At 37.6% G+C, this 55,869-nt stretch carries 49 protein-coding genes, 1 riboswitch and 1 other annotated feature; of the genes, 6 read left to right on the forward strand and 43 right to left on the reverse strand.

Annotated features, from left to right (window positions below):
- Positions 1-185 precede the first annotated feature (185 nt).
- The 29 genes from clpX to BJK46_RS10545 all read right to left on the reverse strand — a co-directional run bounded on the left by clpX (position 186) and on the right by BJK46_RS10545 (position 37,239).
- Positions 186-1,448, reverse strand: a complete 1,263-nt coding sequence (clpX, locus tag BJK46_RS10410) for an ATP-dependent Clp protease ATP-binding subunit ClpX (RefSeq protein WP_014613699.1) — start codon at positions 1,446-1,448, stop codon at positions 186-188.
- A gap of 572 nt (positions 1,449-2,020) precedes the next feature.
- The gene (tig, locus tag BJK46_RS10415; protein ID WP_014613698.1) at positions 2,021-3,337 is read right to left on the reverse strand and encodes a trigger factor; all 1,317 of its coding nucleotides are present in this window, start codon (positions 3,335-3,337) and stop codon (positions 2,021-2,023) included.
- Positions 3,338-3,424: 87 nt separating this feature from the next.
- On the reverse strand, positions 3,425-4,348 hold the full coding sequence (locus BJK46_RS10420) for a hypothetical protein (protein ID WP_014613697.1): 924 nt from the start codon (positions 4,346-4,348) through the stop codon (positions 3,425-3,427).
- Between the two features lie 9 nt (positions 4,349-4,357).
- The gene (locus tag BJK46_RS10425; RefSeq protein WP_014613696.1) at positions 4,358-4,969 is read right to left on the reverse strand and encodes an NUDIX domain-containing protein; all 612 of its coding nucleotides are present in this window, start codon (positions 4,967-4,969) and stop codon (positions 4,358-4,360) included.
- A 109-nt stretch (positions 4,970-5,078) separates the two neighbouring features.
- Positions 5,079-5,435 carry a 50S ribosomal protein L20 gene (rplT, locus tag BJK46_RS10430; protein ID WP_014613695.1) on the reverse strand — a complete coding sequence of 119 codons (357 nt, stop codon included), beginning with the start codon at positions 5,433-5,435 and terminating at the stop codon, positions 5,079-5,081.
- A gap of 74 nt (positions 5,436-5,509) precedes the next feature.
- Positions 5,510-5,710: a 50S ribosomal protein L35 gene (gene rpmI / locus BJK46_RS10435; protein ID WP_014613694.1), complete on the reverse strand. Its 201-nt coding sequence runs from the start codon at positions 5,708-5,710 to the stop codon at positions 5,510-5,512.
- Positions 5,711-5,735: 25 nt separating this feature from the next.
- Complete coding sequence (infC, locus tag BJK46_RS10440; RefSeq protein WP_014613693.1) at positions 5,736-6,263, reverse strand: translation initiation factor IF-3; 528 nt, start codon at positions 6,261-6,263, stop codon at positions 5,736-5,738.
- Positions 6,264-6,287: 24 nt separating this feature from the next.
- Positions 6,288-6,424 (reverse strand) — a sequence feature (ribosomal protein L20 leader region).
- Complete coding sequence (locus tag BJK46_RS12220; protein ID WP_014613692.1) at positions 6,312-6,449, reverse strand: hypothetical protein; 138 nt, start codon at positions 6,447-6,449, stop codon at positions 6,312-6,314. Its footprint overlaps the feature before it by 113 nt.
- A 16-nt stretch (positions 6,450-6,465) precedes the next feature.
- Positions 6,466-7,974 (reverse strand): amino acid permease, encoded by a 1,509-nt coding sequence (locus BJK46_RS10445; RefSeq protein WP_014613691.1) that lies wholly within the window; start codon positions 7,972-7,974, stop codon positions 6,466-6,468.
- 135 nt (positions 7,975-8,109) lie between these two features.
- Positions 8,110-8,281, reverse strand: a riboswitch (Lysine riboswitch).
- 60 nt (positions 8,282-8,341) lie between these two features.
- Complete coding sequence (thrS, locus tag BJK46_RS10450; RefSeq protein WP_014613690.1) at positions 8,342-10,279, reverse strand: threonine--tRNA ligase; 1,938 nt, start codon at positions 10,277-10,279, stop codon at positions 8,342-8,344.
- 317 nt (positions 10,280-10,596) lie between these two features.
- Positions 10,597-11,520, reverse strand: a complete 924-nt coding sequence (gene dnaI, locus BJK46_RS10455; RefSeq protein ID WP_014613689.1) for a primosomal protein DnaI — start codon at positions 11,518-11,520, stop codon at positions 10,597-10,599.
- Positions 11,520-12,893, reverse strand: coding sequence for a replicative helicase loading/DNA remodeling protein DnaB (locus tag BJK46_RS10460; protein ID WP_096533285.1), 1,374 nt, complete (start codon positions 12,891-12,893; stop codon positions 11,520-11,522). Before BJK46_RS10460 ends, dnaI begins: the two co-directional genes overlap by 1 nt.
- Positions 12,894-12,896: 3 nt before the next feature.
- Positions 12,897-13,364: a transcriptional regulator NrdR gene (gene nrdR, locus BJK46_RS10465; protein WP_014613687.1), complete on the reverse strand. Its 468-nt coding sequence runs from the start codon at positions 13,362-13,364 to the stop codon at positions 12,897-12,899.
- A gap of 197 nt (positions 13,365-13,561) precedes the next feature.
- Positions 13,562-14,578 (reverse strand): glyceraldehyde-3-phosphate dehydrogenase, encoded by a 1,017-nt coding sequence (locus tag BJK46_RS10470; RefSeq protein WP_037542830.1) that lies wholly within the window; start codon positions 14,576-14,578, stop codon positions 13,562-13,564.
- A 206-nt stretch (positions 14,579-14,784) separates the two neighbouring features.
- Positions 14,785-15,408, reverse strand: coding sequence for a dephospho-CoA kinase (gene coaE / locus BJK46_RS10475; protein WP_014613685.1), 624 nt, complete (start codon positions 15,406-15,408; stop codon positions 14,785-14,787).
- A 13-nt stretch (positions 15,409-15,421) separates the two neighbouring features.
- Positions 15,422-16,294, reverse strand: coding sequence for a bifunctional DNA-formamidopyrimidine glycosylase/DNA-(apurinic or apyrimidinic site) lyase (gene mutM / locus BJK46_RS10480; RefSeq protein WP_103263687.1), 873 nt, complete (start codon positions 16,292-16,294; stop codon positions 15,422-15,424).
- A 19-nt stretch (positions 16,295-16,313) separates the two neighbouring features.
- Complete coding sequence (polA, locus tag BJK46_RS10485; RefSeq protein ID WP_065354176.1) at positions 16,314-18,941, reverse strand: DNA polymerase I; 2,628 nt, start codon at positions 18,939-18,941, stop codon at positions 16,314-16,316.
- Positions 18,942-19,673: 732 nt separating this feature from the next.
- Positions 19,674-21,374: a two-component system histidine kinase PnpS gene (gene pnpS / locus BJK46_RS10490; protein WP_015729294.1), complete on the reverse strand. Its 1,701-nt coding sequence runs from the start codon at positions 21,372-21,374 to the stop codon at positions 19,674-19,676.
- Positions 21,375-22,079 carry a response regulator transcription factor gene (locus BJK46_RS10495; protein ID WP_014613681.1) on the reverse strand — a complete coding sequence of 235 codons (705 nt, stop codon included), beginning with the start codon at positions 22,077-22,079 and terminating at the stop codon, positions 21,375-21,377. It abuts the gene before it with no gap.
- A 318-nt stretch (positions 22,080-22,397) separates the two neighbouring features.
- Positions 22,398-23,690: an NADP-dependent isocitrate dehydrogenase gene (gene icd, locus BJK46_RS10500; RefSeq protein WP_257784255.1), complete on the reverse strand. Its 1,293-nt coding sequence runs from the start codon at positions 23,688-23,690 to the stop codon at positions 22,398-22,400.
- Positions 23,691-23,705: 15 nt separating this feature from the next.
- Positions 23,706-24,824 carry a citrate synthase gene (locus BJK46_RS10505; protein WP_020220140.1) on the reverse strand — a complete coding sequence of 373 codons (1,119 nt, stop codon included), beginning with the start codon at positions 24,822-24,824 and terminating at the stop codon, positions 23,706-23,708.
- A gap of 423 nt (positions 24,825-25,247) precedes the next feature.
- Positions 25,248-27,008: a pyruvate kinase gene (gene pyk / locus BJK46_RS10510; RefSeq protein ID WP_014613678.1), complete on the reverse strand. Its 1,761-nt coding sequence runs from the start codon at positions 27,006-27,008 to the stop codon at positions 25,248-25,250.
- 18 nt (positions 27,009-27,026) lie between these two features.
- Positions 27,027-27,995: a 6-phosphofructokinase gene (gene pfkA, locus BJK46_RS10515; RefSeq protein ID WP_014613677.1), complete on the reverse strand. Its 969-nt coding sequence runs from the start codon at positions 27,993-27,995 to the stop codon at positions 27,027-27,029.
- Positions 27,996-28,558: 563 nt separating this feature from the next.
- The gene (locus BJK46_RS10520; RefSeq protein ID WP_015729295.1) at positions 28,559-29,503 is read right to left on the reverse strand and encodes an acetyl-CoA carboxylase carboxyltransferase subunit alpha; all 945 of its coding nucleotides are present in this window, start codon (positions 29,501-29,503) and stop codon (positions 28,559-28,561) included.
- Positions 29,503-30,363, reverse strand: a complete 861-nt coding sequence (gene accD, locus BJK46_RS10525; protein ID WP_014613675.1) for an acetyl-CoA carboxylase, carboxyltransferase subunit beta — start codon at positions 30,361-30,363, stop codon at positions 29,503-29,505. The genes BJK46_RS10520 and accD overlap by 1 nt, the downstream gene beginning before the upstream one ends.
- Positions 30,364-30,407: 44 nt before the next feature.
- A complete protein-coding gene (gene ystJ / locus BJK46_RS10530; protein WP_014613674.1) occupies positions 30,408-31,640 on the reverse strand; it encodes an NADP-dependent malic enzyme in 1,233 nt (410 codons plus the stop codon).
- A gap of 142 nt (positions 31,641-31,782) precedes the next feature.
- On the reverse strand, positions 31,783-34,974 hold the full coding sequence (locus tag BJK46_RS10535; protein ID WP_015729296.1) for a DNA polymerase III subunit alpha: 3,192 nt from the start codon (positions 34,972-34,974) through the stop codon (positions 31,783-31,785).
- A gap of 24 nt (positions 34,975-34,998) precedes the next feature.
- Positions 34,999-35,931, reverse strand: a complete 933-nt coding sequence (locus BJK46_RS10540; protein ID WP_037542826.1) for a DHH family phosphoesterase — start codon at positions 35,929-35,931, stop codon at positions 34,999-35,001.
- 12 nt (positions 35,932-35,943) lie between these two features.
- Positions 35,944-37,239 (reverse strand): DRTGG domain-containing protein, encoded by a 1,296-nt coding sequence (locus tag BJK46_RS10545; RefSeq protein WP_014613671.1) that lies wholly within the window; start codon positions 37,237-37,239, stop codon positions 35,944-35,946.
- Between the two features lie 320 nt (positions 37,240-37,559).
- On the opposite strand from BJK46_RS10545, the gene BJK46_RS10550 reads away from it, so the two are divergent.
- Positions 37,560-37,973 carry a universal stress protein gene (locus tag BJK46_RS10550; RefSeq protein ID WP_014613670.1) on the forward strand — a complete coding sequence of 138 codons (414 nt, stop codon included), beginning with the start codon at positions 37,560-37,562 and terminating at the stop codon, positions 37,971-37,973.
- A 613-nt stretch (positions 37,974-38,586) separates the two neighbouring features.
- Here BJK46_RS10550 and BJK46_RS10555 read toward each other — a convergent pair.
- A complete protein-coding gene (locus BJK46_RS10555) occupies positions 38,587-39,276 on the reverse strand; it encodes a metal-dependent hydrolase (protein ID WP_014613669.1) in 690 nt (229 codons plus the stop codon).
- A gap of 256 nt (positions 39,277-39,532) precedes the next feature.
- Here BJK46_RS10555 and BJK46_RS10560 point away from each other — a divergent pair, with 256 nt between their 5' ends.
- Positions 39,533-40,588 (forward strand): M24 family metallopeptidase, encoded by a 1,056-nt coding sequence (locus BJK46_RS10560; RefSeq protein ID WP_014613668.1) that lies wholly within the window; start codon positions 39,533-39,535, stop codon positions 40,586-40,588.
- Positions 40,585-41,220: a copper homeostasis protein CutC gene (locus tag BJK46_RS10565; protein ID WP_015729300.1), complete on the forward strand. Its 636-nt coding sequence runs from the start codon at positions 40,585-40,587 to the stop codon at positions 41,218-41,220. The genes BJK46_RS10560 and BJK46_RS10565 overlap by 4 nt, the downstream gene beginning before the upstream one ends.
- Before the next feature lie 92 nt (positions 41,221-41,312).
- Here BJK46_RS10565 and ald read toward each other — a convergent pair whose 3' ends face one another.
- Entirely contained in the window at positions 41,313-42,434 is a 1,122-nt protein-coding gene (gene ald / locus BJK46_RS10570) for an alanine dehydrogenase (protein ID WP_014613666.1), read from the reverse strand.
- 147 nt (positions 42,435-42,581) lie between these two features.
- Between ald and BJK46_RS10575 the strand changes: the two genes are divergently transcribed.
- Complete coding sequence (locus tag BJK46_RS10575) at positions 42,582-43,085, forward strand: universal stress protein (protein WP_014613665.1); 504 nt, start codon at positions 42,582-42,584, stop codon at positions 43,083-43,085.
- A 259-nt stretch (positions 43,086-43,344) separates the two neighbouring features.
- On the opposite strand, the gene BJK46_RS10580 is transcribed toward BJK46_RS10575, so the two are convergent.
- From BJK46_RS10580 to ezrA, 9 genes are all read right to left on the reverse strand, one after another.
- Positions 43,345-44,547 carry an acetate kinase gene (locus BJK46_RS10580; protein ID WP_014613664.1) on the reverse strand — a complete coding sequence of 401 codons (1,203 nt, stop codon included), beginning with the start codon at positions 44,545-44,547 and terminating at the stop codon, positions 43,345-43,347.
- Between the two features lie 78 nt (positions 44,548-44,625).
- Entirely contained in the window at positions 44,626-45,573 is a 948-nt protein-coding gene (locus BJK46_RS10585) for a class I SAM-dependent methyltransferase (protein ID WP_041613222.1), read from the reverse strand.
- A gap of 207 nt (positions 45,574-45,780) precedes the next feature.
- Complete coding sequence (gene tpx, locus BJK46_RS10590) at positions 45,781-46,275, reverse strand: thiol peroxidase (RefSeq protein ID WP_014613662.1); 495 nt, start codon at positions 46,273-46,275, stop codon at positions 45,781-45,783.
- A 63-nt stretch (positions 46,276-46,338) separates the two neighbouring features.
- Positions 46,339-46,923, reverse strand: a complete 585-nt coding sequence (locus BJK46_RS10595; RefSeq protein WP_103263688.1) for an RDD family protein — start codon at positions 46,921-46,923, stop codon at positions 46,339-46,341.
- 9 nt (positions 46,924-46,932) lie between these two features.
- Positions 46,933-47,925, reverse strand: a complete 993-nt coding sequence (gene sppA, locus BJK46_RS10600) for a signal peptide peptidase SppA (protein ID WP_103263689.1) — start codon at positions 47,923-47,925, stop codon at positions 46,933-46,935.
- 157 nt (positions 47,926-48,082) lie between these two features.
- Entirely contained in the window at positions 48,083-48,856 is a 774-nt protein-coding gene (locus BJK46_RS10605; RefSeq protein WP_014613659.1) for a TSUP family transporter, read from the reverse strand.
- Between the two features lie 15 nt (positions 48,857-48,871).
- Positions 48,872-50,092: a tRNA uracil 4-sulfurtransferase ThiI gene (gene thiI / locus BJK46_RS10610; RefSeq protein WP_015729306.1), complete on the reverse strand. Its 1,221-nt coding sequence runs from the start codon at positions 50,090-50,092 to the stop codon at positions 48,872-48,874.
- Positions 50,089-51,225: a cysteine desulfurase family protein gene (locus BJK46_RS10615; RefSeq protein WP_103263690.1), complete on the reverse strand. Its 1,137-nt coding sequence runs from the start codon at positions 51,223-51,225 to the stop codon at positions 50,089-50,091. Before BJK46_RS10615 ends, thiI begins: the two co-directional genes overlap by 4 nt.
- A 224-nt stretch (positions 51,226-51,449) precedes the next feature.
- Positions 51,450-53,150 (reverse strand): septation ring formation regulator EzrA, encoded by a 1,701-nt coding sequence (ezrA, locus tag BJK46_RS10620; protein WP_014613656.1) that lies wholly within the window; start codon positions 53,148-53,150, stop codon positions 51,450-51,452.
- Between the two features lie 182 nt (positions 53,151-53,332).
- Between ezrA and BJK46_RS10625 the strand changes: the two genes are divergently transcribed.
- Both BJK46_RS10625 and rpsD read left to right on the forward strand, forming a co-directional pair.
- Positions 53,333-53,788, forward strand: a complete 456-nt coding sequence (locus BJK46_RS10625; protein ID WP_103263691.1) for a GAF domain-containing protein — start codon at positions 53,333-53,335, stop codon at positions 53,786-53,788.
- A gap of 234 nt (positions 53,789-54,022) precedes the next feature.
- Positions 54,023-54,625 (forward strand): 30S ribosomal protein S4, encoded by a 603-nt coding sequence (gene rpsD / locus BJK46_RS10630; RefSeq protein WP_014613654.1) that lies wholly within the window; start codon positions 54,023-54,025, stop codon positions 54,623-54,625.
- A 53-nt stretch (positions 54,626-54,678) separates the two neighbouring features.
- Here the strand turns inward: rpsD and BJK46_RS10635 are convergent, their stop codons facing one another.
- From BJK46_RS10635 to BJK46_RS12505, 3 genes are all read right to left on the reverse strand, one after another.
- Positions 54,679-54,927 carry a hypothetical protein gene (locus BJK46_RS10635; protein WP_242445278.1) on the reverse strand — a complete coding sequence of 83 codons (249 nt, stop codon included), beginning with the start codon at positions 54,925-54,927 and terminating at the stop codon, positions 54,679-54,681.
- 17 nt (positions 54,928-54,944) lie between these two features.
- Positions 54,945-55,514 carry a DUF4355 domain-containing protein gene (locus tag BJK46_RS10640; protein ID WP_101431333.1) on the reverse strand — a complete coding sequence of 190 codons (570 nt, stop codon included), beginning with the start codon at positions 55,512-55,514 and terminating at the stop codon, positions 54,945-54,947.
- Positions 55,515-55,696: 182 nt separating this feature from the next.
- Positions 55,697-55,869 (reverse strand): LSM domain protein (locus tag BJK46_RS12505; protein ID WP_112424793.1); only part of this gene is annotated, 173 nt, incomplete at its 5' end.

Raw genomic sequence — 55,869 nt, forward strand, 5'->3', positions numbered from 1 at the left:
TATCATTACACATAGGCACAATATCTCCTTAATCGTTGGTTTGGTCACTTACAATTATAGAGATATTTGTGCTTTTTTAATATCAAAAATTAAAATAACGGTCAGTGAATCTCTCACCAACCGTTAAAAATATATAACCTTTTAAAATTAAGCATACTTATCCATTCGATTACTGAAACATGATTTTAAGCAGATGTTTTTGTTGTATTCACAAGGTTACCTTCCGCATCGTACAGTTCAGGCTCTGTCTCATTTACAATTGTTTCTTTTGTAATGACAACTTTAGCAACGTTTTCTGTAGAAGGAATATCATACATAATATCAATCAATGCTTCCTCAATAATCGAGCGTAAACCACGTGCTCCTGTTTTTCTTTCGATTGCTTTTTCACTAATTGCAGCTAATGCTTCATCAGTAAATTCTAAAGCTACATCATCTAATTCAAGCATTTTAGTGTACTGTTTAACCAACGCATTTTTAGGTTGTGTTAAAATGTTTTTCAACGCTTCAACATCTAATGTTTCAAGGTTTGCAACGATTGGTACACGTCCGATAAACTCAGGAATTAAGCCATAAGTTTGTAGGTCTTCTGGACGGATTTGCTCTAATAAACTTGCTTCATCGAAATTAGAAGCTTCATTGCTCGCAAAACCGATTACTTTTTCACCAAGACGACGTTTAATCACTTCATTTATACCGTCAAACGCACCGCCAAGAATAAATAAAATATTTGTTGTATCAATTTGAATGAATTCTTGGTTAGGGTGTTTACGTCCACCTTGAGGCGGCACACTAGCTGTTGTACCTTCTAAAATTTTAAGCAATGCTTGTTGCACACCTTCACCTGAAACATCACGTGTGATGGATGTGTTTTCTGATTTACGTGCAATTTTGTCAATCTCATCGACATAAATAATCCCTTTTTCTGCTTTATCAATATCAAAATCAGCAGCTTGGATTAAACGTAATAAAATGTTTTCAACGTCTTCGCCCACATAACCTGCTTCTGTAAGGCTAGTTGCATCGGCAATGGCAAACGGCACATTTAACGTACGTGCCAATGTTTGTGCGAGTAATGTTTTACCACTACCTGTCGGCCCAATTAAAGCGACATTACTTTTTTGTAATTCAACGTCATCATCTTTAGGCCCAAGTTGTTGAACACGTTTGTAGTGATTGTATACAGCAACTGCCAATGATTTCTTCGCTTTTTCTTGGCCGATAACATAGCTGTTTAATTGATCCATAATTTCTTTTGGTGTTGGTAATTCAGTGAGTTCTTCTGCTTGTTGTTGATTTAATTCTTCTTCAACGATTTCAGCACATAGCTCAATACATTCGTTACAAATATAAACACCACTACCTGCTACCAATTTTTTAACTTGGTCTTGATCTTTACCACAGAAAGAACATTTTAAGTTTTCTTCATCATCATTGAATTTAAACATACTTTATTACACCCCTGTTCTTTTACGACTATACTAGAAAGCATTCTATTACGCAAATATAGACCATTTCAAGTTTTTTGCATTTTGCACAATAAAACACAACAGATGTGTGATATTGTGGCCCCAGTAAAAGTCATCCTCAACTTCTGTTTCTCATCTATTTTTATTCGTAGTGTCTTCATAAAGTTTCATACCAACGCTTCATCCAACAAAATACACTCAAAGTTGCTGAATGAAATTCCCCAAGCTTGCCGTTAATATACTAAGTGCTAGCGACATAAAAATCAAATCATTTGCAAAATTCATTAACGCAACTGTTTGAACAGATGTTGTCATAAATACTAAGCGGAGTGCGGTTGTTGTCAAATGGCATCATTTGAGTACAACAACCCACCCCGGTTGATTTCACATCATATTAAAATTTGTTGAAACGGTTCATTGAGAGTTGTGTTAGTGGGACCGCACATCACCTGAAGTTGATGTGCGGTCCCACTGATTAACCTTCATTAAATTTTATCATTCAAATTTGTAATGAAAGTTTTCAATACGACGCATCAATAAGATATGCGTGCTTATGCTTCTTCTTTGTTATCTTCTGAAGTGCTTTCAACTAATTTCGCTTCGTCTACTAATAAGTTAATAACTTTTTTCACACGAACATCATTTTTAACAAGATCAGTGTTGCCAAGTGTTTTCTTAATATCTTCAACAGAGATGTTGAATTGTTCGCTCATTGTTTCAAGCTCTTTGTCAACATCTTCATCAGTCACTTCGATATTTTCTGCATCTGCAATGGCAGCTAATGTTAAGTTTGTTTTCACACGTAACTCAGCATCTTCTTTCATTTGTTCACGTAAATCATCTTCTGATTGACCTGAAATCTGGAAGTAAGTGTTTAAGTCTAAACCTTGTTGTTGAATACGTTGTGCAAATTCGCTCATCATGCGATCTTGTTCTGTACGTACCATAGCTTCTGGAATATCGATTGTCGCATTGTCAGTTGCTAAAGTAATCGCTTCTTCTTTTTGCGCATTTTCAGCGTCAGTTTTCTTTTGCTCTTCAAGTTGTTGACGTAAGTTTGCTTTGAATTCCTCTACATTGTTTGCATTAGAATCTAATTCACTCGCAAGCTCATCATCTAATTCTGGTACTTCTTTTGCTTTGATTTCGTTAATTTTTGTTTTAAATACAGCAGGTTTTCCAGCTAATTCTTCTGCATGGTATTCTTCTGGGAATGTCACTTCAACTTCTTTTTCTTCCCCAACTTTTAAGCCTACAAGTTGCTCTTCAAAACCTGGGATGAACATACCTGAACCGATTTCCAAGTCATATCCTTCAGCTTGACCACCTTCGAATTGCTCACCATCAACATAGCCATCGAAGTCTAAGTTAACTGTGTCGCCTTCTTCAACTTGACCGTCTTCTTTAACGACCATATCAGTCATAGCGTCAAGACGTTGTTCTACTGCTTTGTTGAATTCGTCTTCAGTCACTTCAGTGTTTTGTTTTTCGATTTCTAAGCCTTTGTAGTCACCTAATTGTACTTCAGGTTCAACGATTACAGTTGCATCAAAAGTGAATGGTTGGCCTTTTTCGATTTGTGTTACTTCAATTTCAGGTTGATCAACTGGATTAATACCTGTTTCTTGTACAGCTTCACTGTATGCTTTTGGTAATAAGATGTCTACTGCATCTTGATATAAAGCTTCTACACCAAAACGTTGTTCGAAAATTTGACGAGGTACTTTCCCTTTACGGAAACCAGGTACGTTAAGTTGTTTGACTACTTTTTTGAAAGCTTGATCTAATGCTTTATCTACTTCTTCTGCAGGTACGGATACTTGTAATAATCCTTCATTACCTTCTTTTTTTTCCCAAGTTGCTGTCATGTATAAAAACCTCCATGATTTATCATTTTTAAAATTTTTCAACTTCTTTATTATAACATAGGTTGACCTTCTTTGAAATAATGAGACCTATGTATTTAACGATTTTATGAGTTTAAATATCTCTACATATAATGAATCCACATTGACTTCCTTCCCCATTAACTGATGGAAATATGCAACATAAGCATCGCGCCACATCTCTACAGTTCCATAGTCTAGGATATTTACAGGATAAAGTGCAATATTATTTGTATTAAGTAAAATATAGGCTTCTTGAACAAGTGAAGGTATCTCCACTTCTAAAGCATCAATCACTGCAGGCAACAATCGATCTTTAAAGGCTGTTTGTTCAATTCCTACAAGTTCAGCGGGTATCACTTGAATTTGACGAAAATCTTTCTCTATGGTGATGCCTTGATTGTATCCAGCAAAACGTAAATATTCTAACATCAAACTTTGAACACTTGAAACGATTGACTCATGAACTAACAAATAAGCAATCGTTTCACTGTACTGATAGACACGATCATCAATTAATGTGAGTACTAATTGCGTTTGATCATAATGACTCAGCTCAGTAAACCGTTGTAATCGATGCAACATATAATCTTGGCGTTCGTCCAGTTTGGATTGTGCTTGATTTTTAATAGGTAATAAAGTCATACGCGTTTCATGTGCAACGACATCATCAAGAACCTGGTCCACCATTTCAACTGCCGCTTTATATTGTTCTAATGCATACAGACTTTTAATGTAATACACGATGAATGTATCATATGGCGGAAAACCTTGCATCATTAAAATGTTCGCCTCTTCTTTTAATTCAAGGTAAGCTCCAAGTTGCCACAATATATCACATTTTAAAAGCGCAAGTTCAGATGTCAATTCAAAGTGACGTTCATACGCAATGAAATAATCATAAGCGTCTTCATAACGTTCCTTGTCGAATGCCTCTGTAATATCATATATTAACTTTTCTTTAAGCTTAGGAAATGGAATGATATCAGACATGCCATTCACCTATTTCAACTGCTCTAATATTAACGCGCTCCACGATTCGAATGCGCTCGTGTCACTAATTTGGCTTAATGGTTGCCACTGAATCTTTAAAGTATCCGTTTCACGCACTTCGACATCTTGTTGCTTAACCTTCACTTTAAACACGACACCGATATGAACTTGACCCACTTCATTATGATCATCATTAATAAAGCCTATGAATTCAAGCGGTGTTTGATTGTTAATTTTAACACCGATTTCCTCTTCAAGTTCTCGACTTGCATTTGTTTTAATGACTTCATCAATATGGTGCGCTTCAGGAACATCATTCATGTGTCCGCCTACACCGATAGACGCATTGCCGTGAAGTCGTGCCTCGCCACCACCTGATAATCGCTCATAGACGAGTAATTCATCATGCTCATTTTCAATTAAACAATAACTAATCAATTGTTTGAAGCTAGGATCTTCTTCCATATCACCACGTCTTTTCACTTCATATTGAGAAAGCTTTTCATAAATTTTTTGACCCTTCTCTTCAGATTGATCTAAAAACCCATTGAATGCGAGCGCCTCTTCTTCAAAAAGCAAACGTCGTGGGACTACAGTAATTTGTTCATCAAATTTTGACATTGTGAGCTCCTTTTATTCGTTTTTTATATCGTAACAAAAGAAATGAATAATGGTAAAGTCATAATGAAAAAGAGTTGGCGCGTCACAATAGACCCCAACTCTTTCTCTACTATTTTAAAGCTGCTTTCGCTTGATTTACTAATTCAGCAAATGCTTTCTCATCTGAGATTGCGATTTCTGATAACATTTTACGGTTAACGTCGATACCCGCTTGTTTTAAACCGTTCATTAAACGAGAGTAACTCATGTCGTGTTGACGTGCAGCCGCATTGATACGTGTAATCCATAATTTACGGAAATCACGTTTTCTTTGACGACGGTCACGGAATGCATATTGACCTGATTTCATAACTTGTTGTTTTGCAACTTTATATAATGTGCTTTTCGCACCGAAGTAACCTTTAGCTAATTTGATTGTCTTTTTACGACGCGCTCTTGTTACTGTTCCACCTTTAACACGTGGCATAATAAACTCCTCCTTTTATCTCTACGGTATGCGCTTCTGCCATACCTCTCATATATTTTCGTACTTTAGAATGATTATTTAACGTATGTTAATAATTGTTTTACACGTTTTGCATCGCTTTTTGATACTAATGAAGCTTTACGTAATTGACGCTTTTGCTTTGTAGATTTGTTAGCGAATAAGTGTGAAGTGTATGCTCTAGAACGTTTAAGTTGACCAGATCCAGTTCTTTTTACACGTTTCGCAGCTCCGCGGTGGGTTTTCATTTTAGGCATGATGTTTTCCTCCTATTATCACTTTTTATTTTTCATTAATTGGGGCTAACATAAGGAACATTTGACGACCTTCCATTTTCGGCTTTTGCTCGATTGTTGCAAGGTCTTGGCACGCTTCAGCATATCGCTCTAACACGCGTTGTCCAATTTCTTTATGCGTAATCGCACGCCCTCTGAAACGAATTGAAACTTTAACTTTGTCACCTTTTGTTAAAAACTTGCGTCCGTTTTTAAGCTTCGTATTGAAGTCGTGTTCTTCAATCGTAGGGCTTAAACGGATTTCTTTAACGTTGATGATTTTTTGTTTCTTCTTCATCTCTTTTTCTTTTTTCTGTTGCTCGAATTTGTATTTGCCGTAATCCATAATACGAGCAACAGGTGGTTTAGCATTTGGCGCAACAACGACTACATCCAAACCAAGTCGATCTGCCATTTCCAATGCTTCATTTTTAGACTTCAATCCGATTTGGTCACCATTTTGTCCGATGACACGTAATTCTTTTGCGCGAATCTTTTCGTTAACTTGCGTTTGATCTTTAGCTATGGTTGACACCTCCAAAAAGTTTACGAATGGTCCAAGTACGAAAAAAAGCGAGGGTATCTAACCCCCGCTTCTCACGTCAACATGAACATACACTACATGTTTAATCGTTAACCTGCCAACAGCTTGTTGCGTCGCTACAGGTGAGAAGCGGGATGCTTCTACTTGGTCCGTTTCGTATTCAACAGATACAATCATACCAACTCAGTGTATATTAGTCAATGTTTTTTTGAAAGTTTTTTTCAACTGTTTCCACATTCGGATCTAAGTTGACGTCTTTTAATGGAATCAATTTCGTTTTATAGCGGACTTTATGATAGATGAAGAACGCTAAAAATACTGGTATACCCATATAAGTAATTAAAAATCGATTGATATCAAAATCACCCGTTTGAATAAAATCAACATCTTGTCCGATGATAACAATAATACAAAGCACAGCTGCGAGAATCGGACCAAATGGGAACCACTTCGCTTGATACTTTAATTTTTGAACATCGTAATTTTGTGCCGCAAACGCTTTTCGGAAACGATAATGACTGACCGCAATACCTACCCATGCGATAAAGCCTGTCAGACCACTCGCTGCAACAATATATTCGTACGCATCGCCACTGACATGTTGTAATACAAAAATCAACACAACAATCAGCGCTGTAGATAACATCGACAAGATTGGTGTGCCGTTTTTATTTGTACGACTAAATGCTTTAGATGCGAGTCCGTCTTTCCCCATCGAATACAGCATACGTGTGCTTGCATACATCCCAGAGTTACCCGCCGATAATACAGATGTTAAAATTACGGCATTCATAAATGAGGCAGCAAACGCGAGTCCTGCATTTTTAAAGACGAGTGTAAATGGAGAAGTTGCAATGTCATCCCCACCGCCCATTAAGGCAGAAGAATTGTAAGGAATAAGCATCCCGATAATGAAGATTGCTAAAATATAAAAGAGTAAAATTCTCCAGAACACTTGCTTAATTGCTTTCGGTACGGCACGCTGAGGATTTTCAGACTCACCTGCAGTAATCCCCACTAACTCAGTACCTTGGAACGAGAACCCAGCGACTAAGAACACGCCGAACACAACGAGTAAACTACCACCAAAACCGTCACCTAAGATTGGTGCGTCACCAGTTGTAAATGTATCAAAGCCCACTGCTTGACCGCCCATAATTCCTAAAATTGTCAATAAACCTACAATAATAAAGACAATCACCGTCGCCACTTTGATGAATGCGAACCAATATTCACTTTCACCATATACTTTGACAGACAAGGCATTAAGGCTAAAAATAATCACCATGAAGATACAACTCCATGCCCAAGCAGGTAAAAATTGTAAGGGGGCCCAATATTGGATGACTTGAGCAGCAATCGTAACGTCGGCCGCTACTGTAATGACCCAGTTAAACCAATAGTTCCATCCTAAAGCAAAACCTAAAGACGGATCGACAAAACGCGTGGCATATGTGCTAAACGAACCTGTAACAGGTAGATACGTCGCCATTTCCCCTAGTGATGTCATTAAAAAGAACACCATCACACCGATTATCGCATAGCCTAAAAGTGCACCTAAAGGCCCTGCATCATGAATAGCGCCTCCAGATGTCATAAACAGTCCAGTTCCAATCGCACCACCAATCGCGATCATCGAAATATGACGGTCTTTAAGATGGCGTTGAACTGCGTGTTGATTTTCTGTTTTTTCATTACTCATTTTCTTAATCCTTTCCTAATTGCTTAGAGGTTAAGACAAATTGTGTGAAGCTCGTTAAATATCAAATTATTCAACCTAGTAAAAAATAAAAGCAGTGATGACATCTATGTTGATGCCACCGCTGCTCATTATTTATGAATCGGTAGCACATCACATTTGTGACAGTCTAGCGCCTTTCGAACACTAGCCCAACGAGAAATGGCGATGGTCCATTTCCGTTTCGGCAACTTTACCTTTCACATGTTGGGGCTTTGTACCATCATACAACCCAACCGCTACTCATCAAAGTTGCGCCTCTAACTCAATCAAATCGTATTATAAATTGTTTCATTTATTACTATACATGATAGTCGTGCACCTATCAACATTATCTTTGTTTTTTCAAACGAATTTCATCGACTAAGTCCCAAATGAATGTATCTTTTTCAACAGTTTTTTGGTCTTTTGAACCGTATTGACGGACATTGACTTCATTGTTTTCAAGTTCTTTATCCCCGACAACAAGTTGATATGGGATCTTCTTCATTTGCGCTTCACGGATTTTATAACCCATTTTTTCATTACGGTCATCAATATGCACACGGACACCTTGAGATTTTAATTCGTCGTGAATTTGACGTGCGTAATCGTAATGCAAGTCGTTGTTAACTGGAATAATCTCAACTTGTTGTGGTGCTAACCAAGTTGGGAACGCCCCTTTTGTTTCTTCTGTTAAAAAGGCTACGAAACGTTCCATCGTAGAAACCACACCACGGTGAATGACGACTGGTCGATGATGTTCGCCATCTTTACCAATGTAAGTAAGTTCGAACTTTTTCGGTAATAAGAAGTCAAGTTGCGCTGTCGACAATGTCTCTTCTTTACCCATCGCCGTTTTCACTTGAACATCTAATTTAGGACCGTAGAACGCCGCTTCACCGATCGCTTCTTCATACGGTAAGTTCATTTCATCTACTGCTTCTTTTAACATCGCTTCAGCAGTGTTCCACATGTCATCATCGTCATAATATTTTTCTTTATCCGCTTTATCGCGATAACTTAAACGGAATTTGTAATCCTCAAAACCAAAGTCTTCATATACATCCAAAATCATTTGAACGACACGCTTGAACTCTTCTTTAATTTGGTCTGGTCGCACGAAGATATGCGCATCGTTTAAAGTCATCCCACGCACACGCTGTAATCCTGATACAGCACCACTTGCTTCATAACGGTGCATTGTACCAAGTTCCGCAATACGAATTGGCAACTCACGATATGAATGGGGCTTGTTAGCATAAATCATCATATGGTGTGGGCAGTTCATCGGTCTCAGTACCATCGCTTCATCCGCATCCAGTTGCATTGGCGGGAACATGTCTTCTTGGTAATGATCCCAGTGCCCTGATGTTTTGTACAAATCGACATTAGCCATCACAGGTGTATAGACGTGGTCATAGCCGAGGCTAATTTCTTTGTCTACGATATAACGTTCGATTTCACGGCGGATTGTTGCACCATTTGGTAGCCATAAAGGTAAACCTGCGCCGACAAGTTGATTGTTTGTGAAGAGCTCCATTTCTTTACCGATACGGCGGTGGTCACGCTCTTTACGCTCTTCTAACAATTGAAGATGTGCTTTTAGGTCTTTCTTGTCGAAAAATGCTGTACCATAAATACGTTGCAACATTTTATTATTACTGTCTCCACGCCAATACGCACCAGCAGTTGATAACAATTTGAACGCCTTAATTTTCGATGTACTTGGGACGTGTACGCCTCGACATAAATCAGTGAATTCACCCTGACTGTACAATGTCACTTGTTCGTCTTGTGGAATCGCCTCAATTAATTCCAATTTATATGGATCGTTTGCAAAAAATGCCTTCGCTTCATCTCTTGAAACAACTTGACGCTCGACTTTATGATTTTCTTCAATAATTTGTTTCATAGTCTTTTCAATTTTCTCGAAATCATCACTTGAAACCTTTTCTTCCATATCGAAATCATAGTAGAAGCCACCATCAATCACTGGGCCGACACCGAAATGTACATCACCGTACAATCGCTTTAATGCTTGTGCCATTAAATGCGCTGTGGAATGTCGTAACACTTCTAACGCTTCGTCACTACCCGGCGTAATAATTTCAATTGCGCCATCTTCTTCTAAAGGACGTGTTAAATCGACCAATTGTTGATTAAATTTACCTGCAACGGCTTTTTTTCGTAACCCTGGACTAATGGATTGCGCAATTTCTTCTGTTGTCGTACCCTTTTCAAACGCCTTTTCATTACCATCTGGGAACTGCACTTTAATTTCTGCCATAATGATCCTCCATTTCACATTTTTGCTTAAAATTGAAGAAAATAAAAAACCCCATCCCAACATAAGGGACGAGGTTTTCGTGTTACCACCCTAATTTGTCACATACCTATCCTGTGACATCTCTACATAAGATAACGGTCTTGAGCCGGGCATTCATTACAAACACCATTTATCTATAGAGGGAGTAACATCGATGACTATGCACTACATTCTCAATCACAGTAGTTCCCTGTACCATAGTGATACCGATATCATATCCTCAAACTTTAGCAACATTATTGATTTATATACATATTATAACGCTAATTTTAAAATTTTCAATGCTTACGATAATTTTCTCCTTCAAGCAAATAAGGCGTGCTCAAAGTTTTCACACGTTCCATAATCCGTTTCGCTTTCATTCGATCAACACCATTTTTCGTATCAGCCAAATGTGTTTCTAATTCATCTAAATTCATATTTGAGCTGAAAAATGTCGGTAGTTCTTGAATCATACGGTAATGCAAAATTGGACCGAGCACCTCATCACGTACCCAAGGCGTCATATCTTCAGCACCTAAATCGTCTAAAAATAATACACGCGCTTCACGAACTTGTTCAATACGTTTTGCTGTCGTTCCATCTTTAAAACCATTTTTTAAAGTTCGAATAAATTCTGGCACATAAATAATCATCGAAGGGACTCGATTATTTTTCAACTCGTTCGCAATCGCACCTAAAATAAATGACTTTCCTGTACCGAATTCACCATATAAATAAAAACCTTTGACCGAACGCTTTTCAATAATGGCATCGATTAAATCGTCTAATTGCATTGCTAAATCTAAACGATTGCGTCGCGTCATATAAATATCTTTAATTTTGGCGTTTAACGTATCTGGATGCATATGAAATGACGTAATCATACTTTTCGCATTTTGTTCCTCGTCGTGCCTGATTTTACATGGGCAAGGCTTGTAACGAATTTTGATGTGTTGTTGATCAATATACAATTCCGGAATGTGACCTTTCACGAAATTAGGACAATTTTCATACGTATGTGTCCCATCGTAACGCTTTTGCTGATCTTTATATTCTTGCAAGATGTTCAAATCTTCCTCAATCATTCGATTCGTTACTTCAGATTGGTGTGCAGCTAAAAATGCTTTTACATCTGGATCCGCTAATACTTGCTTTTTAATTTGTTGAATCTTTTGTTCGAAAGCATTGTTACCACCGATGATACTATTAAAGCTTTTCATTAATCTTCACCCGCCCTTCTCTTTTGTTTTAATCTTTTCAAGAACGCTGCACGATCTTTTTCCAATGCTTCTTGATCTTCTTCTTTTTGTTCGTATTCTTCTGGATGTGTCACCCAACGCGGTTGCTTTTCTTTTTTGTTATAAAATGGACCATTTGTGTTTTGAGAATAGCTTTCCATTCGTTTTTGCTTTGATTTTTCCTGGTTTTTTTGAATTTCCATCGCCTTTTCATATGCAGAACGCGCGTCCGTCACACCACTTTTTTTCCACGTTGAAGCAACGGAATAGACATATTTTTCCGGCAAGTTATTATCCGTTTTTTGCATCACATATTGCAATAATATATTGATGACTCCAAAATTAAACCCTTCACGTTGTACTAATTCTTCCACCATGTCTTTTTGATAACGCGGCGGTTCAGAACCTCCATATTCCGTAAGCATGACAATCGGACTCGTTTGATCCATTAAAGCAAACCATTCATCCCAATTCGAGACCGTTTCTTCTTGTGCTTCAGACGTTTGTTCTGAAGCAGTCACTGTCACTTGCGGCTGTAATGATGGTAATTGTTGTTGATGTTCCATTAAATAATAACTTTGTGCTTGTTTACGTAAATCTTTAACGGATAAAGACTGGTCTGCATTGAGCGATTTCAAAATAATCGTTTTCATAACATCAGGCGATAAACGATACAATGTCGCCAATTGCACAATAAGCGATTTTGTCGGTTCTGATAAAATCGTTTGGCTCACATAATGCGTCTGCAACATATCAGCCAACAATTCAAAATCAAACGTCACATCTGTTAAATCAACACCTTGATATTGCGATGCTTTGAGTGATACATCTGAAGTGACCGCTTGTTTCTTAGGCACTTTAAAAACATCCGTGAACTTTTTCGTCACATTTGAAAATCCTGCCAAATCGAGTTGTGTAGGCATAAAATGATTTTTCAATGTATGATACCGTTCCTGTCCGACAGCTTCATAAAAATAAATCGACAACATCGGATCATTAAAAAAACGTTCTGCTGTAGGCGGAGGTATGAGTTCATACACAAATTGTGTCGTGTTTTCAGATTGACGGACGAACGTTTTTAACAGGCCAATGCCTTCCAACAAATCTAAAAACTCCCTAAAACGACCGAGGCTTAATTTTAACTCGGACATAATAGTATAATGTGTAAACCCTTGGTCGAATGTAGCAGACTCAAATTGGTTCAAAAATTGGTACACACCGATTGCTTCAGCGCCAATTAACGGTGTGAATAACCGATTTAAAATATCATAGTGCACTGCATGATATTGAAATGGACGCATGACGATAAACCCGTCGTGCGGACTCAACTGATTTTGATACATAAAATGATTCATTCGTTATTCACTCCGCTTGTTTTCTTTCAATATCCCTTGCATAGATTGTAATAATTGATCCACATCTTTAAATTCCCGGTACACAGAAGCAAATCGAACATAAGAGACTTGGTCAACATGCATTAATAAATTCATGACATACTCCCCTATGTCTCTAGAAGACACTTCAGCAATACCTTCTTCACGCAATTTCCATTCAACTTGATTCGTAATTTCTTCCAATTGTTGAAAACGGACTGGTCGCTTTTCACACGAGCGCACTAAGCCATTTAATATTTTTTCTCTATTGAACTGTTCACGTGTACCGTCTTTTTTGACGACGATGAGCGGACTCATTTCTATATGTTCAAAAGTAGTGAAACGTGTACCACAATTGTCACATTCACGTCTTCTTCTAATTGCATTCATATCATCTGCATGTCTCGAATCCACTACTCGAGATTGGGTATGATTGCATTTTGGACATTTCACGACTTTGTCACCTTCTTAGTCATAGTTTTTGTTTCATTATACTATGAAACGACATGATTTCAAAAGTTAGGTGATAACTGACAAGTATCATTGTGTCTTGACTGACGATAAATGGATACGTTCCATTTTGAAACATTAATATCCAGACATACAAAAAAGTCGATGATTCAATTCTCATCGACTTTTTTGTATTTGATTTATTGTGCGACTGTGCTCGGTATTTGAGCAGCGATTTGTTGTAATACATCGACAACTCTCGTTGAATAACCCCATTCATTGTCATACCATGCGAGTACCTTAACTTTACGATCTCCCATGACGATTGTTGAAGGTGTGTCGACAATTGCTGAATGTGCATCAGTCGTAAAATCATCCGACACTAGTGGTTCATCCGAAATAGCGACGACACCATTCAAATCATTGTCTTTAAATAATTGATTCACTTCTTCTTTAGTCACAGATTGTTTTAAATCGACGACTAGGTCAACGAGTGAAACATTTTTAGTAGGAACCCGTAACGCCATCCCATGCATTTTTCCTTCAAGTTCTGGTAAAACAAGTGCAAGTGCTTTCGCTGCACCTGTTGATGTTGGAATGATGCTTTCAAAAGCTGCACGCGCACGACGTAAATCTTTGTGCGGATTATCTAAATTGTTTTGGTCATTTGTCACAGCATGTACTGTTGTCATTAAGCCATTTTCGATTCCAAAACGATCATTTAATAATTTTGCAATCGGTGCTAAACAGTTTGTCGTACAAGATGCGTTACTAAAAATGTCATAACGTTCTGTATCGATATCTTGGTCATTGACACCTTTAACAATCGTTTGCACGTCTCCTCCTTTTGAAGGCCCTGTTAAAATCACCTTTTTAGCACCTGCACGAATGTGGGCATCTGCTTTATCGCCATGATTAAATTTACCTGTTGCTTCTACTACGATATCGATATCCAATGCTGCCCATGGTAAATTTTCAGGATTACGATCTGACACAAGTTTAATTTTTTTACCGTTCACTTGAATGCCATCTTCAATCGGTTCAACCGCCTGATTAAAGCGTCCGTGTGTTGTGTCATACTTAATAAGATGCGCAATCGTTTCAGGTGGATAGCTTGCATTAATCGCTACAACCTCAACATCTTCTCTATTTAATGCCACTCTTAAAACCATACGGCCGATACGCCCCAGACCGTTAATCGCAATCTTTGTCGTCATGTTTAAAGCACTCCTTATCAATGTGTTATACTTATAATCAACAGTATATCATAATTGCGATAAAATGAAACCGTTTTCCACTATTATTTTTTGTTATTGTACTTCATCAGCCAAAACAATCATAAAGCGTAAAAAATTCAGGAGCTGAGACAAACGCATGTCTCAGCTCCTGAATTTATATAGATATTTACGTCAGTTATCATCCACTATTCTTCTGAGTCACTATGATAAGCTTCTAAAAATCCTTTGTCTACTAAAATCTGTTCTAAATTTTGTTTTAATTCCAACTTTGAACCTAAATTATCAATGACGACATCCGCCATGCGACTCTTTTTATCAATTGAAATTTGACTATAGATTCTTGCTTTGGCATCTTCTATAGACAAGTCATTACGCGCCATTAATCGATCGAGTTGTATCGGTTCAGACGCATAAACGAGCCAAACTTCATCTACCGTGGCTTCTAAATGATTTTCAAATAACAGTGGAATATCCATAATAACATTATGTCCCTCTGCTAAATATTGGTCACGCTCTTGATTCATCATTTTGCCGACAATAGGATGCACAATCGCATTAAGTTGTTTTCTTTTTTCATCGTCATAAAACACTTGTTGTCCGACAAAGGTACGATTCATTTCGCCATCTTCATTGATCGCTTCATCGCCAAATAGCGCTTGAACTTTTTTTAAACCTTCCGTCCCTTTAGCAACTGCTTTTCTTGCTGCAACATCTGCGTCGACGATTTTAAAACCATGTATTGCGAGTAACTCTGCCACTGTCGATTTTCCAGTAGCAATTCCACCTGTTAATCCAATAACTTTGGGCATAATTTCACCTATCCTAACTTTGGCAATTTGGACAAAAATGTGTATTTCGTCCTGAAATAATAACCGTTTCAATCGCTGTTTCACACGTTGCACAGCGCTTTTGTTTATATACTTTCAAATGATCTTGCATAGTACCTCTTTGACCATCAGCATGTACATAATCTGCCACACTTGTCCCACCATTTAAAATACCCATTTCTAAAACTTTTACTACACTATTAAATAACTTTGTCTTTTCCGCTATTGACAAGTCTTTTACTTTTTTCTCCGGATGAATTTGTGCATCAAACAGCGCTTCACACGCATAAATATTGCCACAACCCGATATCACACGATGATCCAGTATAAAGGGTTTAATCGCTTTGTTTAAATATTTCTTTTCATCACTTTTAGCAAGATAATAGGCTAACGCCTCTTGTTCAAAAGGTTCAGGTGCAATCTCTAAAATTGATGGGTAAGCCTCTAAACTTTCGACATTCCGAATCTCACCAAACCGGCGAATATCTGAATAGACTAATTTAATACCATTTTCTAAATGAAAAACAACTTGCCAATGCTTTCGAAAATTCGGTATCGCAATGTCATCGAGCGATTGCACGACAAAGAATGCACCTGCCATCCCTAAATGAGAAATTAATATACGTTCAACATTCCCATTTTCGATACGAAATAAAATATATTTACTGCGGCGTTGCACATCAGCAATCTCAAAACCGACCGTATACTTCACAAAAGCATCAAGGTCAACCCCTTTAATTATCGTTTCTTTCCCTTCTAACTTGCCGCGTTTGACAGGTTCAGAAAACGTCACATCTATAACCTTTTGGTGCATAATATGCGGCGTAATCCCACGTTTGACATGTTCGACTTCTGGTAATTCTGGCATTGATTGTCATACCTACTTTCTATTTTGCATCATACCACGTTTTCCCATAATCTGATTCTACACTTAATGGGACATCTAATTGTAATGCATGCGCCATAATTTCCTCAACAAATTTGCCGAATTCATCTACTTCATCTTTCGGCACTTCAAAAATCAGTTCATCATGTACTTGTAATAATAACTGAGCTTTAAATGATGTCTTTTGTACTTCACGGTGGAATTGCACCATCGCTAATTTGATAATATCTGCCGCACTTCCTTGAATTGGTGAGTTCATCGCAGTTCGTTCAGCAAATCCACGTAAGTTAAAGTTACGACTCGTAATGTCAGGAATGTAACGACGACGTTTTAATAATGTCTCCACATAACCTTGTTGTTTGGCATCTTGCACAATGTTGTCCATATAATCTTTCACACCTGGAAAATGGTTCAAGTAATCGTCAATGAATCGCTGTGCTTCTTTACGTGTGATACCTAAACTTTGACTGAGTCCATAATCACTAATGCCATAGACGATACCAAAGTTTACTGCTTTTGCTTGACGACGCATTAATGATGTGACTTCATCAGCTGCAACGTTAAACACTTTCATCGCTGTTGTGGTATGAACATCTTCATTATCATTAAACGCTTGTTGCAACGTTGGGTCTCCTGTAATATGTGCTAAAACACGTAATTCGATTTGTGAGTAATCCGCCGCAAGAATGACATAATCTTCGTGCGTAGACTTAAACGCTTTACGAATTTTACGCCCCTCTTCTAAACGAATTGGAATATTTTGCAAGTTCGGATCAACAGAAGACAGACGTCCCGTTTGTGCAAGTGTTTGATTAAAACGAGTATGAATGCGACCGTCATCCCAAATCACCTTTTGTAAACCTTCAACATAAGTCGACTGCAATTTCGATAACGTACGATACGTTAAAATGTTGTCGATAATTGGATGAGCATTTTGCAATTTTTCGAGCACATCGACCGCTGTTGAATAACCTGTTTTCGTTTTTTTAATAACGGGCAACTCAAGTTTTTCAAATAAAATGACGCCTAATTGTTTAGGTGAATTAATATTAAATTTTTCACCAGCTTGTTCATGAATTTGTTCTATTAACTGATCCAACTCTGTTTGAATGACTGTTTCCATTTCTTTTAATGTGTCGATGTCAGTATGAATACCGATATATTCCATTTCACTTAAAATGAGCGCGAGTGGTAACTCGATTTCTGAGAGTAATGATGTCTGTTCATGCTCTTCAAGAATCGTCATCATTTGCGGTTGCACAACATGAATCGCGTCTAAAATGGAAGCGATATGTTTATCGAGTACGCCATCTTCAGGTATGTGGAATGATTTGCCTTTACCATAAACCGACACATCATCTTGTACAAACGTTTGATCAAAATGCGTCATGACAGAATGTACATCTTCAATCGTACGTGACGGATCGATAATATAGCTCGCTAACATTGTATCAAAAACGACATTTTCAATGGCGATGTCTGAACGTTTCATCGCAATGTACGTTTTCTTCGCATCATGTACCCATTTTTGCGTCGTTTCATCTTCTAGCCAAGCCACTAACTCTGGATATTCATTGACCTTGTCAAATGGAATCACTACATATTGTTCGCCATCGTATAAACCAAATTTTAACAACTCATCTTTTAGGTAGTTTGGTCCCGCAACTTCTACGTGAATGGCCGCTTCTGACAATTGAGTGAAATCTACTTTTGACATGTTTGTCGTTGGGACAAAATCTCGACTCGCCGTAGCGTTGTCTGCCTCGACATCCATCCCATCGAGCAACTGACGGAATTCTAACGACTTGAACAGTTCGATTTTAGCACTTTCATCCATTTTTTGAGGTAAACGTGTGTCTTCGAGTGATACTGTAATCGGACTATCACAATTAATCGTCGCTAAAGTTTTACTCATTAACGCATCATCACGACTATTTTCAAGCTTTTCTTTTAGCTTTTTACCTGATACTTCCTCAATATGATCATAAACACCTTCAACTGTTCCAAATTGATTTAACAATTTCATCGCTGTTTTTTCACCGACACCTGCCACACCTGGAATATTGTCAGAACTGTCACCCATTAAGCCTTTTAAATCAATAATTTGAGACGGTGTAAGCCCATTATATTTTTCAGCAATAAACTGTGGTGTGTAATGATCGACGTCCGTCACACCTTTTTTCGTATAATAGATCGTCACTTGATCTGTAGCAAGTTGCGTTAAATCTCGGTCCCCTGTAATGATGATTGTTTGCATGCCCGCTTGATCTGCTTCACGACTAAGTGTTCCAATAATGTCATCTGCTTCAAAGTTTTCAAGTTCATAACGTTGAATTTGATAGGCATCTATTAATTGGCGAATATATGGGAACTGCTCACTCAATTCAGGTGGCGTTTTTTGACGGCCCCCTTTATAATCTTGATACGTCTCATGTCTAAAGGTCGTTTTTCCAGCGTCGAATGCCACGAGAAAATGCGTTGGTTGTTCTTCTTTGATAATCTTTTCTAACAAACGCGCAAAACCATATACAGCATTTGTATGAATCCCTGCTTTATTTTTTAACAACGGCAATGCATAAAAAGCTCTAAAACTTAAACTATTACCATCAATTAATATAAGTTTGTCCACGTTATTCCCTCCATCGTGATTTGTATCTATTTTATCATAATCCGTATGTATCATGTCGATAAAGCGCGTAACACACACTTCTACTTTATAACAAAAATGGAATGCCTATTGTACCATAGTTGATACGATATAAGACTGGGACATTAAGTTTTCTAATCTAGATCTTTTATGGACTCATATCCATGAATGATGATTATACCGGCGAATAATAAGGTGTAATTAGACATAAAAATGGATGCTATTGATTTTCTTCAATTCATAACTTTACCCTATGTGACTATATTTAATGCCAGATTGTCCAGAAGGCTGAGACGCCAGAGGAGATGTGTGCATACTGCTAACAATCAATTCTTTACTTTAATCATGGTTACTGTTTATCTCAGTAACTGTCTGACTTTTCAATGCATAAGCTTTTGAGAAGTCGAGTCACCCTTGCAGAGGCAGTACGGTGAAATCTTTGTTCCGCATGGGATTACTGTACTGCTCCCAAAATACAATTCGACATCGATTAAGTATTCTTTTAAATCAAACCGAATTGAGTGGTAGGGCCACTCCCTCGTAAAGTGAAGCCATAATGGCAATCAAAAACACAATTCGTAGGGAAGGCAAGTTTAACAAAAATATGGCATCAATAGCATCAAGTTTTTTATGTTCTATACCGATTATAACGAAAAGCGAGAACAGTTTTAACGACTGTGTGTACGTTATCACTGTTCCCGTTTTGTGAACATATTACTCTGGTAACACAACTTTAAATCTCGACCCTTTTCCAAGTTCAGACGCCACTTCGATATTCCCTTGATAAGCTTCGATAATATGTTTCGTAATGGACAAGCCTAACCCTGTGCCACCTGAATCACGACTTCTCGCTTTATCCACACGATAAAATCTTTCAAAAATACGATACTTTTCTTTTTCTCCTATACCGATGCCTTGATCAATCACTTCAATGACTGGATGCTGATTTTCTCGATATACCGCTAATGTGACCGTTCGATTTTCAGGAGAATAGTTGACTGCATTCGTCATTAAATTCACGATAACTTGAGAGATTTTATTTTCGTCAGCCATCGCCGTCACATTTGGCTCTATTTGATCAATCAATTGTATCGACTTTTCATTCGCAAGTGGTTGAATGACTGAAAATGAAGATTTAGCGACATCCGACAAATCAATTAAGTGCTTTTCTAACGTCGTGTTCTGTTCAATTTTCGATAAATCTAATAAATCTTCTACTAGAGATTGAATGCGATTAGATTCTTTTAAGATGATGTTTAAAAACAAATCTAAAGAGGCTTCATCATTTTTCGCACCATCAATAAGTGTTTCGGTAAATCCTTTCATCGATGTTATCGGTGTTTTCAATTCGTGTGACACATTCGCTACAAATTCACTACGTAAGTTTTCCAGTTTCTTCAATTGTGTAATATCATGTAATACGATGACCATCCCTTGTAACGACTTTTTCGTACGCGATAAGATAGGCACACACGATGTATCAAAGAACTTTTGATGAATATGGTTAATTGAAATTTCAACTTGTTTGTACATCGCTTTTTCAGTTCGAAACCCTTCAACGACGAGCTGCTTAATTGTTGGATGTAGATATCGCGCATAATCTTGATTTTCTACATTGGTCGATGCATTGAAAACTTCATAAAACGTCTTATTCGCAATAACAATTTTTCCATTTTTATCAATCATCAATATCGCACTGGGAATATTTTCAAGTGTTGTGACAAGACGATTCCGTTGAATTTTTTGCTCGCTATTCAACTGCTCTAAACGTCGTGCCAACACATTAATTGTCACATACAATTCGCGCAACTCTTTCACACTGCTTTCAGGCAATCTGACATGAAAATTCCCTTCAGTAAGGAGTGACGCAGCGTAGGACACTTCATTGATAGGTTGAATATAAGTTCGATTAATATAACGCACTGTAAAGTAAATCAACGCTAAAATGATCATCCCTACTAATATTAAGTATTTCCAAAATTGAAGTTGGAGTTCATAAACCATATCGAAATGACCTGTGATGAGTATCGTCGTCTCACCTTGTTGATGTCCAAACCAATAATAGCCTTGCTTCCCATCGAGTTGATAAATCGGATTTCTCGTGTTAAGTTGCCGCAAAAGACTATCTTGACGTTCTGCTATCGAAAGTTTCCGCTCCCCTTTAAACTCCGTCGTTTGATCGCTTTCAATGATTTTAATATTACTATGATAATGATTGGCGAGTTCTTGAATGTGTTGATTATTTCCCGCTTTATAAAATGCAAGAATTTGTTCAGCATCTTTAAGAAGCGATTTCTTCTCGTATTCAACGGTTTTCGTATAAATACTATTATGTACAATAAAGCCTAATATGAGAAAACTTACAACAGTGATTGTTGTAAGTATGATTAAAAGTTTATGGTAAAATTTAATCATTTATTTAGGACGCTCCAATTTATATCCTAAACCGCGAACTGTTTTAATAAACTGAGGTTGCTTCGGATTTTCTTCTAACTTATCTCGCAAATGACTAATATGTACATCCACAATTCGAGAATCACCTGCAAATTCATAGTTCCACACAGAATTTAACATATGTTCACGCGTAATGACACGACCTTGACGTTCAACTAAGTAAAGTAGCAACTCAAATTCTTTCGGCGTTAACTCTAGCAACTCATCATTGCGGTATACTTCAAAAAAGTCAGGACGAATTCTAATACTACCAATAACAATATCTTCATCCTCTTCTTCTTTTCGTACATGATCCACTAATGATGAACGACGAAGAATGGCTTTCACACGTGCGACTACTTCTCTCGGTGAAAAAGGCTTAGTCATATAATCGTCAGCGCCAAGCTCTAAACCAAGCACACGATCAAATTCATCATCTTTTGCAGTTAACATTAAAATAGGTACTTGGTTTTTATCTGAGCGAATCGTTTTACATACTTCAATGCCATCCTTTTTCGGTAACATCACATCCAATACAATCAAGTCGGGTTTCGTTTCTTTTTCTTTTTGTAACGCTTCCTCTCCATCTTGAGCCACTTCAACGACATAACCTGATTGTTCGAGGTTGTATTTTAGCAAAGTGACAATGGATTGTTCGTCATCAACGACAAGCACTCTTTGAGCCATATATGTACCTCCTTATTATGATTAACTTCATTATACCTTAAAATAGTCTTAAAAATAATATATCTTTTAGCATCTTTACAATAACTTAACTTTCGCGTAAAAAATCAAAGATTCTCATCCCCTCTACAAAACTTAAAAGACACCATTTTGATTTCAACTTTATCCCTCAGAAGTGTCAGCCTTCTGAGAAAATTATCTCAAAACAGCGCATGGATAAGGAAGTGTTTTTGACTATAGACTTTATCCAATGTTTGAATTTCATTCGTGCTTTTAACATAAATAAAGGGCCAGGAAATTCCCGGCCTTTTAATCAACTTATTATAAATTTTTAATCAATTCATCTGCAAATTCTGACGTTTTTACTTCAGTTGCACCTTCCATTAAACGCGCAAAGTCATATGTCACAACTTTTGAAGCAATCGTTTTTTCTACAGAATTAGTAATTAAATCCGCAGCTTCTTGCCAGCCTATGTGTTCTAACAACATCACACCTGAAAGTAATACCGATGAAGGATTCACTTTGTCTAAATCAGCATATTTCGGGGCTGTCCCGTGCGTCGCTTCGAAAATTGCATGACCTGTTTCAGAGTTAATGTTCGCACCTGGTGCAATACCAATGCCACCGACTTGCGCAGCTAATGCATCTGAAATATAGTCACCGTTAAGGTTCATTGTCGCAACAACATCGTGATCAGCTGGACGTGTTAAAATTTGTTGTAAGAAGATGTCTGCAATAGAATCTTTAATAATGATTTTGCCATCTTTCTCAGCTTGATCTTGAATTTTGTTCGCTTCGTCTTTTCCTTTTTCTTCAACTAAACGATCATATTGTTGCCATGTAAATACTTGATCGCCGAACTCATTTTCCGCTAAATCATAACCCCATTGTTTGAACGCACCTTCAGTAAACTTCATAATGTTCCCTTTATGCACAAGTGTTACTGATTTACGGTTATTATCAATTGCATATTGAATGGCTGCACGTACTAAACGCTCTGTCCCTTCTTTAGATACTGGCTTAATACCGATTCCAGAAGTTTCAGGGAAGCGAATATTTTTAGCGCCCATTTCATTTTGTAAGAAATCAATCACTTTTTTAACTTCTTCGCTACCTTCTTTAAATTCGATACCTGCGTAAATGTCTTCAGTATTTTCACGGAAGATGACCATGTCCGTTTGTTCTGGATGTTTCACTGGTGAAGGTACACCTTTAAACCAACGCACTGGACGTAAACAGTTAAATAAGTCTAATTCTTGACGTAGCGCTACGTTTAATGAACGGATACCGCCACCGATTGGCGTTGTTAATGGTCCTTTAATCGCAATTAAATATTCTTTAATTGTGTCTAACGTTTCTGCTGGTAACCATTCACCCGTTTGGTCGTATGCTTTTTGACCGGCTAATACTTCTTTCCAGTCAATTTTTTTCTCACCGGCATAAGCTTTTTCTACGGCAGCATCGATGACACGACTTGCTGCTTTCCAAATATCGGGCCCAATACCGTCGCCGATGATAAATGGTACGATAGGTTGATTTGGAACTTGTAATCCGCTGTCCGTTTTTACAATCTTTTCACTCATGTTTAATACCTCCGAATTTTGAAACTTTATAATATATAGACTTCATTAGCGTTCTTCAATCGGTACATATTTACGGTTAACATCACCGATATATGTTGCACGAGGACGCATAATTCTATTATCTCTTAATTGTTCTAAGATGTGCGCAGTCCAACCAGATGTACGACTTACCGCAAAAATTGGTGTAAAGAGATCATGATCAATGCCCATACTGTGATATACTGTCGCACTGTAGAAGTCAACGTTAGGTAATAATCCTTTTTCTTCTTTCATGATTTCTGCAATTTTAACAGAAACATCGAACAATTCACTTTGTCCAGTTTCATTAGTGATTTTTTGGCTCATTTCTTTCAAGTATTTCGCACGTGGATCACCATTTTTATACACGCGGTGACCGAAGCCCATTACTTTATCTTTATTTGCAAATGCTTTTTGTAAGTAGCCTTCAACGTTGTCCACTGAGCCAATTTCAGTCAACATTTGCATGACGCGTTCGTTTGCACCACCATGTAACGGTCCTTTTAATGATGACACGGCAGCAGTGACACCTGAATACATATCTGATAATGACGACACCGCACAACGCGCTGTAAAAGCAGACGCATTCAATTCGTGATCCGCATGTAAAATCAATGCTTTATTAAAGGCTTCTACCTCAACATCAGTCGGTTTTTCGCCTCTAAGCATATATAAGAAATTCGCTGCATAACTTAAAGCAGGATCAGGCTTAACCGGTTCTTTACCTTCTCTTACTCTTGCAAACGAAGCGACGAGTGATGCGATTTTGGCTTGGATACGAATCGCACGCTCTTGTAATGCTTCTTCATCGTTATCATCGGCATTTTCATCAAAGTGTGCTAAATAAGAAACCGATGTACGTAAAGCCGTCATAGGATGTACTTTATCAGTCGTATATTCTTCAAAATGACTATACATTCTTGGATTTAAAGTCATATACTCAAATAATTTTTCTTTTAATTCTGACAATTCTTTTTTCGTGGGTAATCGATAATTCCACAATAAGAAAACAATCTCTTCAAATTGTGCATTTTCAGTTAAATCATCTATATCGTAGCCCGCATATGTAAGTTGGCTATCGATAATTGAACTGATTTTTGTTTCAGCTGCGATTACCCCTTCTAGACCTCTCATTAATTCTGCCATATGAATTTCCCCTTTACTTTATATTCGTTCTTTGTAATGGCTTTCAATAACTATTATAGCCAATATGATACGTTTTGTGAACTTTTTAAGAACTGACATATGTCAGAATAATCTTATAATAATTGGGTTAAAATGATTTCATTAATTTCTTAAACACTGATATAAAGCGTTTTCTTTTATGTTTTCATCGCTAATTTTAGAAAAAACACATCATCATTTGCATTCATTATCATTAATAATAAAAAGATTTGATGACAGAGTATAATTGTAGAAACATTAATTTGAGTGTAATTAAACTCTTTTTACACCCAAAGTCGTACTATTATCCAGAAAATTGTTTAACGTTACATTTAAAAAAGGGCGATAAGGCGTATTCACCTTACCAACCCTTTTAAAATTAATATCGTATCATCTATTTAAAAATTATAATACGTTTGCATAACCTTCATAAACTCTACCTTGCGTCGCATCTACTGTAACTAATGCGTTATCAGGAATTGTATCAACGACATTGTTGACACCTACAACTGTTGGAATACCTTTTTCAAGTCCAATGATAGCACTTGAAGAAGTTAAGCCAGCTTCTTCAGTAACTAAAGCTACAGCCTGATCTAAATATGGGATAATGCTTTCGTCAATTGATGGCGTCACGATAACAGCTTGGTCTAAGTCGCGACCTTTTAATTCCGAACCATTGTTGACAACGACTGTACGACCTACTGCTGAGTTACGACCAATACCTTGACCACTTGCTAAGTCTTCACCGACAAGATGTAACTTCATCAAGTTTGTCGTACCAGATTCACCTGTTGGTACACCTGCTATGATAATGAGTAAATCACCGTTTTCAACACGTTCGCTTTCGATAGCTGTTGCTACAGAATTGTTCAATAATTCATCTGTAGTAAAGTTACCTTCACGAACAACTGGATATACACCCCATACAAGTGTACATTGACGCGCTGTTGTTTCGAATGGTGTTACTGCGATAATGTCAGATTTTGGTCTATACTTCGAAATCGTACGCGCAGTTTTACCACTTTCTGTTGCAGCCACAATCGCTTTAACACTTAAGTTTAAGGCTGTATGTGCAGCAGATACACCAATTGCGTTTACGAGCGAAGTTTCAACAAGTTTTGTACGGTCTGATAACAGTTGCTTGTAGTTTTGAGCTTGTTCAGCAGCTACTGCGATATCATGCATTGCCTTAACAGCTTCTTCTGGATAAGCCCCTGCTGCAGTTTCACCTGAAAGCATAACCGCATCTGTACCATCGTAAATCGCGTTCGCTACGTCAGACGCTTCTGCACGTGTCGCACGAGGATTACGTTGCATTGAGTCTAACATTTGTGTTGCAGTAATAACTGGTTTCCCTAGCTTATTACATTTACGGATTAAATCTTTTTGTACAATCGGCACTGCTTCTGGTGGAATTTCAACACCCATATCCCCTCTGGCTACCATTAAGCCGTCAGAAACTTCAAGAATTTCTTCAATATTATCGATACCTTCTTGATTTTCGATTTTAGGGATAATGCTAATTGTACGGTTGCCCACTTCTTCTAAAATTTTACGGATTTCTAAAACGTCACTTGCACGACGAACGAAACTTGCCGCAATAAAGTCAACGTCTTGTTCGATACCAAAACGAATATCTTCCGCATCTTTATCTGTAATACCTGGTAAGTTGACACGTACTCCTGGTAAGTTAACACCTTTTTTATTTTTAAGTTCTCCCGTATTTAAAACTTTACAGTGAACTTCACCTGCTGCATGATCAATAGATTCTACCTCTAATTCAATCAAGCCATCATCTAATAAAATAAATGAACCGACTTCAACATCGTTAATTAAGTTTTCGTATGTGACAGAGAACTTTTCCGCTGTACCTTCAACTTCCTGCATGCTCACGATGACATGTGAGCCTTTCTCAAGCGTAATGATGCCATCTTTCATGTCATGCGTACGGATTTCAGGTCCTTTAGTATCAAGTAAGATACCAATATTTTTCTCTAACTTTTTCGCTATTTTACGAATTGAACGAATACGTGCTGCATGTTCATCATGTGAGCCATGTGAAAAGTTTAATCGCGCAACATTCATACCTGCTTTCATTAACTTTTCTAACATATCTTCTGATTCTGATGCTGGTCCAATCGTACAAACGATTTTAGTTTTTTTCATTGGAAATGCCTCCTATAATTATATAGATAATTCTTCAGTTAAACCTAACATACGTTGGTTAATTTGACGTTCTGAAGTGTTAAAAATTTCATCAAAATTAGTCGCAACTAAGCGGTTGTCTTTAATGCCGACACCTTTAGCCGTTTCGCCATTAAGTAAAAGCTCAACAGCATAGCCCCCTAAACGTGATGCAAGTACTCGGTCTGCACCTGTTGGGCTACCGCCACGTTGAATATGGCCGAGCACAGATACACGTGCATCAACATTAATATATTTTGTTAATTCTGATGCGCACATATCACCCGTCATACAACCTTCTGCAACAATGATAATAGAATGCTTTTTACCTCTATCAATACCATGTTGAATTTTTTCTGCGATATCTTTAATGTCTGTCTCTGTTTCGGGTAAAATGATTGTTTCAGCGCCTACAGCTAAACCTGACCATAATGCTAAATCTCCACAGTCACGGCCCATAACTTCAATGATAAAAGTGCGTGCGTGGCTTGAAGCAGTATCTCGGATTTTGTCCACAGATTCAATAATTGTATTTAACGCTGTATCAAAACCGATTGTAAAATCAGTACCATTAATATCGTTATCAATTGTACCTGGAATACCAATCGTTTGAATTTCTTTACACTCTTCACTAATACGTTGTGCACCACGGTAACTTCCATCGCCACCAATAACGACTAAACCTTCAATCCCACGCTTTCTAAGGTTTTCAATCCCTTTTTGGCGTACTTCTTTTTCTTTAAATTCTGGGCAACGTGCTGAATATAAGAAAGTACCCCCACGTTGAATAATATCGCCAACTGAACCCAACTCGAGTTTGCGAATGTCGTCATTGATTAAACCTTGATAACCTTGATACACACCATAGACTTCAATATTGTGATAAAGCGCTTTTCTTACAACTGCTCGAATTGCTGCATTCATCCCCGGAGAATCTCCGCCACTTGTTAAAACTGCAATTTTTTTCATGTAGACATACCCTTTCTTGCATAGTTGTTATGTTAAAAATACCACAATTTCATTGCGCATTCCATCATAAATAAATACAAAAACAAATGAAAACGGTTTATTCAAATGAATTCATCAATCCGCCATATTTCATGTTTTCATAGCACTTTCATTCAATTGTAAAAGCGATTTAAATCACACACTGTTGAATCTATGGTGTATCAATAATATACCCAAAAATGCGCATTTTAAGATTTTTTGCTATAATTCTACTAAAAATTAAAAAATATTCCATAGTGATATTCAACGCACAACTTTGCTTATTTCTTCACATACTATTATAGATGACACAATTATTTTTGTATATCAATATAGAACGTAACGATTCATTGCCATATTGAAAATGGTGAATCGTGCAGGATATGCCTATTGAGTGCATTGATTAATTCACTTGATGACTTGACTGCCCTTTCATCAAACAGTTCAATTCAAAATTAATAGCCTCTATAAGCAAAACAAGTATATCAAAAAATAGTATGAAGTCTCATAATTCAGAGACTTCATACTATGCTTTTTACATAGACTTATTCAACAAACGAACCAATATTGCGGAATTTTTCAAAACGATCTTCTTTAATATCAGTAGGTGTCATATGTTCAAACGATGCTAAATGCTTGGTAAACTTTTGCTTAATGCGTTTCGCTAACATCTCAACGTCATGATGCGCGCCACCTAACGGCTCTTTCACCACTTCGTCAATAATGTTTAATTCTAGCAAATCGTATGCTGTTATTTTCATCGTTTCTGCAGCAATTTTAGCCAGAGAACTGTCTTTCCATAAAATACCAGCCGCGCCTTCTGGTGAAATGACAGAGTATGTACTGTTTTCTAACATCAATAAACGATTACTCACACCAAGACCTAATGCGCCACCGCTTCCACCTTCACCAATCACAATTGAAATGACAGGTACAGTTAACCCTGCCATTGAAACAAGGTTACGTGCAATTGACTCACTTTGACCACGTTCTTCAGCTGCTTTACCTGGATATGCGCCTTTCGTATCAATAAATGTAAAAATAGGACGATTAAACTTCTCGGCTTCTTTCATCAATCTCAACGCTTTACGATAACCTTCAGGGTGCGCCATACCAAAGTTACGGTAAATATTATCTTTCGTATCTTTACCGCGCTGTTGACCAATCACTGTCACAGGTTGACCATTGAAATAAGCTAATCCCCCTACGATAGCTGGGTCATCTCTAAAGTTACGATCGCCATGTAATTCGATAAAATCATCAAAAATGTATGGAATATAGTCGAGTACAGTCGGTCTTTCAGGTAATCTTGCTATTTGAACACGATCCCACGGTTTTAAGGAAGTGTAAATCTTTTCTTTTTCTGTTTGCAATGCGGCTTCAAGAATTTCGATTTCATCTGATAAATCGACATCATTTTTCGCTTGCGTTTCTTTCAATGATTCAATTTTAGTTTGTATGTCTTGGATCGGTTTTTCAAAATCAAGCATTACTTTTCCACCTCACGATGCATATCAAATAACGTCGCTAACGTTTTCTTCATTTCACTACGATGCACAACTTTATCAAGCTGACCATGTTCTAATAAAAACTCAGCCGTTTGGAAATCATCAGGTAATTTTTCATTAATTGTCTGCTCGATAACACGTCGGCCTGCAAACCCGATTAAGGCTTTCGGTTCTGCCAAGTTAATATCACCTACTGATGCAAAACTTGCAGATACACCACCTGTTGTCGGATGTGTCATATAGGAAATGAATAATAGACCTGCATCAGAGTGTTTTTCTAACGATACACTTGTTTTAGCCATTTGCATGAGCGAAATAATTCCTTCTTGCATACGTGCCCCACCAGAAGCCGTAAATAAGACGAATGGGAGTCGCTCTTCTGTACAATGATCGACAATACGACAAATTTTTTCACCGACTACAGAACCCATACTCCCCATTCTAAATCTCGGGTCCATGACGCCAATACCAAACTTAATGCCATTGAGTTCTGCAGTTCCAGTGACGATCGCTTCATTTAATCCTGTTTTCTCTTGGTCTTTTTCAACCTTTTCTTCATAGCCAGGAAAGTTTAACGGATTTGCAGAGGTCATCCCTTTATCAAATTCTTCAAAAGTTCCATTATCGGCAATTGCTTCAATACGGCCATAAGCTGATAATTGAATATGATGATCACAATTAAAACATACATTTAAATTTTCAGTGAGCTCTTTTGTGTACATTATTTTTTTACAGTTTGGACATTTCGTCATTATGCCTTCAGGAACTTCATTTTGTTTCGAATCTTGAACCGTAACATATTTTTTCTTTTTAGAATTACGGTTAAAAAAGTCTTTAAACATCTTTATTACCTCCACTTTTCCATGGGCTATCAATCAAGCTTGTATTATTTCTTTAAATCTGTGAGTGATAACGTCTTCTCATATACATCGTCTGGGTCGACTTCGATACGGGCTACTCCTGATTCCATCGCTGCACGTGCTACTTCTCGTGCTACAGACGGCGCAACACGATAATCGAACGGACCAGGAATAACGTAATCTGGGTTGCGCTCTTCATCCGTAATTAAGTTAGCAATCGCTTCAACAGCTGCACGTTTCATTTCTTCATTGATATGAGTCGCACGTACATCTAATGCACCACGGAAAATACCTGGGAATGCCAATACATTATTAATTTGGTTTGGAAAATCTGAACGTCCTGTACCAATAACTTTAGCACCTGCATGCTTAGCTTTGTCTGGCGTAATTTCAGGGTTTGGGTTTGCCATTGCGAAAATAATAGCATCATCATTCATAGACTGTACCATTTCTTCAGAGAGTGCATCTGCAACTGAGACACCGATGAAAACATCTGCGTCTTCGATGACATCAACCAATTTTCCTTCAATTTTATCTTTATTCGTCCATTTCGCTACAGTATCTTTCGTTTCATTCATCCCATATGGACGCCCTTCATAAATGGCACCTTTAGAATCACACATAATCATATGACGTACACCATATGAATAAAGTAATTTAACAATCGCAATACCGGCAGCACCCGCACCATTAAGTACTACTTTAATATCCGCTAAGTCTTTATCAACAATACGTAATGCATTGACTAAACCGGCTACTGTTACGATAGCCGTACCATGCTGATCATCATGAAAAACTGGAATTCTTGTCTCTTTTTTCAGGCGTTCTTCAATTTCAAAACAACGCGGTGCAGAAATGTCCTCTAAATTGACACCGCCAAAGTTAGGTTCCACGAGTTTCACTGTACGGATAATTTCTTCTGTGTCATTCGTTGCAAGTGACAATGGGAAGGCATCAACGCCTGCGAAACTTTTGAACAGTACAGCTTTTCCCTCCATAACCGGGATACTCGCTTCAGCACCGATATTTCCGAGTCCGAGAACAGCCGTACCATCTGAAATAACGGCCACCATGTTACTTTTCATTGTATAATCATAAACACGACTCGGTCTTTCATGTATATCTTTACAAGGTTCAGCTACACCTGGAGAATAGGCTAAGCTTAATTCCTCTTTATTCGTTACCTTAACTTTTGGACTAACGGCTAATTTTCCATGATTTTCTTTATGCATTTGCAGTGCATCATCTCTTAAGGACATTCATAATCATCTCCCATTTTCAAATTCCAACTATTTTTTAAGTCCTCTTTTAATCGCCATTATACTATAGCACATTATATCCGTATATCAAAGTCAGGTTTAACGCTTACATCATCACTTACCCGTGCAAAATACCATAGCATTATAACAAACGGATATGTTCAGGTTTAATCGAGTCTAAAAGTGCATCTAAATAGAGATTTGGTTGCAATAAATAACCTTTAAATAGAAATTGATTGTTGCTTTCTTGATATTGGTACACAGCGATATTGTTGTTCGATTGTTTTTGGGTTAAATACTGTTGCTCTAGTGTATCGGTCATACCTTCTCTAATGACAATTTTGCGCGTTTGCTGTCTTTTTTCTATTTCAAAAGCTTCTAAAGTCGTCAATCGGTTGATAATCAATTGAAGTTTATCATTTCTCTTTTCGAACTTGCCCCAAATGATATAAAACTTTGATGTCTCCAAAGTTCCGGTTAATTGCTGATACGTTTTTGGGAAGATGACACCGTCCATTGTCGTTATGCCGTCATTCAACTCAACAAACGCCATCTGTTGACCTTGTTTCGTTCGAATGACCCGTACAGCATCTAATGTAACTAAAATAGGTTGGTGCGTGACATGTGCTTGAAGTTGAAAAATACCAAGATATTGTTTTTGCTTAAACGCCTTTTCAACAGGATGTGCAGTCACGTAAAAGCCTAAATACTGCTTTTCGAAATCACTTAATTGTTGACTCGGCATTTCTTCAGTTTCCGCATATTCTTGTTTAATGGTTGCAACACTGGCCAGAAGATCGGTATCAATACTGACATCTGTATCTGACACCTTATCAATTGATTGTAATAAGGTCGCACGGTTCTTGCCAAAACAATCCATCGCACCTGTCAAAATCAATGCTTCTAATGTACGTCGCGATCTTAAGCGACCGGGAATTCGATTACAGAAATCAAAGAAGTCTTTGTAAGGCCCCTGTTCACGTCTTTCATTCATTATCGTTTGTACCGTTTGATAACCGACACCTTTAATCGCACCTAATGAAATATAGACGCCCTCTTGTGTCGCAACATAACGCCATTGACTTTTGTTAATATGCGGACCGTGAATTGTAATGTGCTGCTGTTTCGCCTCTTGAATCATCATGTTTGTTTTCGTGTCATTACCAATCACGTTGCTTAAAATGTTCGCATAAAAATAAGCAGGATAATGCACTTTTAAATAGGTCATGATGTATGCAATCTTAGAATAACTTACCGCGTGCGCACGTGGAAAACCGTAGTCCGCAAATTTTAAGATTAAATCAAAAATTTGACCACTTAACGTCTCAGCATAGCCTTTTTCTTTTGCACCATCAATAAAATGTTGCCGTTCATTTTCAAGGACTTCTCTATTCTTTTTACTCATGGCACGCCGTAAAATATCCGCTTCACCATAAGAAAATCCTGCAAACTGACTCGCAATTTGCATGATCTGCTCTTGGTAAATAATCACTCCATATGTACGTTTCAAAATCGGCGCCAAATCTGGATGCAAATACGTGACTTGACTTGGATCGTGCCGACGACGAATGTAGGTCGGAATTTCTTCCATTGGCCCCGGTCGATAAAGAGACGTCACCGCAACGATATCTTCAAAATGTTCGGGCTGTAATTTTTGTAAAACACGTCGCACACCTTCAGACTCAAGTTGGAAAATTCCTGTCGTATCGCCACGTGACAATAGTTCAAAGACGTGTACATCATCAAAAGGAATTTGTTCAACATCGATGTCAACTTTTAAATCACGCGCCACTTGTTTGATGATTTGATGAATAATCGTTAAGTTTCGCAGTCCTAAAAAGTCGATTTTTAATAAACCAATGCGTTCTGCTTCCGTCATCGTCCATTGTGTCAGCAAACCTGTCTCGCCTTCTGTTAACGGGATAGATTGATATAGCGGTTGGTCGTTCACAATGACACCTGCCGCATGCGTCGACGTATTTCGCGGTAACCCTTCTAACTTTTTACAATACTCAAACCACCGTTCATGACGATGATTGCGATGGACAAATGCTTTAAAACGTTCTTCTTTATAGGCCTCATCCAATGTGACTCCCAGTTTACTAGGAATTAATTTAGAAGCTTCACTTAACGTCGTTTCATCAAAGCCCATCACGCGCCCCACATCTCGTGCGACGGCTTTCGCAAGTAGATGGCCAAACGTCACAATACCCGCAACACGGTAATCACCATACTTTTGTTGGACATAATGAATCACTTTTTCACGTTGCGTATCCTCAAAGTCAATATCGATATCTGGCATCGTCACACGCTCAGGATTTAGAAAACGTTCAAACAGTAAATCATATTGAAGCGGGTCAATTGTCGTGATATTTAATAAATAACTCACTAATGAACCCGCTGAAGAGCCCCGTCCTGGACCGACCATGACACCATTTGATTTGGCATAACGAATTAAATCACTCACAATTAAAAAGTAATCCGCGTACCCCATCTGTGTGATGACGTCATATTCATATTTTAAACGTTTACGATAGCGCGCTTCTGTCAGTCCAAAATCCGCAAGTGCACGTTCTAACTCAGCCCATAAGTAAGCATTTGCTGAACTACCGTCTGGCGTTACAAATTCGGGCAACAAAGCTTGATGATACTCGAGTTTAGCATCACACATATTCGCAATTTCATCTGTACGTGCGAGCCATGCTTCCGCAAATTGCGAATCATACAATGCATCGACATCATATATATGTTCTGTTGGTGTTTCGTGTGAATCCACCAAATTGACTTTCGTATTATCACGAATCGCATGTAACACTTTTAACGCATTTTTATCTTCTGCCTTTTCATAATACGCCGCCTGCATCAAAACTTTGGGCAACTCACAATCCTCGGCCGATTGATGGTCTGTAAAACATGTTACCCCGTCAGGCATTTCTTCATGCCAATGCTTTTCTTGGTTCGTCATCTGCTTAAAAATAACGACCGTATCATTAAACAAATCTTTCTTTTCATAAATGGATACATGTTTAATTCGATTTACTTTAATATCAGATGACAATTTAAATAAGTTTTGCAACCCCTCATTATTTTTAGCAATGACTACCGCTTCTAGCACATTCAATTGATCAGTGAGGTAAACAGTCATCCCTAATAAAGGTTTAATGCCATGCTGAATACACGCGTCATAAAACTGCGGCACACCATACATGACATTCAAGTCGGTAATCGCGATGGCTGAATATCCTAATTCAATTGTGCGCTGAACGGCCCCTTCGATCGTAATACTCGAATTCAAAAGGTCATAAGCCGTATGAATATTTAAATGTGCAACCATCGTTAAGTCACCTTCTTTAACCTGTTATAGTTTTTGGCGGAGCGCTTCGGTAAGTGATTCAAATTCATCCCATGTATGGACAGACACACCTGAAGCATTTGGATGTCCACCCCCACCAAAGTCAGCCGCAACATCATTAATCGTAATCTCTTTTGAACGGATGCGACAACGGATTTCTTCACCTTCGTCTACCGCAAATATCCAAATTTTCAAGCCTTTTAAATCGGCAATTGCATTCACATACAACGACGCTTCATTCGGTTGGATATCAAATTTTTCTAACACGTCATGCGTAATTTTCACCTGGCAAAAACCATCTTCAAAAAGTTGGAAATTTTGCAGTACATAGCCATGAAACGGCATTAACCGTGGATCCTTTTCGCCCAACTGATTTAATAGACGGTTGTGTTGAATATCATATTGTAACAACTGACTTGCGATGGTCATCGTTTTCGGCGATGTATTGTTGAAGAAAAAGCGACCTGTATCGCCAACAATACCTAAATATAACGCACTCGCAATTTTGTCGTTCATTAAAGCTAAATCATTTGAACCTTGTATCAAATCGAAAATCATCTCACTAGTAGATGAAGCACTCACATCAACATCATTGATTTCCGCATATGAATCTACAGGGGGATGATGGTCGATTTTAATTAATGCGTTGCCGCGATCGTAACGAGCATCGTCAATACGAGCGGCGTTTGCTGTGTCACATACAATGACAAGTGCATCGTCATATTGCGCATCATCAATCGTATCAAACGTTCCCATAAATCCAAGTGTCGGTTCTTCCGTTCCAACAGCATAGACATTTTTAGTTGGATATTTCGCTATGAGGTATTCTTTCAATCCAAACTGCGACCCTAATGCATCTGGGTCAGGTCGGACATGACGGTGAATAATAATCGTGTCATATTGTTGAATTTGTTCTTGAATTTCTGGAATAAATTTCATACTCAACGCTCCTTAATGATCTAATAATTGGCACATAATTAATGCTTTTGCAACAGGCTGGTTCGCACTGAACATCGTTACTTCTAATTTCGCAAAATTACGTCCCATATCTAAAATGGTATAATCCACTTCTACTTCACTTTCAATTTGTACAGTTCGAATATAAAAGATATTTAAACTCTCAATCATCACTTCTAACTTTTTATGTTTGCGCATTACAGATTTAATCGTTTCTTCAATGATAGCGACCGATACAGATTTACTCAATGTGCCGAATTGATTTGTCAGTTGCGGTGTAATTTCGACAATGATTTGTTGATTGCGAATCTCAATATGTTTCGCCACTTGATCATTAATCGTTTCGCCTACTTGTGGCTGTCGCCCGACAATTTGCATCGCTTTCAGTACATCTTCACGTGAAATAACGCCGACAAGTTGTTTTTGATTTCCTGTAACTGGCAGTAATTCAATACCCTCCCAGATCATCAAATGCGCACAACTCGCCACCGTCGTACTCAGCTGGACACTAATCGCGGGTTTCGTCATGACACGATAAAGTTTTTCGTCCAAATCTTTGCCGATAATGTCTTTACTAGTAATTAAACCCGCTAATTTGTTCTGACGGTCCACAATTGGAAAACGAGAATGTGACGTTTCTCGAGATTTTTTACCTACATCAGCAACAGTCATTTCATCGTATAAAAAAGAAGTCTGTTCGATTGGAATCACGATATCTTCAACGACTAAAATCTCTTTTTTAATCATCTGATTGTACATCGCTCTATTAATAATATTCGCAACCATAAATGTATCATAATTGGAAGAAATGATAGGTAGATTTTGTTCATCTGCCATTTTCTTAATTTCGTCCGTCGTATCAAAACCACCTGTAATCAAGACGGCACTGCCCCGTTCTAACGCAGCTTTTTGAACATCAAGACGATTTCCGACAATCAGCAACGTGTTTTTAGAGACATAGTTAACGACATTGTCTAGCTCCATCGCTCCTATCGCAAATTTAGTCAGTGAATTGAACTGACCGCCTTTACCACCAATTAAATGGCCATCAACAATTTTCGCTATTTCTCCAAATGTTAGATGATCGACTTTGGCACGCGCTTTCTTTTCAATACGGACTGTACCAACACGATCAATCGAAGCCACTAACCCACGTTGCCCCGCATCTTTAATCGCACGATATGCCGTCCCTTCTGAAACGTCCAAATCTTTCGCTATTTTACGGACTGAAATTTTTTGGCCTACAGATAATGATTCAATGTGTTTAATAATTTGTTCGTGCTTTGTCATGTATCTCCCTCTATTGTTATGTCATATCACTAAACGATGTGATGTCTCTGAATAAAAGATAGTGATTCATCTTTAAGTAGATACCCCTTGATTGATTTGTGAGCTACTTCTAAATTCCCATGTCATCAATTTTATTTCTTTTATTATAACGTTTTTCAAATCGTAATGCGAAGTGATAACCAATAAATGTTTAACTCCTTTTTAAACCGGTTAAAATAGTGACGGTTTAAGATGTTCGATGTTAAAGCGCATTGCTTCATATGTATTGAATCACTTTTACCGATATTTTTGTTACACTAGTTTTAAGGAGGATGATAGAGATGCATCAAAATATTTTACTTGCAGTGGATACAGATTTAAAAAATGCGAAAGCGCTCCAAGAAGTTGTTAAAATTTCAGGCGACAGCTCCGTTGTGACATTGCTCAATATCATCGGAGAACAAGACGTCCAAGCTTCTGTTAAAATGGGGACACATTATGAAGAACTTAAACAAATGCGTCACGAACAAATGAAACCGACACGTGACACATTAGAACAAAATGGTTTGCAATATGAAGAAATTATCGAACGTGGCAATCCAAAAGAAAAAATCGTAAACTATGCGAACAGCGGTCAATACGATATCGTCGTGCTCAGTAATCGTAAAGCAGAAGCAGCGAAGAAGTTCGTATTAGGTAGCGTGAGCCATAAAGTCGCAAAACGCGCCAAAATACCAGTGTTAATCGTAAAGTAAAATCAACACAGCAAACTAACGTAATCCATTCAACCTATAAAAACTGAATGATTCTTATGCGCCACATTATTAAATCACAATCAATCAAGGGGTTCGGACAAATCAACGTCCAGCCCCCTTTTTATTATGTATCAATTAACTAGTGTAGCAAATGTGTTTTAACATCAAAAAACAATATTTACATTAAAGTTCTTTAATTGCAAAAACAGATTCGACTCACGCATATATGAATTGTTATGTAACCGACATTTCCTAAAATACGCAAAGTTTATGACCCAAAAATAAAAAAGATTGTGAGCACTATTCTTCAATTCCACTCAGATGTTTGACTAAAGGTTAGGCGCTTGGGTGACACTCCTGAGAAATGAGTTAACAGCATTTAACTTTAAAAGTGACTACCGTTTAACGCAGTAGCTACCTGACTTTTCAATGCATACCCTTTTGAGAAGTCTAGTCAGCCTTGCGGGGGCCAGACCAGCGCCTAGGAAAGGTAGCCCAAATAAGCTACACCATCAGTCAAAACTTTCATTAATGAAGAATAGTTCTACAGTCTTTCGTTTAACACGCTTTGTAATGAGCTCAAATTGTTATATAAGCTGTATAAAAACAACCTTTATAGTTCAACAACGCCACCAGGTTTGACAATTTGCACTTCCCCGACATTCACAAGCTTTTTAAACGCTTCTGGATCTTGTTCAATCAATGGGAAGGTATTATAATGAATCGGCACAGTCAACTTAGGTTGGATGAATTCATTAATCGCATAACTTGCATCTTCAATACCCATAGTAAAATTATCACCAATTGGTACAAAGCATACATCAACAGGATGACGATCAGCAATTAATTTCATGTCGCTGAATAAGCCTGTATCACCTGTATGATAAATCGTTTTACCTTCTAATTCTAAAATGACACCCATCGGCATACCTAAGTACATCGGAATACCATTGTCATCTGTTAAACTTGAACTGTGAAACGCTTGAACAAATTTAACGACACCAAAATCAAATGTCCATTTCCCTCCAATATTCATAGGGTGTACATTTTCAACGCCTTGGTTTGTAGATAAATAATTCGCCATTTCAGCTGAGCCAATGACTGTTGCGTTATTACGCTTAGCAATTTCAATCGTATCTCCAAAATGATCTTCGTGACCGTGTGTTAAAATCACGTAGTCTACTTTTAAATCCTCAACATTTAAATCTGTTTGTCCATTTCCTGTAATAAACGGATCAATAATACCTGATTTCCCATTTGCTTCAAAATATACAGTCGATTGACCATGAAAAGATAATTTCATGTTCGCATCCTCCTTCATCATGTGTAATGCAGATTCCTAACTTTATATTAACAGGGGCTTCAACATAAATCTAAAATTTACAACTAGCACCCCCATATTTAAAGTGCTTTTTATAATACTTATTTCTGAAAAACAAAATAACTTCTGCTATTTTTATTCACTTCACCAATATGATTTAAACATCAAAGCGTGCGCACTTTGCATTCTCAAATCAACTGACTTAAAATGAATATGAAGAAATAAAGGAGGCGTTTTTATGTCAAAAATAGAACAACTCGTTCAAACATTAAAGGAGCAACAAGCAGATGCGATGTGGGTGTCCAACCCGATTAACATCTTCTATTTGACTGGCTATAAATCTGAACCACATGAACGATTATTCGCATTACTTGTTCGAGCAGATGGCCAACAAATTTTATTCTGCCCTCAACTCGAAGTAGAGGAAGTGAAAACCTCTCCATTTACTGGTGACATCATCGGCTACTTAGACACTGAAAATCCTTTCGATAAGCATCGTGAAACGTACGGAACATTATTGATTGAAGAAAATCATTTAACGGTACAACGCTATCACGCGCTTAAAAATGCCTTTTCTGTGCATACTTTTGAAGCTGCTGACCCTATCATTCGCGCGTTACGTAACGTTAAAACAGCAGACGAAATCGACACTTTAAGACAAGCTGCAAAATTAGCGGATAAATGTATGGAAATCGGTGTGGCATTTTTAAAAGAAGGTGTCACAGAACGAGAAGTTGTAAATCATATTGAAAATGAAATAAAAAAATACGGAGTCAATGAAATGAGTTTTGACACAATGGTCTTATTTGGCGATCATGCAGCGGCACCACACGGTACACCTGGAGACCGTCAGCTTAAAAATAACGAATATGTGCTGTTTGACTTAGGCGTCATTTACAATCATTACTGCAGCGATATTACACGTACTGTCGCTTTTGGCCAACCTGATGATAAAGCACAAGCCATTTACGACATCGTATTAAAAGCAGAGCAAACAGCAATCCAACATATTAAACCTGGTGTCACGATTAGTGAACTTGATGATATTGCACGAGGTATCATTACTGAAGCGGGATATGGCGAATACTTCCCTCACCGTCTAGGACATGGCTTAGGTCTGGAAGCACATGAATACCAAGATATTTCAAGTACGAATCAAAATTCTCTTGAAGCCGGTATGGTACTGACAATTGAGCCTGGTATTTATGTACCGAATGTTGCGGGCGTCCGTATAGAAGATGATATTTTAGTCACAGAAGATGGCTATGAATCACTATCAGGTTATAAGAAATGATTAAAGAAGCTGTTGCATCCTCATTAGTAGAAGTTGAAGCTAAATTAAAAGCGGGCGCCAATCGAATTGAACTTTGTGAAAATATGCATGAAAGTGGCACAACACCGAGTTATGGCATGGTTAAAATCGCCAGTGATATGTGCCAAATGTATGATGCAGAACTGGCTGTGATGATTCGTCCTCGAGGTGGGGCGTTTGTTTACAATTGGTACGAGTTCGAGTCGATGCAAGCTGACATTCAACAACTCAAAACGTTGCCCATCGATTATTTCGTGTTCGGTTGTTTAACGACTGAGAGCACGTTACATCAGTTTCAAATGCAAACATTGATTCACCTTGCCGCACCGATACGTGTTGTGTGTCATATGGCATTTGATCATATCTACCCTGCCGGCCAATCAAAAGCATTACAACAATTGATCAATTTAGGTGTCACACGATTACTGACGCATGGTGGCCCTACTCAATCAAACCTATTTGATAACTTACCCCAACTCGCCAAATGGGTTCGTCAATCTAAAGGACAAATTGAAATCATGCCAGGTGGTGGTTTGAATTATGAGAATTTAGATGCGCTATTGGAATTATTTCCTTTTCAAGAAGTGCATGGGACACATATTGTAAAAACTTAAATTCAATATTGAACTTGCTCATATTCATTCAAAAAGACGAGTCAGGGAAATGCAACATATCCCTGACTTTTTTATATTTTAGAACAATTTAATTATGCTTCTGTTAATACTTGTGCCACTGGCGTATAATCATAATTGAACGCTTCAGCAACCGCTTTATTTGTCACGTGTCCATTAAACACGTTTAACCCATGGGAAAGTGGTACGTTTTCTGTTAATGCACGTTGATAGCCTTTACTTGCAATTTGTAACGCATATGGTAACGTTGCATTATTTAAGCCAATTGTAGAAGTACGTGGCACTGCACCTGGCATGTTTGCAACGGCATAATGAACAACACCGTGTTTAATATAAGTTGGGTCATCATGTGTTGAAATTTTATCTGTCGTTTCAAAAATACCACCTTGGTCAATCGCGATATCAACGACGACAGAACCAGATTTCATTTTCTTTATCATGTCCTCAGTAACTAATTTCGGTGCTTTTGCTCCCGGAATCAATACTGCCCCAATGACAAGGTCACTTTCTACGACATGCGATTCAATGTTTAAAGGATTAGACATAATTGTGTGCACACGACCATCAAAAAGGTCTTCAAGTTCTTGCAAACGTTTCGGATTCACGTCAAGGATCGTTACATCTGCACCAAGTCCTAATGCAATACGCGCCGCATTTGTTCCTGCTTGACCGCCACCGATAATAGTCACTTTACCTTTTGGTACACCTGGAATTCCTCCAAGTAAAATACCCATGCCCCCATTGAAGCGTTGTAAAAATTGCGCCCCAATTTGTGTAGACATACGTCCAGCCACTTCGCTCATTGGTGTGAGTAAAGGTAACGAACGATCACCAAGTTGTACCGTTTCATATGCGATAGCCACAACTTTTTTATCGATGAGCGCTTTTGTTAATTCAGGTTCATTTGCCAAGTGAAGATATGTGAATAAAATGAGTCCCTCTCTAAAGTATTCATATTCTTCTTTTAATGGTTCTTTCACTTTAATCACCATGTCGACATTCCAAACATCATCTTGGCTATTGACGATGTTTGCCCCCGCTTGAACATAATCCATGTCTTCGAAATAAGAGCCCTCACCTGCTGCTGTTTCAACTAACACTTCATGTCCAGCTTCTACAAGTGCATGTACACCACTTGGGGATAAACCGACACGATTTTCATTATTTTTAATCTCTTTCGGAATTCCAATTCTCATACTCCTTGCACCTCCAAAACCAATCATAACGCATACAACATGTAAGCGCAATCATAACAATTTTTGATTTTTTAGTTCATATAAATTTCACTTAAATTTAGAAATGATATGTTATAATAAAGGCGAAATAAGAAAGGGGTTTTAGCCATGTATATGTACAAAAATATTTTAATTGCTGTTGATGGTTCTCATGAAGCGGAATGGGCATTTAACAAAGCGGTTGCAGTTGCAAAACGTAATAATGCCAAACTGATTATCGTGAATGTCATCGATTCAAGAACTTACACATCTTTTGAAGTTTATGATTCACACTTCACTGAAAAGTCTAAATCATTTGCAGAAAAATTATTGGATGGCTACCGTCAAGTGGCACAAGATGAAGGCATTCAAAATGTGGAAACGCGCTTAGAATTTGGATCACCTAAATCAGTTCTTCCAAAATTAGCAAGTGATGAAAATTCAGATGTTGACCTTGTGATGTGTGGTACTTCAGGCCTTAACGCGGTAGAACGTTTTATCGTAGGTTCGGTATCTGAAGCCATTGTACGTCATTCAGCATGTGATGTATTAGTTGTACGTACTGAGCAAATTCCAGAAAACTTCGAACCAAAAGTAGCAACAGACGAACTATTAAAAGATTTCAGCATTTAATTAAACCCTATAGCAAACATTTGAATGGATATGGGACATCAATTTTAGTCTCCTATTCACAACAATCATCAAGGCATGAAGTAGTTAGATGCTAAAACACATCATGTAACTTCTTACTTCATGGCTAATAAAGAGGCTTGGAAATTCGTTTTCCTCGTCTCTTTTTTAATGCCTTTCCCCTTTCTTTACAAAAAATAAAACAGTACAAGCCGTGAAAATATCACAACTCATACTGTTATTATCATACGCTATTTCAAAATTAACCTTCTAACTCACCGAAAGTCATCACGTCGCGTGCAATCATCACTTCTTCATTTGTAGGGATGACTAATACTTTTACAGGTGAATGTGGGTAGTTGAGCTCAGCTTCTTTACCACGTAATCCTTCATTTTTACGTGGATCCCAATAAACGCCCATAAATTCCAAACCTTCTAATACACGCGCACGCACTGCATCTGAGTTTTCACCTACACCGGCAGTAAAGATGATCACATCGACGCCATGCATACGTGTTGCATATGAACCCATGTATTTATGGATGCGTGATGCAAATACTTCTAACGCTAACTCTGCACGTTCTTCTCCATTTTTCGCATCGTCTTCGATATCACGTAAATCTGAAGACGTTCCAGTGATACCTAATAAACCTGATTCTTTGTTTAAAATATTAAGTACTTCATCAGCCGTTTTACCTGTTTTCTCCATCAAGAATGGAATTAATGCAGGGTCAATATTACCTGAACGTGTACCCATTGTCACACCTGCTAATGGTGTAAAGCCCATTGACGTGTCGATTGATTTACCGCCATCGATTGCAGCAATTGAAGCACCGTTACCAATATGACATGAAATAATACGTAATTCCTCAATAGGTTTACCTAACATTTCAGCTGCACGTTGTGATACATATTTATGGCTTGTACCGTGGAAACCATATTTACGAATACCATATTTTTTATAGTAGTCATAAGGTAAGCTATATAAATATGCTGATTCAGGCATTGTTTGGTGGAATGATGTATCAAATATAGCCACATGAGGAATTTCAGGAAGCAATTTTCTAAATGCTTGAATTCCCATTAAGTTTGCTGGGTTGTGAAGTGGTGCTAAGTCTGTTAATTTTTCAATGTCTTTAATCACATCATCTGTCACTAAAACAGACTCAGGGAATAATTCGCCACCATGTACAACACGATGACCTGTACCATCGATTTCGTTAATGTCATTAATCACGCCGTGTTTTTGTAAACTCTCTAACATCATGTTTACCGCTTGTTCGTGATCTTTAATATCTTGTACTTCTTTGATTTTTTCACCATTCACTTCAATTGTGAAAATCGAATCCTTTAATCCAATACGCTCAACTAACCCTTTAGTGATTAATTTTTCTTCTGGCATTTCGATTAATTGAAATTTCAATGATGAACTACCAGCGTTAATCGCCAAAATTAATTTTGACATGTCAACGGCCTCCAATATATATATTTTATTCACATCTATTTAACCATTAATACAGTTTGATTTCAAGGGTGTAACAGACTAATTTTTAGGTTGATTTTGTGACAACCAAGTTTTAAGTTCAGATAAAAATTGTTGGAAGTTTTGTGGGTTTTTAAAATCTGGAATATTAGCGAGCAAAACTTCTACAGGCTTCGTCACATTGTGTTCTTTACGTTGCAAAATGAGGATCGATTTTTGTGCACGTTCACTTTTAAATAATGTTTTCGGCAAGTTTAGGAAAGCTTGCATTTCTGTTTCTGTAGCAATAAAATTTTCCAACTGTTTTACATAGTCGCCCTCGAACAGTTGACTTGGTACAACGAGGAAAGCGTACCCTGATGGCTTCACCGCTTCAATTGCTTGTTCGATAAATAAGTGGTGTGCAAAACTGTGCCCCTCATCAAAACCTAACTGTAGTTGTTCGCTACGCGCGTCATTCGGGTAATACCCAATCGGCAAATCACCAATGACAACATCCGCACCATCAAAGGGTAACGGCATAATAGCATCTTGAGGATACACATCAAACGGAATTTCTAAAAAGTTCGCAAGGTGTACACTCACTCTAGAAAGTACTGGGTCAACCTCAACTAAATGGTGCATGATAGTGAAGTCTGTCATCACTTCATGAACGGTAGCGCTTAAATGGCCTGTACCGCTGCCTAAATCGGCAATATGCAGTTCTTTGGTGCCTTCTTTAAATTGCGACACTAAAAACCCTAAAATAAGTCCAATAGAATCGGGAGTAATTTGATGATTAGCTTGAACTTCCTCTTTTTGCAGTTGATTCAAATACGCAAATTGAAATGCTTTTCTTCTATCTTGAAGTGTAGCTTGTTCTAATATATCACGTTCAGAGGTATAAAGTTGTTCCATTGCCAAGCCTAAGTTTTCAATAAAGCTTTGACCATTTTCTTCATTTAAATTTTGTGTTCTTTCATCGAGTTGATGGAACAATGTCTCCATAATAGAGGTGCTTTCTGTCATCATTCATCATCCTTTCATAAAAATAAGGGAGCATTTCAGAAGTACACACTAAAAAATGTGGCTTCTGAATCTCCCTTTGTTCATTTCATCAGCATTCATTGATTGAACGACATGTCAACAGAGATAGGGTATGTCAGAAAAACCATACTTAAAGTAGGTTGATGCTGATACAGCGAATCTCCACTCAACTTGGTCATTCACCCTCAATTAAATGTTGCGATAAGCTTCAAGTGCTGCTTCAAAGTTAGGGAAATCCGTACCCTCTGCTACAATCTCTTTATATACGACTTTATTATTTTCGTCTAATACAAATACTGAACGTGCTAATAATTGTAAACCGTCCATCATCACGCCGTAGTTTTGACCAAATGAACGACTTTGATAATCACTTAATGTAATCACGTTGTCTAATCCACTTGACGCACACCATCTTTGTTGCGCAAATGGTAAGTCCATAGAAATCGTTAATACGTACCCATCTTCAGTACTTGCTTCTTCATTGAACTTACGTGTTTGTTGATCACATACCCCTGTGTCAAGAGAAGGAACAACGTTGACTAATTTTTTCTTGCCTTCATATGTTGCCAGTGTCACAGGCTGTAAATTATTGTCTACTACTGTGAAGTCTGGAGCTTGGTCCCCAATGTTAACCTCTTGACCTAATAATTCAACAGGGTTTTGTTTAAATGTAATTTGTGCCATCAATAGTACCTCCATTAAATAGATTACTTCCCTATTATATCGTGTTAATCAGTCGTTATCACGTCATATACCTTCAGTTTCTTTAATATAATGAAGGTATTTATTTTTAACGACGACTGTATCCGCAAAGTAATCATGCACACCGATATGTTTAGGCGTGAACAGTACAGCTAAGTATGGCAAGCCGAAAAAAACATTTGAAATGATACGGCCAATCCATTCTCTCATTAAAACATCTGACCAGTTCAATCGCGTTAACTTCCGGTGATACACTTTAATGCCGACAATCATTTTACCAACTGTTTGTTGAAAGTATTTCGTCATCAATACAAAGTAACTAAAATAAATAAGTACATCAAGCATATGACCTAAGCTGAATTTATCAATCCACAATTTCCAACTATCGATACCTGTCAGTCCATAAATAGGGTTTAAAACAATTTGTGTCACACCCCATAAGATTGCAAGGTCAATGATATAACTTAAAAACCGTCTGCCAAAACCTGCATAGAAAAACGCATCCAGTTCATATCGATGTTTTTCAATCGTTTGTGTCGCAAGTCCATCTGCCCGATGACTATTCATTGGACGTGACATCTCAGGGCGGGGTTGAGACGGATTATAGTTAAACTCATTTGAATGTTGCATCTCAATCACCTACCCTTCATATTTGTACATTGGTCGTGTTTGTGATTCATTATTAATAATGGATTTCACATCTTTCAACTCTGCACGCAATCCATTTATGAATGATTTCATGCCTAAAAAGCTCGTTAAATTACTTTCTTCAGGGTCGAACGTAATAATTTCTGGGTTCTCAACTTTAATCGCTTTCATCAAGTCTTTTAAAGTCTTATCTTTATAACCGATAGCGTCAATCAAACCATTACTTTTCGCTTGTTGTGCACTATAAATACGTCCATCTGCCAATTCACGCACTTTTGATTCGGACATTTGACGTCCCTCTTTAACCACATTGACAAATTGATCAAAACTATCTTTATTAATAGACTGTAAAATCTCTCTTTCTTCATCTGTCATTTTACGAGAACTACTTAAAATATCTTTATGTGCACCTGATTTGATTGTGTTTGTTCTAATGCCTAAGTTGTCCAAAAGCTCTGAATAATCTTTTGACTCAGAAATGACACCAATTGAACCTGTTAAAGATTGAGGACCCGCATAAATTTTATCGGCTGGTGCTGAAATGTAGTAGCCTCCAGATGCCGCTAAATTTTCCATTTGGACAAAAATCTTTTTACCTGAATCTTTCACTTCTTTTATTTTTTGATAAAATTCATCACTTTCATATGTACCGCCACCCGGACTATTAACGCTGAGTAACACACCTTTGATAGAATCATCATTTTTAATCGTTTCGAGTTGTTTTAAAGCCGCTTGATGATTATAACCTGCGCCACCACCGAACAGCCCACCGCTCGCACCTGTATCGATAATTTCACCTTCAACGACAATTTCTGCAATTTTCTTATTACTATCGCCTTCTTCAAGTACAGTACTTGTCGCTTCCTTATTAATGTTAAAATCCCCACTCATAAGAGAGGATACAACTGTTGTCATGGCACTCATTAAAATACCGCCCAGTACGATGACACTTGCTAATATAATCGCTATGATCCTTTTTGACATAATCAACTTCCTTTCAAATGTTTTTCAAATTTATCATAACAAAAAAATATAGTCTTTAGGTCAAATAACTGTAAGAAATCATTTGAAATTTAAAATTGAACGTAAATCAATAGTTTTTGAAGGACATGCATCTCAATCATGCACAATCTCTTCCTTGTTAATGCGTTGAGATGTAATCCCAGACATTTTTTAAAATAAGGACGACAGTGACGATAACAAATAAGATTCTGACATAACTGACTCCTTTTTTTAGTGCAAATATCGCGCCAACATAAGACCCCGCAATCATACTGACACCCATGCTTAACCCATAAACATAATCGACACGGCCTAAATAAATAAACAACAGTAACGCACCTAAGTTTGAGGCAAAATTCAACACTTTCGCATTACCCGCAGCACTTAAAAAATCAAAGCCTAATAATAAAAAGACGAAGAGTAAAAATGATCCTGTTCCGCCACCAAGAAAGCCATCATAAAAGCCGATGACCACAATAAGGCACGTAAACAAAATCATTTTATATAAAGGTAGCGTAGTATATGTACGGATACTGCCCCAATCTTTTTTCAATAACGTATAAACGAGAACCATTGACAAAATGACAATCACAATTGGCTTTAAAAGTTCAGCAGGTAAATAAACTGCTACGATTGCACCTAAAATCGAGGTGATAAAGGATAAAGGGAACAGTTTAGCAACAATAGCGAGATCCACTTTACCCGAGCGAATAAAACGAATCGCACTCGTCAATGATCCGAATGCACTCGCTAATTTATTCGTCCCTAATGCAACAGCGGGTGGCATACCAATGGCAAGTAATGCGGGGATCGATATTAAACCGCCTCCACCGACTACAGCATCGATAAATGCAGCTAAAAAGCCTAAACTAATGATTATTAAAATCAGTGTCCCATCCCATTCTAAAATCATTGTTTATCCCCCTTTTTAGAACAAGTCATCATCCCATGTGTTTTGCTCATCTTGATGGGTTTGGTAGTTTTTATCGATCACAATGGTTTCAATATTACCTACCGCTCTATCAATCATTTCTTCAAAATCAAAACCAGATTCATATTGTAATACTTTTTCAAATTGCGGCTCTGTCACTGGATTTTTCGGTGTGAAAATCGTACAACAATCTTCATAAGGTTGAATAGACGTTTCAAATGTGCCAATATCCTTTGCCTTTTGCACGATTTCTTCTTTATCTAATGACAATAACGGACGTAAAATTGGCGTGTTCGTGACCGCATTAATTGCATACATACTTTTCAATGTTTGGCTAGCGACTTGTCCTAAGTTTTCACCATTTACAATCGCGTCAGCTCCAATTTGATACACGACTTTATCGGCGATTCTTAACATCATGCGGCGTGTTGACGTCATCGTGTAACGTTCATGAACGACTTTATGAATTTGTTTTTGGACTTCTGTAAAAGGCACAATGTGTAAACGAATTGAACCGACTCTCTCCGCCATAATTCGCGTCAATTCAATCACTTTTTCTTTCGCTTTTTCACTTGTAAATGGCGGACTATGGAAATGAATCGCTTCAATCGTTACACCACGGCGCATCACTTCCATCCCTGCAACCGGTGAATCAATACCGCCTGATAACATTAACAGCGTCTTTCCTCCTGTTCCGACTGGCAAACCACCAATCGCTGGAATAATGCGGTCATACATATAAATCGCATCTAGACGGACTTCCACTTTGATTTCATGGTCAGGTTGGCGAACATCCACATGGAGTGATGTATTACTTTTAAGCACTTCACCACCGACCATACGTTGGATTGCAAATGTTTCATATTCAAAATTTTTGTCAGAGCGTTTCACTTCAATTTTGAAACTATCTCCCGCTTCATAATTTTGAGCGAATAATCGTGCGTGTTCATACACCGCATCCATCGACTTTTCCAACTTTAAAACTGGGCTGATTGAATGTACACCGAACACTTTCGATATACGTGTCATCATTTCTTCAATGTCAGCTTCTGGTTCTAATTGAATATACATGCGATCACGATTCGCTTTCACTTCATACCCTTTTAATGGCATGAGTGCACGTTTTACATTGGAACGCAACTGACTGACAAATGTTTTACGATTCCCCCCCTTTAATGTTAATTCTCCATAACGAACTAATATATGGTCATAAATCATTTTTCTAACAACTCCTCAATTTCTCTATATACTTGGTGAAACGCCACTTTAAACGTTTCAATATCTTGCATGGTCGTATGTCTATCAAATGACAAACGGATACTTCCTAAAATACGCGACACTGAAATGTTCATCGCTTTTAATACTTCATTGACATTCGAATGTTTGGACGAACATGCACTTGTCGTCGAAATCATAATCCCTTGCTTCGAAAAGGCATTGACTAATACTTCTCCTCGTACACCTGGAAATGCCAAATTTAAAATATGCGGTGATGCATCAACCGGTGAATTAATGACGACACCAGGATAATCTTGAATCATCTCACGCAATGCAGTGGTAAATGTCGACAACGTTTGTATTAAGGACTCACGTTGATCTTCCGCCAGTCGAATGGCTTTCGCTAATGCCACATCACTTGCGACATTGACCGTCCCACTACGCAAACCAAATTCTTGACCGCCACCTTGAATAATTGGATAAATTTGATGTAAGTTTTTTAAAATGAGTAAACCTTGACCTTTTAAACCATTAAACTTGTGACCACTCAACGATAAACTGTCAATCCCTGTCATTTGAATCGGCCATTTACCAAGTGCTTGTACCGCATCAACATGAAAATGTACTTTCGGATAAGGCTTTAAGCTTTTAACAATCTCTTCAATAGGTTGCATTTGTCCCATAATATTATTCACTTGCATGCACGTCACTAAAATCACATCATTGGTTAACAGTGACTTTAAATCATCAATGTCAATGCGCCCCTCAGTTGTCACATTGACGTACTTTAATATAAAACCTTCTCGTTCAAGTTCTCGCATAACTTCTAATACAGATGGATGTTCAAGTAACGACGTGATGATGGTACGTCCAAAATGCTTTTTCTGATGTGCTGCCCCTTTTAAAGCCATATTGTTCGACTCTGTTGCCCCGCTTGTAAATATAAGTGTTTCATCGTTTAACTTCAGCGTCGATTTAATTTGGTCTCTCGCATTTTGTAATAAACGCTCAACTTCTTGCCCTTTTTGATGTGGGCTATTCGGATTATAGAAAAACTTCTCGTTCACTTTCATAAAACTCGATAACACGGATGGATCGGGTTTCGTCGTCGCTGCGTTATCAAAATATAACATGTGCAGACTTCCTCTCTTTAAATTTCATTTTACATTGTACTACAAGTCTTGGGTCTGATGTCATATCCATTCGATATTTTCTAAATTTTTATCATTCCGGTAAACTTTTCGGATTGAATGGCTTCACTATAGCATTTTCAAATGAACCCCATAAAAAAGTGCACCTATCATAGTTAATGACACTACGATAGATGCACGTGTTACTTCGCTGTTGCATTCATATATTAAGATTGTTGTTCTAACACTTCTCGTTCAATATGTTGTGCGATACCAGGCTCAAGTTGTTCGAGCGCTTGTTCTGAAATTTCACTTGAACGCTTGTAGCGGTTGTTTTTAAATAAACGTTCTGCCTCGTTCAAGCTCTTATCTAAATCATGATTGTCTTTACGATAACGGTTGCCGTATTGAATGAGACGTTCTGCGTACACCGCATTAATGAGCACATCGTTCGCTTCATCTTCAAATTTGTTCATTTGAAGCACGACTTTATTAACTTTATCTTTCAATTGTTGCACATTAATTGGTCGCTCACTAAAACGTTTATTGACGTCACGCACTTCATAATCAATTTCATTTTTCAAAATAATGAAACGTTCTGGCACGCTTGTTAAGTTTGAAGCAAGTAAACGACGATAAATTTCTTCTTTTTTACTTTGGACACGTAAAATATGTTCTTCTGCCTCTGCTTCATCTTCTCTTAGTGACACGAGATGATTTTGTAGCTTTTCTTGTTTCGTATTAATTACTTCAACATGGTCTTCAATATATTTCAAGTTATCTTGGACTTCGCTATAACGTACAGATGATTTCGCCATTTCAGATAAAATTTCGTCATACACTGAAATTAAATTTTGAATCTCATTTTCAAATTGACGCACACTTTGTACATCACTTTCATTGATATAATAATTCTCACGCACGTATTCAATTTCAGTTTGTAACGTGTAATTCATATCTTTGGCATGGAACAAATCATTTGTAATACGTTCTTTAGATTCTTCTACAGCATTTTTCGATTTAACTTCATGCTCGATTAAGTCATACATATCATCAAGGCGGTCATTAATTTGAGCCAATTTGTCATTCGCTTCATCTAGCTCAAGACGACTGATCATCGGTTCAACAAAGCTAAGCTCTGTCTTTAAGTCTTGTAATGTACTGTCGACTTTCACATGATCTAAATCATAACCTTCTACTTTCAAATCACGTACGCCATATTTAATATCTTGAAATTGACCAGGCAGTTCTTTTTGTGCTTCACGCATTAAATCAGGAATTTCACTCATATCTTCTTTTAAATAAGCAATATCTTGATCTAACCCTTGAATATGCGTGTGTGCTTCTTGGTAGTTACCTTCAGCTTTTAACGTCTCATACACTTCAAATTCTGGTTCAAAACCTTCAATTTCCTTTTCTAATAAACTTGCTGATTCACCATATTGATGACGATTTGCAAGGACATCGCGCTTCAATTTACGGTATTCATTTTTACTTCTTTCATAAATTTCATCGCTCTGTTGATGCATGTCGTATACTTCATCCGCTTGACTAATCAACTCTTGATGTTTCGCTTCGTACTGGTCCATTAAAGCATGTGCATCATCAATGTCCGTTTGAGCTAATGAAAACTTGAATTTATCTAGATTCATTTCTGCTTCATGGATTTTTTCATCTACAGGTGCCAAATAGTTATTTGTTGTGTCCGTCCATGATTGGTTCAATGTATCGTACTGATTTTTTGTTTCACCAGATAAGTGTAACGTTTTCAATTTCTCCAAACTTTCATCATACGACAATGCATTTAACTTTTCTCTTCTCTCTTCAGCAGATTGAATAATCGACCTTTTGTTTGATCGCATGTAAAATAAAACACCGATTGCAATCAAAATAACAATGATAATCGCTAGTATAATATATAATGCCATGTCCACTCGTCTCCTCCTAAATACATAAAACTATTATAACGTAATTTAAGGATGCATTAAAATAAAATCTTAAAATTAATTGCAGTTTTTTGCAGTTCTATCAAAATATCTCAGAAAATTGCGTCGTATTCAAGAGATAGCTTATAATATGGGATAAATTGATAAGAAAGTGAGTGAATTGAATGACAGAAACAACAGACTATCATCTCTTATCTCGTCAACTTGATGCGATGTTAGATGGAGAAACAGATTTAATCGCAAATTTAAGTAATGCTTCTGCGTTATTAAATGAAAATTTATCTCAAATTAACTGGGTCGGTTTTTACTTAATGAAAGATGAGGCATTAATTTTAGGACCGTTCCAAGGTAAACCGGCATGTGTTCATATCGAAGTCGGCAAAGGTGTATGTGGTACAGCTGTTGCAAAAAAACAAACGCAACGTGTCGCTGATGTGCATGCCTTCCCTGGCCATATTGCCTGTGATGCGAACAGCCAATCTGAAATCGTTATTCCAATTCATAAAGGCGGCGAAGTGATTGGTGTATTAGATATCGATGCCCCTATCCCTGCACGTTTTTCTGAAGCAGACGAAGCAGGTTTAGAAGACGTCGTAAAAGTACTAGAAACACACCTTTAAACCATTTATTCAAATTATGTTTGACTTTTACGTATAAAATGATACAATATCCTTTGTGTGAATAAACGAAAATAGCAGTTGAATATTAATAGGCGCTATGATGTTCCCAAAGCGGACGTGTCGTGTAACCGGAGCTATGAGGTGAGGATACATAAAACATTATATCCTATTGAGCATTCAACACTCTTTTTTGTTTTTTCATAACAACAAAAAAGAAAAAGGAGGAGTCACATTATGGCTCGATTCAGAGGTTCAAGCTGGAAAAAATCTCGTCGTTTAGGTATCTCATTATCAGGTACTGGTAAAGAATTAGACAAACGTCCTTACGCACCAGGACAACACGGTCCAACTCAACGTAAAAAATTATCTGAGTATGGATTACAATTACGTGAAAAACAAAAATTACGTTACTTATATGGTATGACTGAACGTCAATTCCGTAACACATTCCAAACTGCTGGTAAACAAGGCGGTGTTCATGGTGAAAACTTCATGATCTTACTTGCTAGCCGTTTAGACGCTATTGTTTACGCTTTAGGTTTAGCGCGTACACGTCGTCAAGCACGTCAATTAGTTGGTCACGGTCACGTAGAAGTTGACGGTAAACGTGTTGACATTCCATCATACACATTAAAACCGGGTCAAGTTGTTACTGTTCGTGAAAAATCACGTAAATTAGCAATCATCGAAGAATCAGTTGAAATCAACAATTTCGTTCCTGATTACTTAGACTTCGATGCTGATAACTTAACAGGTACTTTCGTTCGTCTTCCAGAACGTAGCGAGTTGCCAGCTGAAATCAATGAACAATTAATCGTTGAGTACTACTCACGTTAATCTGTTATTTTTCGGACACCAAGTATATACGTATGCTTGGTGTTTTTTTGCGTTTAAAAATGTATCATAAGATGGCTAACAAAACGCCCTTCCATATAAATTGCATCATCAGTAATCAATGCAGGCGTCACATACGACTTCGCATCTGTCACAGTTTTTACAATGCCAGTGTGTTTGTCCTTTAATTTCGTTTCACCCAGTGCCACTTTCGTTTTTGTAGCTGCTATAGGTGAGGACGTACCGCCACCACTAGCTGAATCATCAGCAAAAAATTGTAAATTGAATTTCAAATTAAATTTCATCATCAAATCAACCTTTCTTAATTTAAAAATGTTTTCCAAGCTTCATCTGTTTTAGGTGCTTCAACATGATTCCCTGCAACATGGTTTTGTGTCGCTTTACTTTCTAATTGACGCTGCACTTCCTGATTCACCATCGAAACAAAGCTATCTACAGCTTCTTTTGTTGCTTCTGCTGTATCTTGAACGACCATATTCAATAAAGATTCAGGGGCTTGCATACCTGCCTCATTAAACATCGCCATCGCCTCTTGACGCATCTTGTATGACTCAAGTTGTTGTTTATAGTCATCACGTTCTTTTTCAGCCTTTTCAAGCTCGTATTGATGCTTTTGTTCGGCGTTCATCTTACGCAATTTATCAGCTTCTTTTTGCTTTTCATTCAATTCATCTTGAATCTGTTGACGCATCTCTTTCGTACGACGTGCCATTTCTTCATTCACACGCTCATTCACTAACTTCATTTGAGACTCAGACAGTTCTTCAACTTCTTGTGTCGGTTCAGTTTCAACATTCTCATCACTCACGGCTTCCTCAGTACCCGCATCATTAAAAAATTGTAAGCTTAACTTTAACCATTGTTCTTTCATTTCTGCACCTCATTTAAATCTACTCTTGCAAGTTTTATGTCATTGCATGGTTTGGACTACACTTGCATCTTTTAACGCCATAAGCACGGTTTGGGCATAAAAAATAGCCACTGCAACACAGTCGCTTAAAATTGAGTATAAAAAGAGCACCGAGATGAATGATTTACCACTTCATCCGGTGCTTAATCTAAAACTTCAATCGATTTAATTTCGCTTTCATCAAAATCATATAATAGTTTGCCACTATCTAAATGTATAGAATCTTCTCCACTTTCATTATCCATTTCATCATCGTAACCAGCGGCTCTCCCGATGAATATTTTTCCGTTAGTTAACTCTATCTTTACTTTTTTCC

The organism is Staphylococcus pseudintermedius (assembly GCF_001792775.2).
GTDB lineage: Bacteria > Bacillota > Bacilli > Staphylococcales > Staphylococcaceae > Staphylococcus > Staphylococcus pseudintermedius.

Coding starts and splice junctions, on each gene's coding strand:
- clpX (WP_014613699.1), bottom strand. CDS start 1,448: ATGTTTAAATTCAATGATGATGAAGAAAACTTAAAATGTTCTTTCTGT.
- tig (WP_014613698.1), bottom strand. CDS start 3,337: ATGACAGCAACTTGGGAAAAAAAAGAAGGTAATGAAGGATTATTACAA.
- BJK46_RS10420 (WP_014613697.1), bottom strand. CDS start 4,348: ATGTCTGATATCATTCCATTTCCTAAGCTTAAAGAAAAGTTAATATAT.
- BJK46_RS10425 (WP_014613696.1), bottom strand. CDS start 4,969: ATGTCAAAATTTGATGAACAAATTACTGTAGTCCCACGACGTTTGCTT.
- rplT (WP_014613695.1), bottom strand. CDS start 5,435: ATGCCACGTGTTAAAGGTGGAACAGTAACAAGAGCGCGTCGTAAAAAG.
- rpmI (WP_014613694.1), bottom strand. CDS start 5,710: ATGCCTAAAATGAAAACCCACCGCGGAGCTGCGAAACGTGTAAAAAGA.
- BJK46_RS12220 (WP_014613692.1), bottom strand. CDS start 6,449: ATGATTGTATCTGTTGAATACGAAACGGACCAAGTAGAAGCATCCCGC.
- BJK46_RS10445 (WP_014613691.1), bottom strand. CDS start 7,974: ATGAGTAATGAAAAAACAGAAAATCAACACGCAGTTCAACGCCATCTT.
- thrS (WP_014613690.1), bottom strand. CDS start 10,279: ATGGCAGAAATTAAAGTGCAGTTCCCAGATGGTAATGAAAAGGCGTTT.
- dnaI (WP_014613689.1), bottom strand. CDS start 11,520: ATGAAAAGCTTTAATAGTATCATCGGTGGTAACAATGCTTTCGAACAA.
- BJK46_RS10460 (WP_096533285.1), bottom strand. CDS start 12,893: ATGAATCATTTTATGTATCAAAATCAGTTGAGTCCGCACGACGGGTTT.
- BJK46_RS10470 (WP_037542830.1), bottom strand. CDS start 14,578: ATGACGACAAAGATTGCGATTAACGGTCTGGGGCGTATCGGCCGTATG.
- coaE (WP_014613685.1), bottom strand. CDS start 15,408: ATGCCCAAAGTTATTGGATTAACAGGTGGAATTGCTACTGGAAAATCG.
- mutM (WP_103263687.1), bottom strand. CDS start 16,294: ATGCCAGAATTACCAGAAGTCGAACATGTCAAACGTGGGATTACGCCG.
- pnpS (WP_015729294.1), bottom strand. CDS start 21,374: ATGATTAAATTTTACCATAAACTTTTAATCATACTTACAACAATCACT.
- BJK46_RS10495 (WP_014613681.1), bottom strand. CDS start 22,079: ATGGCTCAAAGAGTGCTTGTCGTTGATGACGAACAATCCATTGTCACT.
- BJK46_RS10505 (WP_020220140.1), bottom strand. CDS start 24,824: ATGGCAGAATTAATGAGAGGTCTAGAAGGGGTAATCGCAGCTGAAACA.
- pyk (WP_014613678.1), bottom strand. CDS start 27,008: ATGAAAAAAACTAAAATCGTTTGTACGATTGGACCAGCATCAGAATCA.
- pfkA (WP_014613677.1), bottom strand. CDS start 27,995: ATGAAAAAAATTGCAGTTTTAACAAGTGGCGGAGATTCTCCGGGGATG.
- BJK46_RS10520 (WP_015729295.1), bottom strand. CDS start 29,503: ATGCTTGATTTTGAAAAACCGATCCAAGACATACAAACTAAAATTGAA.
- accD (WP_014613675.1), bottom strand. CDS start 30,363: ATGTTTAAAGACTTTTTTAACCGTAATTCTAAAAAGAAAAAATATGTT.
- ystJ (WP_014613674.1), bottom strand. CDS start 31,640: ATGTCCTTAAGAGATGATGCACTGCAAATGCATAAAGAAAATCATGGA.
- BJK46_RS10535 (WP_015729296.1), bottom strand. CDS start 34,974: ATGGTTGCACATTTAAATATTCATACGGCTTATGACCTTTTGAATTCG.
- BJK46_RS10540 (WP_037542826.1), bottom strand. CDS start 35,931: ATGAAATTTATTCCAGAAATTCAAGAACAAATTCAACAATATGACACG.
- BJK46_RS10545 (WP_014613671.1), bottom strand. CDS start 37,239: ATGACAAAGCACGAACAAATTATTAAACACATTGAATCATTATCTGTA.
- BJK46_RS10550 (WP_014613670.1), top strand. CDS start 37,560: ATGCATCAAAATATTTTACTTGCAGTGGATACAGATTTAAAAAATGCG.
- BJK46_RS10555 (WP_014613669.1), bottom strand. CDS start 39,276: ATGAAATTATCTTTTCATGGTCAATCGACTGTATATTTTGAAGCAAAT.
- BJK46_RS10560 (WP_014613668.1), top strand. CDS start 39,533: ATGTCAAAAATAGAACAACTCGTTCAAACATTAAAGGAGCAACAAGCA.
- BJK46_RS10565 (WP_015729300.1), top strand. CDS start 40,585: ATGATTAAAGAAGCTGTTGCATCCTCATTAGTAGAAGTTGAAGCTAAA.
- ald (WP_014613666.1), bottom strand. CDS start 42,434: ATGAGAATTGGAATTCCGAAAGAGATTAAAAATAATGAAAATCGTGTC.
- BJK46_RS10575 (WP_014613665.1), top strand. CDS start 42,582: ATGTATATGTACAAAAATATTTTAATTGCTGTTGATGGTTCTCATGAA.
- BJK46_RS10580 (WP_014613664.1), bottom strand. CDS start 44,547: ATGTCAAAATTAATTTTGGCGATTAACGCTGGTAGTTCATCATTGAAA.
- BJK46_RS10585 (WP_041613222.1), bottom strand. CDS start 45,573: ATGACAGAAAGCACCTCTATTATGGAGACATTGTTCCATCAACTCGAT.
- tpx (WP_014613662.1), bottom strand. CDS start 46,275: ATGGCACAAATTACATTTAAACAAAACCCTGTTGAATTATTAGGTCAA.
- BJK46_RS10595 (WP_103263688.1), bottom strand. CDS start 46,923: ATGCAACATTCAAATGAGTTTAACTATAATCCGTCTCAACCCCGCCCT.
- sppA (WP_103263689.1), bottom strand. CDS start 47,925: ATGTCAAAAAGGATCATAGCGATTATATTAGCAAGTGTCATCGTACTG.
- BJK46_RS10605 (WP_014613659.1), bottom strand. CDS start 48,856: ATGATTTTAGAATGGGATGGGACACTGATTTTAATAATCATTAGTTTA.
- thiI (WP_015729306.1), bottom strand. CDS start 50,092: ATGATTTATGACCATATATTAGTTCGTTATGGAGAATTAACATTAAAG.
- BJK46_RS10615 (WP_103263690.1), bottom strand. CDS start 51,225: ATGTTATATTTTGATAACGCAGCGACGACGAAACCCGATCCATCCGTG.
- ezrA (WP_014613656.1), bottom strand. CDS start 53,150: ATGGCATTATATATTATACTAGCGATTATCATTGTTATTTTGATTGCA.
- BJK46_RS10625 (WP_103263691.1), top strand. CDS start 53,333: ATGACAGAAACAACAGACTATCATCTCTTATCTCGTCAACTTGATGCG.
- rpsD (WP_014613654.1), top strand. CDS start 54,023: ATGGCTCGATTCAGAGGTTCAAGCTGGAAAAAATCTCGTCGTTTAGGT.
- BJK46_RS10635 (WP_242445278.1), bottom strand. CDS start 54,927: ATGAAATTTAATTTGAAATTCAATTTACAATTTTTTGCTGATGATTCA.
- BJK46_RS10640 (WP_101431333.1), bottom strand. CDS start 55,514: ATGAAAGAACAATGGTTAAAGTTAAGCTTACAATTTTTTAATGATGCG.